The following is a 57,671-nucleotide window of genomic DNA, read 5'->3' as shown; positions in this document are numbered from 1 at the left end:
AGATTAAAAGCTGTTCAAGATTATTAAGTCCTTTGGCAGTAAAAGAAATTCTTTTGGATTTCTCATCAACAGTATAATCACCATCAAGATCGTCTATTTCTAAAGGATAATCACCTGTTTTGGAATCCTTGGAACACTCTTTTAAAAAAGATACAAGAGAATTAACCTCGAGATAAGCATTGGTGTTACCCTCAGTAGGCCCCGAAATAATCAAAGGGGTTCTTGCCTCATCGATCAAAATAGAATCGATCTCATCAATAATACAATAATTGAACTTTCTTAAAGATTTTTCATTCAAATCATAACGCATATTATCTCTTAAGTAATCAAATCCAAGTTCATTATTTGTAACATACGTAATATCTTTGGCATATTGAGCCTTTCTTAGCTCATAGTCCATATCAGACAGAACAACCCCCACACTGACACCTAAAAGATCAAAAACAGGCTTCATCCAATTAGAATCACGCTCTGCAAGGTAGTCATTAACAGTAACAATAATAACCCCATCTCCTGTCAAACTATTTAAATAAGCAGCCTGAACCGATGATAAGGTTTTTCCTTCTCCTGTTTTCATCTCTATTATTTTACCTTTGTGAAGAGCAAGTCCTGCAATTATTTGAACATCATAAGGCCTTTCTTTAAGACGCCTTCTAGCAGCTTCTCTAGATAAAGTAAAAGCTCGTTCTAAAATATTTTCTAAAGAATTTCCAGATTTTAATTCATCTTTAAGCTTTTCAGTCTCTTTTGAAAAATCTTCATCTTTTAACAATAATGCCCAACGCTCAAGCTTATTAATATTTCTTAAAGTTGGAAGATAATCTTTTAAATCTCTTTTACTTTTTGAGCCAATGGTTGTCTCAAGTACCGCTTTTAACATGGTAGGTATTAATTCTCCTAAATTAATTGACTTAAAGTTATATTAAATAATAATATAAAAACATGAAAAAACACTATAAAGCTTTTACATCCATCTTGCTTTTTGCAATTATATCATGTAACACTAAAACTTTAAACGAACTAGGGGAAGAACAATTTAAAATACCATTTGGAACACTTCCTGGTGCAATAATGCCTTTGGATGACAAATTTACAAATTCAAAATTTGATATTAAAACTTACAATGGACTAGTATACATTGCAGAAATAAAAACAAATAAATTAATGATTTTTAACTCATACGGAAAACTAATACAAACTTATCAAAATGGAATATTTAAAACAAACCCAAATTTAAAAATAAAAAAAATAGATTTTGAGGGAATTCAAGCAATATATCCTTTAAAAGATTTCATTATTGTAGCAGATAAGCTAAATAATAAAAAATCAAAGTTTAATCAAAAAGAAAATATTGCCTACTTTATGAGAATACTAATATTAAACAAAAATTCGTCTGTAGAAGTTTTGGGTCAAGAAGGTTTAAACGGCACGCCATTTCCTCAAATTTACGATGTTAATGTTGATGAAAATGGAAACATTGCAATAATATCAATATATAGCGAAGGCTATATAGTATATTCTTACAATAAAGAATTTTCTCCACTTTATAAAATTTACGTAAATAACAACCTACTTAATATAGTAGACAACCAAAATAAAAAATACAATATTTCAATAGACAAGGTTTTTTTCGAAGTTAACAAAAAAACTCTTTATGTAAAGATCACTCACTACGAAAACATTGGCGATAATGAAAACATAAACGATCTTGGAATTAAAATTAAAGATCAATATATTTATAAAATGATTTTAAAAAAAAACAAAGAACTGGAAGTAATAAGTAAAATCGCTCTTCCTAAAAACTTATTAGATGATAAACAGGAAAGCTTTATCAATATTATAAAAATACAAAAAGACAAAATAATAGCATCTACTAATATGAAAAATTTATCTAACAATTTAATATGGAAATTAGACAACAAAGGCTCAATTAAAGACCAAATAGCTTTAATTGAGCCTTCTAATTTAATATTTCTCTCTGAAAGTTTATCTAAAGATGGAATACTTAGCATACTTTACGGGGGAAAAACTGGTGTTAGCGTTTACTGGTGGAATTTAAATATGTTATTAAAGTTATAATTATAAAGGTCAACCTTGTAAATTTAATGAAAAAGATTAATTGCAATCAACAACTAGAAATTAAATACCAAAAAAAATTGAAAAAACATTTAATAGTTGGAATAATTTTTGTTATAATTCTTTTATTTTTCAAAATTTTATTAATTCCTAAAATTCAAAATTACGAAAATAACAAAAACAATATTAAGATGGTGATAAGCTATAAACAAAATAAAGACAAATTATCGATAAAAATAAACATACAAACCCAAAAAAATTCTAGTCTGGGAAAAGCTAAGCTAGATATATATCTCGATAATAAACTAATTGAAAGAAATATGCTTTACATAAACAGCAAAAACTTTACAACATATGCTAATGTAATCTATCAAAATGAAAGTTTATTAAGTATAATACTAAATAGTAATGGTAATAACAATGTTTTTTATAGCAAAAAAATAAAAACTAGGGGATAAAATATGATGCAAATATACTTCATGTCTGTTTCGCTTAACATTTTAGGTGGAATAATACTTGCATTTCCAATATTAGTAGAAAAAATAAAATTTTTTAAAATTTTTGAAGATTTTGTAAATTTAATAAACAATAACAAAAAGGTAAAAAGCATTTTCGGATTATTATTTTTAATAACTAGTACCTTTGAAATAATTAAACCCTACAAATTGCCAATAATTGGAAATTTAATTCCAGCCATAAGTTTATTTTTAATCGGATTTATTTTATTTTTAAAACAAAAATTACCAACAGAAGTTCAAAATAATAAAAAATATGGAAAATTTGAATCAATACTTGAAAATAATCAGCAATTAATTGGTATTATATCAATTATTATAGGAATAATTCATTTTTTAGCAGCAGAAATACCTTTACTGTAAGATTAAAATAAAGGGGCAATTTTGTAAAAAACTACTAAAAAGCAACTTGACTTTGACATATGTATTCTATATCATTAGGACTTGGTATGATTTAATCATCATACAATAAAAACATAAAATGGTATAAAGGGAAAAGATATAATGGTATTTAGAATATATAAAAATTTGAAATTAATAATAATACCTATGTTAATACTAAGTTGCGCTTTTTTTAAAAAGCCACAATCCATACAACAAGATAGCGATGCTGGAAAGCCTATAAATGATGAAAAATTACATTTAATATTTGGCAAAATTTTGAATAAAAAATTGCCAATCATAAATAGCAATCACAACATAACTTGGATAAAAACAAAGTCAATGACAATCTTAGATGAATATGGACAAGCAATACCAGAATTTAAAAACAAACTTGGATATTCTTATATACTATCTCCTATAAAAATGGACGATAAACATAGTGATTTAACATCATTATTAATACTTTTTGAAACAACTAAAAATGGGGATACAGAATATGAAATTGAAGACATTAGATTAATAACAGCTGGTTCCAACCTAGATCTTAAAAATCCTATTCTGGTTGCTGAAAATTCACAAGAAGAGGGATATGTTACTGCATACCCATTTGGAATACTAATTAGCGATGAACTTAAGAATGCTTTTAAATTAACATACCAAGATGGTCATTGGAACTATATGCTTGCAAACTTAACTGTAAAAAACAAAATTACCAAACAAACTAAAATTTATAAAATTTCTCTTAACTCAAAATTAATTATTGAATTTTTAAAAGAAGTACTACTAGAAAATCCTATCTTAAAAGATATAAACGGAGATCTATTTGAAGATTTATAAATATAAACAAAAGGAAATATTTTATGGGTCTTAGAAAATTTATTTTAACTGTAATAATTCTTATTCTGGCTAAAAATATCTTTTCTAACAACGTAATTAATATTTTTGAAAATAACAGTTATATTGTAAAAGAAAATACAAAAACAAAAATTAAAAAACTAAAACAAAATTTTTTACTTACATCTGTTGATATTGCCATTAGTCAACCTTACATGGAATTAGTAGATTCAAATGGAGCTCTGATACAAGAACTTGTTGGAATTAGCTATTCATTTATAAATATATTTTCAAAAATTGGATCTTCTGCTATTATTTCATTTGATCTATCAAATGAAGCTTCTAAAAAATACAAAATTACAAAATTAGAATTTTTAACTATAGATAAAGGCAATTTTATTAACCAACTAAGTATACTAACCAGTGGAAAACAAAAATCGGAAAAAGAGCTTTCAAAAGACGCTTATTCATTTGGCACATTAAGAACTGAATCTCTCTCAAAAACAATTGCCGAATATTACAAGAACAACAACTGGTATTATATTTTGGCAGAAATAACAGTAGAAAATACTGAAAATAAAGAAACAAAAAAATATAAAATCAGAATTAACCCTAAGATATATAACGATTTTCAAAAAAAATTAAGATTACATTTTAAAGGAAATCAACTAAAAAAATTCCCAATACCCATTATTGAATAAATCATAAATTAATAAAAAAACATTTACTTCTCCAAGAGGAATAAATGTATAATAATAAACAATGAACAGCAATAAAACAATAATAATAAATTTAAATAATTTAGAACATAACTTAAATTTAATTAAAAATAAAGTTGGTAAAAAAGAAATAGTAGCTACCCTAAAAGCCGATGCTTACGGTCACGGACTTATTAAGATCTTTAAATTTTTAAAATCAAAAAATATAAATTATTTTGGACTTTCCAATATTGAAGATGCTAAAAAACTTAAAAAAATCGATAAAAATATACAAGTGTTATTATACTTTAAAGTGGACAACAAAGAAATTAAAAATTTGATTAAACTTGAGTTATTACCATTTGTTGCTGATTTTGAATATTTATTTCTAATAGAAAAAGGATGCACATTACAAAAAAAAAAAATAAAAGTTCACTTAAAAATTGATATAGGCATGAATAGATACGGAATAAAAATAGATAGTGCCCTTGAAATAGCCACATATATTCAAAATTCAAAATTTTTAGAACTAGAAGGAGTCTGCTCACACCTCCCAACAACAGAAAACTTTAAAACCACACAAAAACAAATAGAAAAATTTTTATTATTTTTGGAAACACTTAAACAAAAAAACATAAATCCAAAATTTGTTCATATTTCTAATTCAGGCCACATTCTCAACTATAAATTAAACCCACAATTTAATATGGTAAGACCGGGCCTTATTCTTTATGGTTATGCCCCATTTTCAAAAAACAAAAAACCTGTCCTAAATTTTAAGCCCGTATTAAATTTATTTTCAAAAATAATATTTATTCAAAATGTAAAAAAAGGGGAAAAAATTTCATATTCAGGTACATTTCAAGCCAAAAAGGATATGAAAGTGGGTATTATTCCAATTGGATATTTTGATGGAATACCCCAAAATATAAATAATAATTTTTATTTTTTAATAAACAACAAAAAATGTAAAATAAGAGGAAAAGTTTGCATGAACATAACAATAGTAGAAATTCCCAAAGACTTAAAAGTTAAAGTGGGTTCAAAAGTAGAAATTGTATCAGAAAAATTAAGTATAGATAAAATGAGTAAATTTTCTAAAAGAAGTAATTATGAATTACTATGCAATATAGGAAAATATGAAAACAGAAAATACTTAGATTAAAGTACCTAAAGAATCAAATTTTTGGAAATCTATTAAATTACCTCTAGCATCATAAATCCACTTATAAATTGAAAAACCCCCAACATCATCTCTTAATCTCAAATCTGGACCATAATTTGACTGTTTTGATATTTTTCCAAATTTATTGTACTCATATTTATAAACACTAACTCCATGAATATCGTCCTGCAATTGTCCTAAGCTGCCAAAATTTTTTTGGGAAATAAGTCTATTTTGTTTATCATATTCATATAAATATTCGAAAACAAAATTACAATCAGCAACCAAAACTCCATTTTTAGAAAAATTTTTCTTTGAAATCATATTGCCATTAGAGTCGTAACCAAATTTATACTTCGAAACTCCTTCAAAATTATCTATTGGATTAACAAAATCCCCACCAAAATGTTCTTGGGTAATCAAAAATCCTTCCTTGTCGTAAGAGTATCTGTAAATCATCACACCTTTAACATCAGCTATTAAATTAAAATTTTTATCAAAAAAAATATTTTCTATTAAATAAAACTTATCATCATATTTATAGCTATAAATAGCAATGCCTTTGAAATTATCCATTATTTCGTATTTTTCCTCATAAACAGTAGGAATATCTCTATTATAGTTTTTATTAATTTTATTACTATAGTTTATTATCCTTTTTTCATTGTTTTGAATATAAAGAATGGTCTTCTTCATGGCATAACCATTTTGACTAATTGTTAAATTATTATTATTGTCATAATTATATTCTTTATAATAGCAATCTTTTTCTTTAAAATAATATTCATAACGATAAATTGCTACATTATTTTCATCAGGAGTTAAATTATTATCAATATCATAATTTAAAATCTCAATAACTTTTCCACCAATATCATAATGATATATTTTAGTAGCTACTGAAAATGGATTTGAAGCAATGTAAGATGAATTATCAAGAAATTCTTCTTTGATAAGATTATGATTAGCATCATAAGTCAATCTAAAACCACAAGTACCATTTTTTGATCTTACAATGTAACCATTCTCATCGTAATACAAAACCGTTTTAACAAATTTGCCATGATCATAAGTAATCTTTGTAAAATATACATTATTTAAATCTTTAACTTGAATCCCTGACTCATTAAATCTGTAAACACTAAACTCTCTCTCATTATCATATAAAAAATGATAATAAGAAACATCATATCTATCTCTAACCATTTCATTAGATCTATTGTAATTAAAAATATTTTTAATCCTGCCATCACTCATGTACTCTATGTGTTCAATGTAAACACCATTATTATTTTTAAAAGCAAGCCCCCTATTTAAAAATATGCGCCTTTCACTTTGCCTAGATCTTTCTATTTTAATCTGGGTTGCATTAAAAAAAGAAGGCATTAAAATGCTAAGCTTACCAATATAATCAACTAAAATAAGATTATTATTGCGATCATAAGTGAATTTGTATCCATACTCTTCTTCAGATTCTTCTTTTGTAATCTCATATTTACCTACTATGTTGTAATTAACAGAATAATCTGCAAATCTATAGTAAACTTCTTTTGAGAAAAGAGAAGTACTCACAAAAAATATTATAAATAACATGAATAAATTCCTTGATAAATCAACTTTATTTTGATAGATTTTATTATACAACAAATCCGTCAAAAGGAGCTTTAAAATGGCAAAAATTTCTAAAAACGCGCAAAGAATAGGCTCAAAAGAGCTAATAAGTCGATGGGGAGGAAAAATTGTAATGAAATCAAAATTTGAAAATGGGAAAATAAGACATTATGCAGAATGTCAAACTTCAAAAAATACAGCAAGAAAGCCAAGGGATTTATTTTAACAAATAAATCCACTTACTTATAAACGCTATTTTTTTTGTATCCTATCACCAAATTTGACCCATGCTTCGTCTTGTTCCTGTTTTGTATAGTTCTTATTTGTTACTTGTTTAGGCGTTGTGCTTTTTTTGGGAAAAGAATTTCTAACTTGTGCTTTTATTTCCTCTCTTTGTCTTCTAATTTTTTCTAATTGTCTTTTAACTCTTTCGTTTGAATCAAAAAGACCACTTCCACTTTTATTTAAACCAGCTCTAAAATCCAATCTGGATAAAGCCTCTTTATAACTTTGATGCTTGCCTGTCAAAAACAAAACAATTCTTTTAAACAAACTCAAATCTTTATAAGCAGCATTCAAAAGTGAATACAAATCAAGTTTATATATTTTATATAAAGGTAACAGTTCATTACTATTCTTAAAATATTTTGCTGCTTCAACTTTAATTAAATCTTTAATATGGACTTGAACACTTTGTGTTTTATAAATTCTTCTGTAATGAGAAACAATAAGGTCAAGAAATTTAACTTTATTTTTTAAACAATACTCGTTCATAATATAACGAGATACTACTAATCTATTGATAACTTCTTCTAGGCCTTCTTCTGTAAAAATAGAAGAAGGATCATCTCCAAAGCTAAGAATTTTAAATATACTAACTCTCAACTCACTATTAAGAAATTGTAAAACCTTCTCATATTCTTCTAGAAAAAATTCATATGCAAAAGGTTTGTACAAATAAAAATTTTCTTTTACTTGAAATATTTTTGGCAAAATATCATGAATTTTAGATTCAAAAAAGTACATATTAGCAACCAATAAAAAATTTTCGGGATCGTTTAGACCTTCAGAATAAACTTTTAGAATACTAAAAAACTCTCCTGTATCAATTGAACCTTTTTTAAACTCCAAAGTCTTTTCAATTGCTTTTAAAGATTCATCTATTTTAATAGCTTCTACAGCCTTAAGCTCTTCTAAGTCTTTTTCATTTTTAATAAAAAGATTAAGAAAATCCAAAAAAACAAAATAATTTTTTGAAAAAGTGATTCCTTTCTTGCCAAGAACTTCATCCTTAATTTCAATAATACCAGATAAAATCTTAGAAATAGAGCCAATAACATTCTTACCCTCTTCTAAAGCTCTCTCATAATCACCAAGCTTTAATCCTTTTACTCTAACGAAAACATCTTTTACAATATTATTAGAAGCAATGTTAAAAAATATTTTTTTAACAAACTCAATAAAATATAAAGCCCTGCTCGATGGAATTATTAATGATTTCCAAACCAATATTTCTTTCAGTCGTGATTTTGTTTCAAAAAATTTGTAGTTAATATCTGAATCTGCAATAGCTATAAATTCATTCTGAAAAACCAATAAACTAGATTCTACATTCTTAACAGTAAGCAAAGAACTAAAAAGCTCTATTCCTATATAAGTTTTCAAAAATAAATCGTCAATAGAATAATAATAAAAATCATAACTAGCTTCATCGGTCAAAATTATGCTATCTGGCAAAAATTCTCCATCCGTTGCTATTTTACTAGTAATTATTCCTCTTTTAACTTCATAAAGTTTGCGAAATAAAAAATCAAGCTCCCCTTTTAAACCTCGTATTTTTACAGAATGCTCTTCTATAAAAGAAGAGTAATCTATGGCATCCTTTTTATAAGACAAAATAGTTTTCAAAATTGATTTTTGGGTATCAGAAGATATTCCTAATTGAGAAATTAAAATATCTACTTCTTTGCTACTCATATAAAAAATTTCTGGTAATTTTTTCATATTGTTCCCTTATATTACATTAAAATAATAAAACATATTACATAAAAATATATTAACAAGCTAAAATTAAGATTAAATAATCAATAAAAGTTAAATAGCATTAAGTTATACAAAATATATAAAAGAAAAAAAATTAAAGATATGCCTCTACTAAAAACTCCTTTAAATTTAACCACTAAGAATAAAACTAAAGTTATAAACACCATTATACTAAAATCTAAAACATAAATATCTTGCAATAAGATAGGTCTAAAAAAACTACTACTGGCTAAAATAAATCCAATATTAAAAATATTGCTACCAATAATGTTCCCAAATGCAATGTCTGATTCTTTTTTAATTATTGCAAAAAGAGATACAACCAACTCGGGAACACTTGTTCCAAAAGCCACAACTATAATCCCAATTAACTTTTCACTAACATTAAAAACATTATTAGCAATATAAAGAGCTCCATCCACTAATAATTTCGACCCCAAATAAAGAAAATACATACTAATAAAAAAGCTTAATGTATTTAAAAACATAAAATTTAAACTCTGATTTAAATTGTTCACACCTTCATGAAAAGAATTTTCAAAGCTAGCATGCGCTTTTTCTTCTTTATAAAAGAATAACAGATAGGATAAAAACAAAATTAAAATACCCAATGAGCTGAAACGATTATAAGGTGTTGTAAAAAAAGAGTAAGATCTAAAATCAAATGAAAGCAACAAAAGAAGAAACATTAATAAAAACAAAAACATAAAAGAAAGTTTAAGTCTTTTATAATCTGCCTTAATCATTAAAAAGAATCCTGCTAAAGGCAGAGCAAGTAACATATTAATAATATTGCTACCAATCACATTAGAAACAACAATTTCGTTTTTACCCTTAAAAGCTGCTACTAAGCTTGTAAAAAGCTCTGGAGCACTTGTTGAAAAAGATACTATTGTAACTCCTATTAAAAGTGTTGGAACTTTTAAATAATTAGCAATGCCAACTGAACTTTTTAAAAGTAAATCACCACCAAGATACAATAAAAAAATACCAAACCCTACATAAAAAAATTGAATTAAATGTTCCAAATACATCTCCTTTACAAGAAACAGCATTTAAAAAAAATCTAAATATTCTTTTAAACTACCTTTAACCATATAATAAACATTAGATGCGTTCCAAAGACTAAAGCCACTACTCAATGACTCTTTAACCCCTTTAAGCTGAAACTTTAAATACTTTAAATAAATCTCATCATCCACAAACTTTTCTTTTCCCAACAAGAAAGCTTGTACATAAGGTCTAATGACAACCCCATCTAAAGAAAACATAAATGCTCTATCGCTCCCCTCTTTATAAATTCTATAAGCTCTTTTTGTATAATAAGAATTGCTCGACAAAAAATCATTGGTATAATGTGAAGGATAAAACATAGGGGATATAACATCAACATAATCTGATAACATTGCAATATTTTGCCCAATACTATTAGTAGGAAACCAACCATTGTACCCATAAATATCAACAGAAATAGGAATATGAAGCTGTTCTCTTGCCATAATCAAAAAAGATTCAAGAGCATCAACGGGTTGCATCTCATACTTATTTATTTTTGAAGTTGCAAGAGATACAGGACCATCTGATGGAAATCTAATGTAATCGAATTGTATCTCATTAACTCCAAAAGATTGTATTTCTTTTGCAATAGAAATGTTATACTCCCAAGTAGCAGTAGAAAAAATATCTACCCAATGCTCTACTTGAACATATTTAACAAGACCCTTAGAATCAACATTTTTAATAAAATGGGCCCAAGGTTTATTGGTCCTTTTATTCCAAAGAGCATGCTTAAAATTGTTATAATGATACAATTTTGCATCTTTAAATACAACACATCTAGCAATAACATAAATTCCAAGTTCCCTAGCCTTTTTAAGGATATAAGAAACATCAATCAAATCTTTAGCAGCTCTCAACTTATTGGGCAAAGAAAGCTTACTAGAATAAGTCAAATTACCATTATCATCTTTAAAATCAATTACAACAGCATTCATACCTGAATCTTTAATAAATTTAAATCTTTGATCAACTTCCCTGTTATTACGCAATGTATATGCTGTTAAATAAATAGACCCTTTATTTTTAGCGAGCTGCATTCTTTGTGATTTTTCAAAAAAGTCTTGATCTTGTAAAGATAATTTTCCAATAAATATCCATTGCCCATTAAAATAAGAATAAAAATGATTATCATACGTTCTAACCAAAATTTTTTCTACATTCTTGCTAGACAAATCTAAAATACGTATTATTTGTTTTTTAAAAGGAAAAGCAATTTTTTTAATAAATCCACTTTTTTGACTAATTAAAAAAATATCTCCATAAACTCCAGAAGAAAAATATAAATTATTTATATCTTCTTTTGAAAATTCAACAGCACTAATAATGTCATAATATCCTGCACCTAAATAAATCTGTGGGATTAAACTATTTAAATTTTTAAAACTAACAGCCCCATTAACACTAAGATAAATGCCATGAATCGCAGTTCCAATAGCAATACGCTTATAATCCCCTTTAGAAAAGGCACTTGATGTAATATACGCACTACTGTTAAATTTGTTAATTCCTACTAATTTTCTAAAATTTTTTGAATAATCATAAGAAACGTATAGACTATTGCTTGTAGTCAACAATGAATTTGAAGAATAAACATCTTCATAAATAGAAGTAATTCTACTAGGAGTAGGTTTATGAAAAGGATAAACCCACCTGGTATCTATCCCATTAACTTGAACTTTAGTTATCTTTCCATTAATGTTTTTACTCAAAAATCCTTTATGGACAAAAAATAAACTATATTTTTTAAAAAACTCTTCATCAGTTAATGCATATGTACTAAAAACTTTAAAAACAAAAAAGGAGAAAATAACTATCCAATAGATAAAAATTTTCATATACATTAATACATGATACTTGCAAATCAAAAAATATTAAACAATAATGACTTTTATTTGACCAATTGAATCTCAATCAAATTCAAAAATATTGAAATGTTATAACAAATTTCCTCTTAAAAATCTTAAGCTCTTCCATAAAGCCTTGTAATAAAACTTATATTTTTACTCAAAGTAGTATCTAAATCACTTTCTAATAGTCTAAAAATCCAACTATCTAAAGTGCTTTTTATGGGTTTTTTCCTAAATTCATCTTTTCCTCCTAAATTAATATAATCTTGCATGGGTACTATTACATTGTCAGCAACACTACTCATAACACTTCTTATCATGTCCCAAACAACAAAATCTTCATTTGTATTTAAATAATCAAAAATATACTTTTTATGCAAATCATCTAAAGAGTCAACAAATTCTCGTATTGTATCATTCTCATTAATTCCTGTGTAAACTATACAATTTTTAATATAATTATGGGGAAGATTTTGATTGTCCGAATCAAAATCAAAGGCAAACTTCATTATTCTCATTCCTGGAAAATTAAAAAAATCTCTTAGTCTTGAAACATCTTCAAGATCGTCTTCAAAATCTTCAACCCAAATTTTTAAATCTTTAATTTCACTTAAAATAAAATTAAAAAAATCTCGTCCCGGTGACTTTACCCACAATCCATTAAAAGCATAAACCTCACCAACACCAACTTCCCAAGTAGAAACAAAGCCTCTGAAATGATCAATTTTAATTACATCTACATACTTTCTTAAAATCCCAATCCTTTTTACCCACCATTCATACTTAACTTTCTTTAAAACATTCCAACTATAAGCTGGATTATCCCAAGCTTGCTCTTGTTCTAAAAAATAATCTGGAGAAATTCCTGCAACCTTATCTTTGCTTGCATCAAATCTTAATTTAAAATATTCTTGATGTGCCCAAACATCAGCAGAATCATACGCTATAAAAAGAGGTACGTTCATAACTAGCTCAATTCCCTTATCATTTGCATATCGTTTTAAAGCTTGAAACTGTGAAAAAAAGAAATACTGCAACACCTCTTGTACTTTAATATCTTTCGAAAGAATATTTCTCAATTTAAATAGATCTTTTTCATTTCTTTTAAGAATTCCTCTGTCAAAAAGAACATTAAAAGCACTCTTTGATTCTTTTAAAAAATATTCTTTAAATGCAACAAAACTTGCAAAATCTAAAAGCCAATAGGAAGACTTTTTTTTAAATTTTTCAAAGCTTCTAACCTCATCAACCGAAGCTCTATTAATAAAATTTAAAGCAGCTTCCTTGAGAAATTTATCTTTAAAGCTTAATTTTTTTAAATCAGAATATCTAGTTTCATTTTCCTTTAAAAGATTCAAATCCGAATCTATAAATTTATCAAGAGCTTCTAAATCAATATAATAAACATTGCCAGCAAAAGCCGAAAAAATTGAATAAGGGGGAGATCTTGTAAAATCAATAGGAGCATAAGCAAACATTTGCCAATAACTTTGCGAAGACGCAAACAAAAAATCTATAAATTTATAAGCCCCCCTACCCAAATCTCCAATGCCATATTTAGATGGCAATGAACTTATATTAAGCAAAATACCGCTTTTTCTTTTTAAGTTTAAATTAATCCTTATTTTTTTATTTTTCATATAAAACCTCTATTAATTAATAATTTAAATAAATGCTAGCTGTGCTATAAATTATAATCAATATCAGATAATAACAAAATATAAAATAGAAATTTTAAGAAAAATTTATAAATTAAATAATTTTATGATAGAATCTATTAATGGATAACAAAGCAGCTATAATACTGTTGCTATTATTTTTAGTTCAAAACTTAGCTTTGTCTTCTGAAATATTTGAATTCAAATACATTAAGGGTGCAAAGTTTAGATTAGAAGGTACAGATAATCAAGAAATACATTTCAACGGTCATCATAATTCAAACTCTACAACTAATATTCAAATTTCAAGCGAAATAAAAGACACACAAGAAAACTTTGCAAATATTAAAGCTTTTTTTAGAATCCTAAAAAGAGAAAATATTAATGAGCCTTACCTATTAGATGAAGAATTTGAAGAAACCTTCAGCGTAAATAAGCAAGGGGAATATATAATAGGAGCAAATCAAAAAAGGCCTTCTGTTAGAGGCATTCCAAGATTTCCAAAAACACCCATCAAAATAAATGAAAAATGGACATATCCAGCAGAAGAATATATAGAAGCGTCAAAAATAGATGGAAGTATAAAAGATTTCGTTGTAAAATTTAATGTTAACTACGAATATAAAGGAAAAGAAGAGCATAATGGCAAACATTACCACATAATTCTCTCAAATTATGAATCACAATACAATATAAAAAACATCTCTTTCCATCAAAAAGTAAACCAAAAAATTTATTTTGATAATGAAATTGGCAATACATATAAATACAATGACGAATATACATTTGAAATAACACAGAATAACAACCAACATTTTAAAATGATTGGTAACTCTTTTGGAAGAGTAATTTCAATTGAACTTCCAAATGATAATTTCATTGAAACTGAAGTTGAAAATTACCTTCAAGAAAAAAAAATCAAATCTATTAACGTTGAAAAAAATAATAAGGGAATTAATTTAAGCTTTGATATTGAATTTTATCCTGATTCATTTCAAATACTGCAAAAAGAATATAAAAAACTTGACACTATAGCTAAGCTTCTTGAAAAATTTAAAAAAAACAATCTTCTAATAGAAGGACATACTGAACAGTTTGGATTGGAAGAAGAGATGCACGAACTCTCTGAAAAAAGAGCTCGTGCAATTGGAAATTATTTGATAAAAATGAAAGTAAAAAACAAAGACCAAATACTATTTAAAGGATGGGGCTCTAAAAAACCAAAATATCCTAAATCGTCCCCATTAAAGGCTAAAAATAGACGAGTAGAAATTACAATATTAAATAACTAGTTTAAGATGTATCATCTTTTGCTCTTTTTTTCTTTTTTTGTCTGACAACTAATACATAAAAAAGCATAAGGAATTGCCAAAAGTCTTTCTCTAGCAATCTCTTTTTCACAAGCCAAGCACTTACCATAAGAATTTTGAGAAATTCTATAAAGAGCTTGATTTATTAAATTCAACTTTTTCTTTTCAACAAAACCTAATGCCTCAAGATTATTTCCGTCCATATTATCAAAAGCGATATCAACAACATCCTTTGGATACATATCATTATTAATTATTTCCTTTTTGCTATTTTCTACAGACTTAATAGAATCCAATATCTCTTTTTTTTCAGCTGAAAGAAATTTTTTTATCTCTTCAATAAACTCATATTCAGAACTAGCTTTTTGCATGATACCTCCATAAATTACATTTTTAAAAAACTCCGTGTAATTATATACACAATTTTTTATAATGTAAACAAAAATAATCCTTTTATTTCTTAAAAAGAATAATTGAAATGATATGTTTAATCATGTAAAATTTATCCTATTAGAGAAAAATGTGGAGGTTGTCTTGAACATTAAAGAAGAAGCTATTGAAACTGAAGGAATTGTAAAAGAATCTCTTCCAAATACCATGTTTAGAGTAGAACTTAAAAACAAGCACATTGTGCTTGCCCATCTATCTGGCAAAATGCGAAAACATTTTATAAAAATAGTTCCTGGCGATAAAGTAAAAGTTGAACTATCTCCTTATGATCTTACAAAAGGTAGAATAGTGTACAGAGAAAAATAAAATTAAACCATTTTAAAAAAATTTTAAAATATTGTAAATATTTATTTTTTTAGATCAAATTATCTTTCAAAGACACAACAAAGTTCTTATGAATCCAACCTTGAAGTCCGTAACTTGTTTCAATAAGAACAAAATCGTCTTTGCTGTCAAGAATATAAACACTCGCATTCCCCTTTAAAAATCTCCAGCTCCTTGAAAAGTTGTCAGGAACTTTATAAAGCGAGACTAAATCACCTTTAATTATTCCTATCTCAGATTGTTGCTCAGAATAAAAATAATATGTTTCAAATATAGTAAAGCAAACAGCAGAAAAAAGTAAGAATATAATTATTTTTTTTAAATTTTTTGCTAAAAATCTATAAAAAATAGATACCACTAAAAAATTTATCAAAAATAAACTAATAATAAAAAATATATTAGAAAAAATAAAACTATTGTTACGAATACTGTCTGTAACTCCATTTTTAGCTTCAATCAAATCAATAACTTTATAGGGAGCTTCATTATTTGGAGAAGCCGAAAATGCTTTATAAGCTGAATAAATAGCATCAAAATCTCTATCCATTTTACTCAAAACAAGGGCTCTGTTTAACCAAAGTCCTGAATAATTTGGATATTTTTTAAGAATATTATCAATCTTAATAAGTGCAGCATCATAATTTTTAGTATTATAATTTTCAATTAAATCATTTATATTTTTTTCTGACAATAGACCATCATTTACAGCATTTAAACTAACGCCAACAGCCAATATTAAAATAACTAAACCAAAACTTGATGCTGCAAAAAATTTTTTATAGCTAATTAAAATAGCTAAAGATAATAAAAATCCTGGAATCAAAAGTAAATAATAGTATGAAACAAAAAATAAAAAAGTTTTATTTTTGTAATTCAAAATATCAGCATAAGATAACAGTTTAAAATCAGCATCCACATTATTCTGCATTTTGTTTATGCTATTAAACTCTCCTGAATATTCATACTTCAATTTCTTTCCTTTAAGGGTATAAACTGCTCCATCAGCAGGATCTAAATAATTAAAATCACCAATATTTAAAAATACACTACCTTTAGTGCCGGGCCTAACTGTATAAATTTGAGAAATACTGCCCTTGTAACCACTTTCAGAAGGTTTAAAACTATAATTTTTCTTTTTATTAAGAATCTTAGAATTATAAGTTTCAATCTCTGGAAAGTAAAAATGAGGAAAATTCCCTTGACCTGTAATTTTTATTAAAATAGTAAACATATCTTGCTCAATTGTAGAATAAGTTGGAGTTTCGTAATCAATTCTAAAAGTTCCCACCGCTAAAGATTTAACCTCTTTGGGAATCGGTTTAACTTTTAATAAAAGCTCAGGGGTTTTCCGAACAAGACCAGAATCAATATTAAAAGAAAAACTCGGAATCAAAACATTCTTGGAGTCTTTAAGAGGAGTTAGTATAAAGTTATAAAAAGGTACATCTAAAATTTCTTTATTATTAAAAGTTCTATATTTAATATCCCCAAATATAGGCATCTTTTCAATCATTGCATCCTTAATAGCAGGCAAAAATCCAGACATTTCATTAGAATTGCCATCTAAAAGCCAATTTGAACGCAAAACAAGCCCAATACTTTGATATTCATAAACCTCTTTTTTATCAAGATCCCAATATAAATTAACCGGCAAACCAAAAGAATTTATTTCATCAACCCTTAGAACACTAACTTCGACCTCTGAAGATAAATAGAAATCGCCTTTATAAATTACTTTTAATGGAGGAATCTTAATAAATCCTAGATCCTCAAAAAGATATTCAACTTTAATCTCAACAAAAGAAAAGTTATTATTATCTGCTATTTTAGATATTGATAAAACATTAGAATTGGATTGAACTTCTTTATTGATTTCAACTTTTAGTAAATTTATATCAATATCTTGCAAAGGATTGTTAAGCCTTATAATCTGAATAAATTTGTCACCCTTTAAAACTTTAATATTTTGAACAAAATCAATACCCGTAAGAGAATAAAGTTTTACAATTGAAAAAAAACAAATAAATGATATTACCAATCTTCTTTTGGAACAACTAGGCTCTCGTCTATTTTTCTCAACCATACAATCCTCTCAAGATTTTCAATATACCTTAAAAAATTTTCATTGCTTTCAACAAAATTTTTACTTTTTTCTACACTTAAAGAATTCAAACTATCACGCACTGTCCGTTTTTTTATTATTGCAAGTTCAAGATTATATTTAGCATTATAACTGCCAGGATTAATTTTTAAAGCCTCCTTAAAAGCTATTTCAGCCTTATGATAAAGCCCTTGATTATAGTATATTATCCCCTCGTTATAATTGATACTAAAATTTAAAAAAATATCATTGGTTTTCTTTGCATAAGAGAATATTCTAAGAGAACTTTCATACTCTCCCAAAGAGTAGTACACAATACCAAGATTATAATACCCCCAAGCAGAATATTTTTTGTCCTCCACAAGATTGTAATAATTTGAAATTGCATTTTGATAATTTCCTCTAACATATTCATAATTACCAATGGCCATTAAAGACATGGATTTAACATTTGAACAAGACAAAAAAATCAAACACAAAAAGCAAGCATATAAAACCACTAAAAAGTTTCGTCCCACTTTATCATCCTGACAAATAAATACATAAAAATAAACAACAACGAAATAACCAAAAAAATTTTATACCTTGATACATCAACTAGTATAATATCATTTGACGTTCTTCTTATTATACCATTTCTTATATCATTGACAACAAAGTTAATCCCTTTCGAATACAAGTTATAATATGATCCTTTAAGAGAAGAGGCAAGAAGAAGTAAATTTTCTTCATTTATCACAGTTTTAACAAGATTTCCATTTTCATCTTTAACATTTGAGTTATTATCAGATAAAACGGGATTACTCCCTCCAATACCAACAATAAAACTTTCCAACTTCAAATTACTGACAAATTTAGAAAACCTATAATAATTATTCTCTCCCCAATCATCACCATCTGTTAAAACAACCAAAAAATTATAATAAGAGTTGTCCTGCATATTAGAGACTATACTAAAAACAGCATCTCCTAAAAAACTTCCAGGAGAGCTTATTAAATCAGGCTCTATATAATTTAATATCTTGTTTAAACTGTTTTTATCCTTAGAAAAAGGCAAAACCAATATGGGCTTGCCTTTAAAAATAGTAAGAGAATATTCTGCACCCTCAAAATTGCTTAAAATTAAGCTAATCATATTTTTAGCACTCTCAAGCCTATTAATAATTTTACCTTCATCCACACTTAACATGCTACGAGAAATATCAAAAATAAAAGAAATTCTCAATTTACTTCTCTCATCCTCAATAGCTCTTTGTCCCCAAGAAATATCCAAAATGGATAAAATTAGGAAAATTAAGCTAAAAATAAAAAACATTATCATGAGAAATTTTTTAATATAATAATTTTGAATATAAGAATTATCTCCATACATAAAACTTAAGGTCTTAAAAAACGGAATATTTCGCCTAAAGTTAAGCACACACACAAAAAAAACCCATATTAAAATTAAAAAAAAGTATAAAGCGCTATAATTATTTATACTCATAGTATCTCTTTTAAAAAAATTTTTGAAAAAATAAAATAAATAAGCAATAAACAAAATGCCAAAACTAAAAATTCTTTATAAATATTTTTATTATCCACGGCTATTTTAATTTTTCTTTCCAAGCTCTCTTTTTTTGAGAAATCTTGAATTGCAAATTGAAAAGAAAAATCATCATTAACAGAATAAAAAAGTCCTCCTGTTTTATTTGAAATCTCAACAAGCATGCTAGGATCATAAACCTCTTTCAAACTTCCTTGATAAAATTTTCCAGATCTTAATTTAAACTCAACACTAAATTCTTCAAAACTTCCAATACCAATAGAATAAATCTTAACATTTAAACCTTGAGCAAGATTAATTACTTGATCTTTATAAATTTCATCTGAATTAACAACCCCATCTGTTAAAACTATTATTGATCTTTTAGGAGCTTCAGAATGCTTTAAATGAGACAACGCAATAGAAATACCCAATCCTAAAGCAGACCCATTGCCTAAATCCATAATATAAATATCATCTAACTTTTTATTAAAAAAATCTCTATCTGTTGTTATAGGCACTACGATTGAAGCATCTTTTGCAAAAGCCACCAAACCAATGTTATCATTTTCACGTTGAGAAATAAAACGTTTAATCAATTCTTTTGAAAATTCAAGTCTATTCTTAGAAGAAAACTCAACAGCCCCCATACTAGGCGATATGTCAAGAACAATGACAATGTCGGCACCAGCACTAAGATGTATCATCTTCTTTTTTGAAACCGAGGGACCTGCTAAAGCAAAAACCATAATCATTGCAGCTAAATACAAAAAAGAATAAGTAAAAAAATACATCAAATTTAACTTATAATCCTTAAGCTTTAAAGAGTTAAAGTTACCATAAAGCGATATTGGAAACTTTATCTTGCCTCCTCTATTTTTAAAAAAATGATTAAAATAAATTATTAAAGGAAAAATCACTAATAAAAACAAATACAAGGGTTCATTAAATGTTAACATTAGCACCTCTATTAAATTCTTCAAAATTCGATGCTGCGATTTTTAAATCCTCTAAAACAAACGGTAAACTATCAAATGCCAAATCAACACCACTAAATTTACTAAAATCAGAAAGCCTTAATGTATTAATAAAAGTTGAACGAATCTCGTAAGGAACTTTAAGATCTTGCAAAATTATAGAGATTTCTGTTGTAGTAATTGCATTAAAGTCGAAACCTGTTTTTTTAGATAAATAAACCCTTAAAGAAGAATTTATTAAATTATAAAATGCACTTTGATCTCTACCTTCTTTAGCATATTTAGATAAAATATTAAACTGTCTTTGCAATACTTTATAAGGCTTTCTAAGTCCATGTTTAATTATCAAGTAAATTAAAAGTCGATTTAAAAGCTTTAAAAGCTTCATAATCAAATAAGGAATCATAAACAAAACAAGAATAAACAAAAACAAATAAGTACTTGTTCCAGGAATAAATAAAACGCCTTCTATACTTTTAATTTTAAAATCCGAATTATTAGATACTAGCTTATCTGTATTTATTTTTATATTCTCTAGAACAACTTTATTTTTTTTGCCATTACTAATTACATCTCCGATATAAATAGGCGGAAGAGAACTACTTCCAATATAAAAAGAAACAAAATTAACTATTATTTCATTTGTTACATTATTAAAGCTAATCGAATTTACTTCAACGAATTCATCTTTAATCTCTTTAAAATCTACAGGAAAAAATTCCTCACCATCATTTAAAATTAATGAAACTTTAAAATCAACAGAATCACCGACATAATAACGAGTTGGCATAAATATTTCATTCTTTATTTCATAAGAATGTAAAAATAAGGTTGAAAAAAGAAAAAAATTTGAAATAATTCTCTTCAAGATCTATGATCCCTTTTTAAGAAGAATTTTAAGTTTTTTAAAAACATCTTCTTTAGTATCAATCTCAATAAAACTAATATTTTTTTTAATACACTCTTTTTTCCACTTTATTTTATCAAGCGTCCAATAGTTTTTATAACCACTTAATGTCAACTTGCTAAAACCTGAAACTAAAAAATTTTCTCCAGTTTCAACATCTTCGCAAATCAAAGTTCCAATTTTAGGAAAATTTTCATCAAAAAAATCTGTAATTTTTATAGCAACAACATTATGTCTTTTACTTAGAACATTTAAAGATTTAAAATAATCATTCGCCTTAAAATCAGAAATGATTATAACCAAGGATCTTTTTTTATAATATTCTGCTGTATTTTTAAAAATATAAGCCAAGCTGCTACCCGGCTTAAGGTTTCTATTAATCGTTTCACTTAATATCAGCCCTAAGTGCGAATGACCTTTGCTAGAGGGTATGAATTTATCTGTTCCACTTGAAAAAAAAGTAACGCCTATTTTATCATTATTAAAGAATGCCATGTGCGCAAAAATAGAAACCAACAAATCCTGGATATCTTTTTTATTAATCTTACCTCCCAAACTCATGGAAAGTGAATTATCAACAAGAAGATGAAGATTCATTCCTCTATCTTCTTTGAAAACCTTTGAAAAAATACTATCAGCCTTTGAACTCACATTCCAATCAATAAATCTAGCATCATCAGAATCCTCATAAGGTCTAAATTCGTGAAATTCAAGACCAAGTCCTTTAAAAATTGAACGATAACCACCAAAATTAAGTTCTGAAAGCATTTTCCTTGAAAAAAACTTTAAAGCTTTGATTTTAGTTTTAGTACTACTACTTATTCCGTCATCTTGCATCATTTAAAAATTATTTCCTAAGGAAGCGCCACAGCAGAAAGAAGCATTCTAATAATATCATCAATATTCATTTCCTCTACCTCTGCCTCATAAGAGGGTGTAATTCTGTGCCTTAGCACACTGTAAGCTACAGCTTTGACATCTTCTGGTAAAACAAATATTCGCCCCTCATAAAGAGCATTAACACGAGCACACTTTAATAAACTAAGAGAAGCCCTAGGAGATGCACCAAATTCAATATATTTAGCAAACGGATAAGTTTTCTTATCTCTTTCGCGAGATGCAGAGATTAAAGTAACAATATAAAGCATTATTTTGTCATCAACTTTTACTCTACCAACCGTTCTTTTAATATCAGCCAACGAATATGCATTCATAACCTTTGCAACTTTAATATTTTCAAGACGCCCGTCTACAGAAAATATTTTCAAAAGTCTTACTTCATCCTGCACTGATGGATAATGAACATTAACTTTTAATAAAAATCTATCAAGTTGAGATTCTGGCAAATTATAAGTCCCCTCTTGCTCTATTGGATTTTGAGTAGCAAGAACAAAAAATGGATCTGGAAGCCTATGGGTTTCGTCTCCAAGAGTTACCTGTCTTTCTCCCATAGCCTCAAGAAGAGCGGACTGAACTTTTGCAGGAGCTCTATTGATTTCGTCTGCTAAAATAACATTTGAAAATACTGGCCCTTTTCTAACCTTAAAAGTTCCTGTAGCACTTTTATAAACCATATTACCCGTAAGATCAGAAGGTAAAAGATCTGGAGTAAACTGTATGCGTTTAAACTCAAGATCAAGAACATCAGATACGGTTTGAATTGCAAGAGTCTTGGCAAGACCTGGAACCCCTTCAAGTAAAACATGACCCTCTGTTAAAAGCCCCATTAAAATAGCATCTATCATCTCTTTTTGACCAAGAATCCTGCTTGAAACCTCTCTTCTAAATTTATTTATCAAATGCAATGCATTCTCCACTTCTGAATCTATCTGAAAACTACTCTTCATAATACTCCTAGCCAAAATCACTCTAAAATATAAATTAAACCTAAAAGGTACTAATATTATTTGTAAAGCAAAACCAAATTTCTGTCTACGCTTAATTTTGAATTTAAAGACTTTACTTCTATTTTGCTAAACAAATCTTTAATTTGACCAACTTCAAGGTTAATTTTATCAAATTTACCTTTATATGCCATAATTAAGCCTTCATCCTTTAAAATATTTTTTAAAACTAAAGCATATTCATTCATACTTCTAAAAGCCCGAATTGTAATAAATTCATGCTTCTTTTTTTCTCTTTCAACCTCATATTCTAAAATTTTTACATTTTCTAAATCAAGTTCTAATTTTATCATTTTCAAAAAAGTAGATTTTTTTTTACTTCTTTCTAAAAGATAATATTTTCTAGAAGTGTCAAAAATAGCCAAAACAATACCTGGAAATCCAGCGCCACTTCCAACATCAAGAACTTCAGAAGGATTAATCTCTTTAATAGTAGACAATCCTAAAAGAGAATCCATAACATGTAGATTAAGAATAGCATTGAAATTACTATTGCTATTTGAAATTAAATTAAATCTAGTATTTAAAAGTAAAATTCTTTTTATATATAAATTTATCTTTTGAAGATCTTTGTAAGCAAACTGAAAATTACAATCCGACAAAGCAAATTCAATATCACTTATCATACAGAAAAATTTAAAACTACCTTATTTTTAGGATTTGAAAAGTATATAAACAAAACAGTAATATCCGTATTTCTTATCCCAGGAATTCGACTTGCTTGAGCAAGAGTAGCTGGTTGCACTTTAGAAAATTTCTCTCTAGCTTCTTTTGAAAGACCTTCAATGATTTCATAATTAAAATCAAATGGAAGCTTAACAAGTTCTAAATTATGAAGCTTTTTGATCAAATCTTTTTGTCTATTAATATAACCTTCATATTTAACATCTAATTCAACTTGCTCTAAAACTACTTTTGAATCGCTTAAACTTGGATCAATCTTTATCAAATTATCTAAACTAACAGAAGGATCTTTTAAAATATGATAAAAATCTTTACTAACATGTTTTTTTAATTGTTCATTGAAAACATCTTTTAAACTAAGACGCCTTTGCTTTAAAAGCTCCTTTATCTCTTCAACTCTCCTTTTCTTTAAAATATATCTTGAATATCTCTCCTCATCAACAAGTCCAAGATCATATCCAATCTTAATCAAACGCTTATCACTAGTATCGTGCCTTAAATTAAGTCTGTGCTCAGCCCTAGAAGTAAACATTCTATAAGGCTCTTTAGTTCCTTTGGTAACAAGATCGTCAATAAGAACTCCAATGTAAGAACTAGTTCTTGTTAAAATCATTGGCTTTTTATTTTGAAGTCTAAGAGCAGCATTAATTCCAGCCATTAGCCCTTGAGCTGCTGCTTCTTCATATCCCGAAGAGCCATTGGTCTGACCTGCTATAAAAAGCCCTTTAACTCTTTTGCTCTCAAGATTTGGATAAAGTTCAATTGGGTTTATATAATCATACTCAACAGCATAACCAGGCCTTGTAATAACAGCATTCTCAAGTCCTTCAATACTGTTAATCAATTTTTGCTGAATATTTTCAGGCAAAGATGAGCTAAGACCATTAAGATACATTTCTTCCGTATTAAATCCTTCAGGTTCAATAAAAATTTGATGCCTATCTTTATCTTTAAACTTTACTATCTTATCCTCAATAGAAGGACAATATCTTGGGCCATTACCCACAATCTCACCAGAATAAAGAGGTGACAAGTGCATATTCTCACTAATTATTTCGTGAGTTCTTTTATTCGTATAGGTCACATAACATGAAAGTTGAGATTTATCTAACTTGTCATTTGAAAAAGAGAAGGGAATAATATCTGAATCTCCAAATTGAACCTCAGTCTTTGAAAAGTCCACACTTTTTTTATGAATTCTTGCTGGAGTACCAGTTTTAAGCCTACCCATTTCAAATCCAAGATCAAGCAAAGTTTTATCAAGTCCATAAGCAGAAAATTCAGCAAGCCTACCCATATTAGCTCTATACTCACCAATAAATATTTTACCTCGAAGGAATGTACCTGTTGTAAGCACCACAACGCTTGCTCTAAACTTATTGCCTCTCTCTGTAACAACACCTTTAATTTCATTTCTCATGGAATTAAGAAGAAAATCAACAACCGTATCTTGAAAAAGATCAAGATTGTCTTGACGCTCCAAAGTTTCTTTGGCCTTGGTTTGGTACATTAATTTATCAGCTTGAGCACGTGGAGCTTGAACTGCAGGACCACGACTTTTGTTTAAAACTCTAAATTGAATCATACTAAAGTCAATAATACGACCCATTTCACCGCCAAGAGCATCAATTTCTCTAACCATATTACCCTTAGCAAGTCCCCCAATAGCAGGATTGCAAGAAAGCTTACCAATTGTATCTAAATTTTGAGTAATCATTAAGGTTTTAAAATTTAACCTTGCAAGAGCAAGAGCAGCTTCAATCCCAGCATGTCCTCCTCCAACAACAATTGCTTCAAAATCCATATTTATTTCCCCAAACAAAAATTCTTAAACATATTGCTAAGGACATCTTCACTACTAACTTCTCCTGTTATTTCCCCTAAACAGTTAATAATCTCATAAGCGTCAAACGCTAACATATCATAACTTACTTGGCGATCAATTTTACCCAACAAGTCTAAAATCAAGGAATAAGCCTTTTCTAAAATTTGAATCTGGCGTCCTGATGATATTATTATATCATCAAGACCTATCTCTAATCTCTCATAAGAGATTAACGCCTTTATTTTGTCATAAAGAATATCTATTCCTTCTAAATTTTTAGTACTAATCATTATCAAATTTGAAGAATTTAAGATACTCGAGCGAACAAACTCCTCAGTAGATTTATTTATTTTTAAATCTATTTTATTTAAAACGAATAATATTTTATTATTAGCTTTATTTAAATCAATAAATGAAATATCGTCTCTTGTTAAATTTGAATTAACATCGATAACATAAATTACTAAAGATGCTTCTTTTATTAAAGAATTACTTTTATCAATTCCCAATCTCTCAACAAAATTGTCAGCATCTCTAAGTCCCGCTGTATCAAAAAGATTAAATAAAATACCATCAAGTTCAAAATTTGCTTCAATATAATCTCTTGTAGTACCAGGATATGAAGAGACAATTGATCTATCTTTTTTGAGAAATAAATTAAATAACGAAGATTTTCCAGCATTAACAGAACCTGCTAAAACCAAAGTAACACCATTATCAATTTTTTCATAAATTTTATAAGAATTAATTAACTTTATAAGCTCAGCTTTACTATTCAAAATCAAATCAAAAGGAATGTTAATCTCATAGTCATCAACCTCATAATCAAGGTAAACACTGACAGCTGAGAGAAAATTTAAAATATTTTTTTTTATTGTATCTATTTTAACAAACAAAGCTCCAGAAAGCTTATTAACTGCCAGAGAATAAGTTTTATTGGTTTTGGCAAAAATAATCTCATTAATTGCTTCTGCCTTTGTAAGATCAATTTTTTTAGCAAGAAATGCACGTAAAGTAAATTCACCAGGCTCAGCCATCCTAAACCCACTTTTTAAAAACAAATCTATAATCTTTTTAATCCCAATCACAGAACCATGGGCCATAACTTCAACAGCATCTTGCCCTGTAAAGCTCTTTGGTGCTCGATACAAACACACAACAACTTCATCTACCTTGCAATTATTCTCACGATCTAATATATAACCATAATGAATTGTATTCCCGGAGGCCGAACTAAGAGCTGAATGATTTGAAAAAATTTTAGAAAATTTAGAAATAGAAGAAGCACCGCTACTACGAATCACACATAAAGCGCTACTTAAAAAAGGAGTTGCAAGAGCTACAATATCATCATCTCTCTCAAAAAGCTTACTCATACCTTAATGTATTATAACACAATAAAAAAACAAAGTTGATTTGTAAATATATTTACAATGACTTATAATTAATTTTATCAAAATGAAAGCAAAACTTGAAGTTGAATTAAAAGAAATTTTAAAAAAAGAACTTCTCTTGGTAGAAGAAATATATAGGTCATACTTAAAAATAAAAGAAAATATCGACAATAAAAATGAAATGAAGCTTGAAGAGATTGTAAATAAAACAAAAATATCACTTGAAAGTTTTAAAGAAATTGAAAGCAAAAGAGACGAAATTTGGAAAAAATTTACCAAAAATGAAAACTTTAAGTCAACTTACGAAGCTATAGAAAAATTGACTACAGTTTGCAAAAAAGAAATATACGATTATCTACATAAATTGAAAATTGGAATACTTAATATCAAAAATTTAAACTGCATAATACAAAACTATGTAAACACATCCCTTGATATGCTATCAATAATATTTCAAGATATCCAAGAAAGCGTAGAAAATGTAACTTATAAAAACCCTTACGGGCCAAAAATTGGACGCTCAAACGAAGCTTCCGTTTTAATAAATAAAAAACTTTAAAGGAGTTTAGAGTGGATTCAACATTCTCAGGAATAGAAATTGGAAAAAGAAGTTTATTTGCACATAAAGATGCCATGAATACAGTTGGTCACAACTTATCCAATGCTACAAAGCCTGGATATTCAAGGCAAAGAGTAACAATGAAAACCACAACCCCTCTTTATGCTCCACAATTAAACAGAGCTAAAAAGCAAGGGCAATTGGGCCAGGGAATCATAGTTCAATCCATAGACAGAGTAAAGGATGAACTACTTAACACAAGGATCATTGAAGAATCGCACCGACTAGGATATTGGACCTCACAAGACAAGTTTATATCAATGCTAGAAGATGTTTATAACGAACCTGAAGACCAATCAATAAGAAAAAGATTAAATGATTTTTGGGAAAGTTGGCACGATCTGGCAAATCAACCACAAGGTTTAGCAGAAAGAAAGATAATTCTAGAAAGAGGTAAATCTTTTTGCGAAGGAATAAGAAGCAGATTCCATTCTCTTGAAAGAATTTACATAATGGCAAATGATGAAATAAAAATTACAATAGATGAAGCAAATAATTACATTAGAAACATTGCAAATCTTAATAAACAAATTGCAAAATCTCAAGCAATGAAAGACAATCCAAATGATTTAATGGATGCAAGAGATTTAATGGTTGAAAAATTAGGAAACTTAATAGGGGTATCAATTGAAAACAAACAAGATCCTAATGAATTTTTAATTCACTCAGAAGGAAGACACCTTGTACAAGGTTCAATTGCTAATGAATTTAAACTAGAAGCTACAAACGGACCTACCAGAACCAAGTGGAACATTTTGTGGTCAAACAATGACAAAGTTAACCTTAAAACGGGAAAGCTGGGCTCTTTACTTAACATAAGAGATGAAGAGATTAAAAATGAAATCGATGAATTAAATAATATAGCTGCCAACATTGTAGAACTTGTTAACGAAATACATGAAGCAGGACATGGGATGGACAAAAAAAATGGAAGAAACTTTTTTTCTCAAGAACTAAAACTAACTGATGCTGGTGGCCGATACGATACTAATGGAAATGGTCAATTTGATTCCGTTCATATTTTCAAAATCAATAGCACAAACGAAATATTCCCAGAAGAAAAATTGGGATTTTACGGAACTCTTAAATTTGAGGCTACAAATAGCAATGATATAATAGAAATACCTTACAATGCTCCAGATACAGTTCAAGATGTAATAAACAGGATAAACAATTCCAATGCACAAGTTACAGCAAGAATTAACTCAGAAGGCAAGCTTGAAATAAAAGCAGTTAAAGAACAAGAAAATGAGAATATAACATTTAAAATCAAGCATATAGAAGATTCCGGTTTATTTCTAACAAAATATACAGGAATATTAAATGCATCTGGACCTGAAGGGGCTTATAATTACAAAAATATTGACACAATAGAAAAATTAACACCCAAGTCCACTTATTCAATCTCACCCTTAAAAAATCCTGCAGCATGGATAAAAGTTGCAGACACAATAGACTTAGACCCTTCAAAAATAGCAGCAGGAATACAAAATCCAACAAATGAAATATCTATCGGGAATAACCAAGCAGCACTGAGAATCTCCTCTTTTGGAAATTCTCAAATTATGATTGGAAAAAATTTAACATTAAATGATTACTTTGCAAATACAGCATCAAATATCGCAATAAAAGGACAAATATCGGAAATCACAAAAGAAAGTCAATCTCAAATATTAAAAGATTTAACAGATCTAAGAATGTCTATTTCTGGAGTAAATAAAGATGAAGAACTTGCAAACATGATCGAATTTCAACAAGCCTTTATTGCAGCAAGTAAATTTATCACTGTTTCTGCTGAACTAATAGACACAGTAATAAATAAAATGGGAGTATAAGCATGATAAATAGAGTAAGTCATCCATTAACATATGAAAATTTAAAAACCTCTGCAGCAGAGCAAGAGTCTAAAATTACAAAACTTTTAGAAAATTTATACAAAGGCGGCAAAAGGATTGTAAAACTAAGAAACGATCCAACAGGAGTTACTCATGCAATAAGACTAGATAACGACATATTTAAGCTGAATGTATACATAAAAAATATTGGTACTTCTAAAAGCACCCTACGATATACAGAAGGATACTTACAGTCTCTTACAAATATTTTGACACGAGCTAAAGAAATTGCCATTCAAGGGGCAAGCGGAACTTACGAAGCAGACGACAAAAAAATGATATCAAAAGAAGTAAATGCTTTACTTGAAGATGCTGTCGCAATAGCAAACGCTAAAGGGCCTGATGGATACAGTATATTTTCGGGAACCAAAATTGATAACGAGGCGTTTAAAGTAACCAGAGAAAACAAAATAAGTAAAATAAGCAAAGATGGTGAGGGTCCTCAAATAATCAAAGTAGAATACAGCGGTAACCAAGCTGAAAAAAAAACAGAAGTATACAATGAAGTGCATGTTTCAAATAATTATCCTGGAAATGAAATTTTTTTCTCGCAAAACCAAACTATTATTTCATCAATAAACACTAATGGGTTTACTGTAAAAGAAAATACAAAAATTTATATTGACAATATTGAAATAGGCCTAACAACAGGAGATACTGCCCTTGACATTGTTGCAAAAATAAATGAATCTTCAGCTCCTGTTGAAGCAAGCATTGATCCCATTTTAAACTCATTGTCCATTAAAACTACAACACCACACCAAATTTGGATAACAGAAGAAAAAGACTCAAATGTTTTGCAAACACTTGGAATACTGACTAAAAACAATGATACCAAATTACCCCCTTACAACCTTTCTAGCAGTACAGAAGTTAGAAGTAGATCTATTTTCGATGCACTTATTGAGCTTAGAGATACACTTTACAATAATAAAGAAGAGCTCGTTGGAAGTAGGAGCTTGGCAGAAATTGATGAAAGCTTGAAAAGATTACTTATATCAGTTGCAGATCTTGGAGCAAAAGAAAATCGACTTGATAGAAGCTATGAAAGAATAAGCAAAGAGGCTGCAGACATGAAAGAAGATATGGTTCAATATACCGATCTTGATGTTACAAAAGCAATAACTAATTTAAATATGGCAAGCTTAGCTTATCAGGTATCTTTAGGAATCTCTGCTAAAATAATGCAAACAACTTTATTAGATTTCATTAAATAAAATGATACATGAAAAAAGCATAGGATTTGATTTTCTCGAAGGGATACTTGGATTCGAAAATATTAAAAAATTTATAATAAAAGACTCTAAATATAAACCTTTTTCCATTATGCAATCCATCAATAAAGATGTAAGTTTTTTAGTGACATCTCCTTTTAATTTTTTAAGCGAGTACTTACCAAATATTCAAGAAAAAGATTGGCTGGACATTAAGGCAAAAACAGATGACGAAAAAGTTATACTATGTATAATCAATATGCATGTTAATGATTATAAAGATATAACAGCCAACCTGAAGGCGCCAATCATATTAAACAAAAAAAAATTACTTGGAAAACAAGCTATATGCACAGATGAAAAATACTCACTACATCATAAAGTTTTCAAGGAATAAAAATGCTAGTATTGTCAAGAAAAGTAAATGAAAGTATTAAAATAAACTCTAATATTGAAGTTTTAATATTAGAGATAAAAAAGGATACTGTTAAAATAGCAATTAAAGCTCCTGAAAACATTAAAATATTTAGATCTGAAATTTATGAATTTATTATAGAAGAAAATAAAAAATCAATACTAAAAGACAAACACAATATAGGTAAAATTAAAAGTCTATTCAATCATTATTTTAAGAATGAAAATTAACCTCTGCATCACTTTGTCTTATATAAAGAGGTCCCGATAAAATATCATCACTTTTGCGATTTTTCAAGTATTTAGATATGCCGAGTTCTGTTAAAATTTTTCCAAACGAACTTAAATTTTCAATGATTTTAAATTTAGAATTGAATTCTTTGTAAACATTCTCAAGATTGTTCCCAATAAGCACTGAATTTGGATCAATCTGACTTAGATATTCAAATAAATTTTCTTTAGAAAAACATAAAATTTTCTCTATTAATTCGCAATTTTTATAATGCCCAAGAAAATATTTACCAGCAGTAGAAGTTAACACAATTACACTGGAACTCTTTTTAACCGAATTTGCAAAAACATCCAATGTAGGAATATTAACAAAAGGTATAGAAAGACCTAAAGCAAGACCTTTAACAAAACTTAAACTAATTCTAAGACCAGTAAAAGAACCCGGCCCACAAGAATTTATAATTAATTTAATTTGATTAAGATCGATATTATTTTTAATAATAAAATCACTGAAAATTTTTGGAATACTAAAATTAAAATTTGATTTAAATTCAACTAATGAAAAATTTTTATTATTAATTTTACAATAAATTATTAATGCTTTATATGAATATTCAAATGCAAGTGTATTAATCATTAAATTCTATAACTCTGCCTGAACCAACTATTTTAAAAGCTAAAGAAAATAATCTTTCTTTTGGAATAATACTCAAAGCAATTTGTGGCCATTCAATAGCAATAATTGAATCAAGATCCATAAGTATTTCCAATCCCCCAATAAGTTCAAATTCTTCCAAAGAGAACACCCGATATAAATCAATATGATAAAACTTAAAATCTGTAAAATCATAAACATTAAAAATGTTATAAGTTGGACTTGTAAAATAAGAAATTCCAAGATTAAGAGCAAGCCCCTTTAAAAAACTAGTTTTTCCAGATCCCATATCACCGCTTAAAGCAAATATTTTACCAATAGGAAAAGGATAAAAAAAAGATTTGGAAAAATTTATCATTTTTTTTTCTGATTTAAATTCCAAAATCAAGGAAGTCTTCCTTTAAACTCCAAATCAATTACGCACCTTTTAATTGCAACCATCAACTTTAAAACAGGATAATTCAAAGGATCTATAAAATCAATGGTGACATGCTTTTCTCCTAAAGGTGTAGCCTCAATTACAAACTTTACTTTTTTGGTTTCTAATATGTCATTATACTTATAAATAACATTAGCAAAATACACATTTCTATAATGAATAAAACTCTCTTGCTTTTCAATATTATTAAGAGAAATAAGCTGCACAACAACAATCCTTAAAATAAATCAAACTCCCAAAAAGCCAACATAAGAACATTTTTATTTAGCGCTATTTTTCAAGGCGGAATTTTTATTCTTAACCTTTGAATTGCATTGAGCTATCATTGACTAAAAATCTTCAAATTCCTAAATTTAATGAGATGTCGCAAAAAAATAACTCCAATTCTTAAAATTAAACCTCCCAGGAGTTTAAATTTTTCATTTTCTTATTTCTAAAACAATTTTTTTAAAAGCCGCAGAATCTTCAATCGCTAAATTAGACAAAATTTTTCTGTTAATTTTTATATTAGACTTCAACAAACCCTCAATAAATCTTGAATAACTAACTCCAGTATCACTTAAAGCAGCCGAAATTCTTGAAATCCACAAGCGCCTGAAATCTCTTTTTCTAACTTTTCTGTCTCTTGTAGCATACATCATACCCTTTCTCAAGGTATCTTTGGCCTTTTTATAATTACTCTTTTTTGTACCCCAAAACCCTTTTGTTTTTTTTAAAATTCTCTTACGCCTTGCAACATGCACTGTGCCGTTTTTAGCCCTAGCCATATCTATCTCCTAAAATTATTTTAACCATAAGGTAATAAAGTTTTAATTCTTTTAACTTCAAAACAAGAAAGATTACCTAATTTCCTTAAATTTCTCTTACGCTTAGAAGATTTTTTTGTCAAAATATGCCTTAAATTTTGTTTTTTATACTTAACCTTGCCATTTACAGTAAAAGAATATCTTTTTTTTGCACTTTTACGTGTTTTCATCTTAATTGCCATTTTATCCCCTTTAATTTAACATTTATTTTTTAACCTTAGGCGCTACAATCAAAAACATTGTCTTACCTTCCATTTTAGCCGCAGACTCCAAAACGTAATTTACATCCCCTACTTTTTCTAGAATACTATTCAAAATACCATATCCTAAATATGTATGAGCAAGTTCACGACCTCTAAATCTTATTGTAACTTTAACCTTATTACCTTCTTTAAGAAAAGTTAAAATGTTTTTCGATTTAAAATCAAGGTCATGGGTATCTATCTTGGGCTGCATTCTGACTTCCTTAAGCTTAATTACTTTTTGATTCTTTTTTTGCTCTTTTTGACGCTTTTCTTGATGAAATTTATATTTCCCATAATCAATAATCTTGCAAACCGGAGGAGACACATTGGGAGAAACCTCAACCAAATCAAGTCCAGCTTCTTTTGATTTTTTAATAGCATCTTCAATAGGTAAAACCTCTTGTGTTCCATCTTCAAAAATAACTCTTACCTCACGAGCCTTAATTCTATAATTAATTTTCAATTCCTTGTCATTTGATCTGGACCTATCCCTATCTCTATTGGCATTTCTATTTATCATCTAAAAAATATATACTCCTAAAGCAATGTATATTAGCATTAATACTTAATTTTAATATACATTCACTAAAAAGTAAATTCAAAAAAGTAATGTTTACAAAAGATAATAAAATTACTAACATTAATATTAAATAAACTCCAAATCACATAAGTTTTTAAACAATCGATTGATTTAAAAAACGTTTAAAAGTAAAATTGTACTTACAATGAATTTATTTTTATTAACGAGTCTACCATTAATATTAAAAATATATATGAACACTCAGTTAAAACAAAATAAACCAAAAAATACTCAAGCCCATGCTTTAGTAATATTTTTAGCAATAACAATTTTTTCTTTTCTTTATTTAACTCAAGAATTTATTCTATATAGATCGTTTGAATTAAACTACACATCAAGAATAACTTTAGGAATTTCAATATTTATAAAAGAACATTTATACTACTATATATTCCCGCTATTAATGTTTATGTTTTTTTTTACTCTAAATGAAAATTCTTCATTTAGAAAAAATTTAACAATTCTTATATATTTTACATTTGGATTAATATTTTCTAAAAACTTAGAAATAATAATCCTAAATAGCAAAATTTTTGGAATCTACGAATATATTGAATTGCCAATACTTAATATAATAGAGTTAATATTTTCAGCCACAATATTTGAAAAAACATTAAAAAAATGCCAAAAATGCTCGGCAAAAGAATACAAAATCATTCTTTCCCCTATTTTGTTTTTAGGATTATTTATTGCAACCTTAAAAACATTAATTTTAACCAATATGGGCATCCACGCGCTAACAATATTTGCATTGGTTTTAATATTTATAGCAATTAATAATAAGTATGCTAAAAAATAAAATGCCCAGTCCAAAAACATTTGCTATAATAGTACTTTTAGCAATTTTAATACAAGGATGCAAAGAATCTTCCATTATTGAAAAACAATTTAATTACGCAATAATTTTCTCAGATGCAACCGAATATTTTTTTGAAATTCAAAAAACTCCATTCATCAAAAACGAAATACTATTTATAAATGAAAAAAATTTAGAAATTGCAAAAGACAAGCTTGAAACAACAAAAAAAATACTATTAACCCACAAGTCAAATAATGAAATATTAAATAACGAAATTCTAAAAGAGAAAATTTTTCATCTATCAAAAATAAAATTTTCCCTCAAAAAATCTATTGATTTCCTGCTTAGCGGAAAATCCATAAACTTACAAAAAACATTACTATTTCGAGACAATTCTTTAAATAACGAAGATCTTGAACACTTGGAAAAAAAAGGTAAAGAAAAAAATGTTAATATTACTCTAGTAAACGAAACAAACATATCCTATATAAAAACATTCATTACTCCCCAAGTAAAAACAATAATGTTATTCTCCTTAAGAGACAATAACATTATTTTAAAAAAGATATCAAATTCACCTTTTTTCAAAAATATCAATTTTGTATTAATTGGGAATACAAGAAAAGACTCAAAAATTATTAAACTAAAATATATAATCACTCTTAAAGAATATGATTTAATGAAAATAGTAAAAGACATTGAAAATAATTTTCAATATGAATTTAGCGCTTATAAGCAATAAAAATGATTAAATCCTCAAATAATAATAAAATATGCAAACAGTTTTAAATAAACAATTAATGCAATAATAAAAGCTCTTTAAAACTATTGTATAAGGCAATAGCAATATCATTAACAGAACAATTTTTAATCCTTGCAATCTCAAGACATACATATCCTAAAAACAAAGGTGAATTTATTTTGCCTCTTAATGGTACTGGGGCTAAAAAAGGGCTGTCCGTTTCTATTAAAAGATCATTGGTATTTAATTTGCTAGCAACAATCCTTAAAAGTTCTGCATTTTTAAAAGTTATATTACCTGAAAAAGAAACTTTAAATCCCAAATCAATAAATTTTTTAGCACATTCATAAGTTCCAGAATAACAATGCAATATACCTCTATTTGAAAAATTTAAAGACTTTACAATATTATAGGCATCATCATAGGCATCTCTTATATGTAAAATGACTGGCTTTTTATATCTGACAGCTAAATACAATTGCTCTTCAAAAACTTTAATTTGAAATTTTTTGTTATTTGCCTTAAAATAATCAAGACCCATCTCGCCAACAGCAACAACATTTTCACTAATCAAAATTTTTTCAAGCTGCTTAACATCATCTTTAAAATTATCATCTAAATTTAAAGGGTGAATACCAGCTGTTAATAACACATTGGAATAAGAACTTAAAAGATTTTTTCTATCATTAAAATCACTAGGGTGCAAACCAACATCAATAAAATAAGAAAATCCGTTTTTAAAACATTCATTAATAATATAATTGACATCCAAAGATTTTTTCTTTAATTCATAAAAATGAACATGCGTATCTATTAACTTATCAAAAAAAATAGATTTTTCAGTTTCAAGTAAGCAGTCCATCATTCCATTTTTTTCCTAAGAGCCGTAAGATAGTCAATAACAACAATATTTTTCATACCAAGATGTAAAAAGCTTGATAAAATATCAACAGCATTTCCAATCTGGCCCAATGCCTCATAACACTCAGCCGCGCTAACATATAATGCTGAATTTTTGGGATTGTTTTTAATTAAACTTTTAATAGCTATTAGTGCTTCGTCATATTTACCTTGTTCTTTTTGAAGAAGAGCAAGTCCAAGTATAGCAAACATATCAAAATCAACATCAAGAGCTTTTTTATAATAAATTTGAGAATTTTCATAATCATTCAAATAGCGATAAGCATCCCCTATCCTTGTAAGAACTAGGTTATTTTTTGGATCTTTTTCGATAATATCAAACCAATACTTTAAAGCCTCTTTGTACTCCTTATTTCCCCTATAACAATCAGCAAGTCCAAAAATAGCATAAAAATTGCTAGGTGAAATTTCTAAAGCTTTTTTAAAAAAATAAATTCCTCTGGTAAATTCTTTTAATTTACGATAACAATTGCCAATTGAAGTTAATACCCTAACATCAACTTTAGACTGATTTAATTCATACATTTTAAGCCAATACTTTAAAGCCTCTTTATATTCTTTAAAATCATAATACAAATGACCAATCCCTACAAGCGCATAATCATTCTCAGGCATTAATTCCATTACCTTAAGATAAGTTTGCTTAGATTTTTGAAAATTTTTTAACTTCCTGTAAGACGACGCAACTCTTGTTAAAACAGTTATATTCTCGGGATCGTACTTTAAATACTCTTCCCATATGTCTGTAGCTTTTTTATAATCATCTAAATTTCTGTAACAATCTCCAAGTCCAAAAAGAGCATAATTATTGTTCGGATGCTTCACTAGACACTTTTGATAATAAACTATTGCTTTATCGTAATTATTTTTCTTCCTTTCAATGTCCCCAAGTCCAACAAGAGCATAATTATTCTCATTATCCTTTTCAAGGATATCAGAAAACAAACTTTCTGCTTCAGAGAGCCTTTCTTCTTTGATCAACTGATACCCTCTTTTTGATTTCTCAGTGACATCAAGAAGTTGATCATCAGAAATGCTCGAGAGATCTTCTAAAGCATCCAAAATTTTTTCATTTAACATATACACCCCTTTTAAATCGGTTTATCAAAGATATAACTTTTACTACCTTGAACACACCACAAATAATAATACGCAAAGCTAAATCTATATGCAAATACAACAAAATCTAATCTAACTTTAATATCCAACTTAACAACATTTATTATATAAAAAAACATGAAAAAATATAATTGATTTTTTATTCAAGACTTCTTTATTTATTCCATAAAAGTAATTTTAAAAAAAATATTGAAATAAGACATAAAAATGAGCATTCTAACATGAAACTTGATAAAAAGTTTAACAAAAAAATCTAAAATTAATATAAACTATTACTATCTTTTCAGGAGAAATCATAATGTTTTTAGAGAAATTAAATTCAGCAACAAGTAAAATTAAGTCGATAGAAGAAAAATTACAAGACATAAATCTAATTAAAAATCAAAAAGAATATTCGAAAATAATAAAAGAATATACACATTTAGAAAAAATAAATACTAAAAAAATTGAATATAAAAAAATACTAAATCAAATTGATGATAACAAAGCCATCTTGAAAAAAGAAGAACAACAAGAGATGAAAGAACTAATAAAACAAGAACTAATTGATCTAAGCAAAAAAAAAGAAGATATTGAACACCAAATAAAAATACTACTTTTACCTCAAGACGAAAATGATAGTAAAAATATAATAATTGAAATTAGAGCTGGAACAGGTGGAGAAGAAGCTGCTCTTTTTGCAAACAATCTTTATAGCATGTATATAAAATATTCAGAGAAAAAAAAATGGAAAACAGAAATCATAAACTTTAATGAAACAGAACTTGGGGGATTTAAAGAAATAATCTTTGAAATCAAAGGAAAAGATGTATTTAAAAAATTAAAATATGAAAGTGGTGTTCATAGAGTGCAAAGAATCCCTATAACAGAATCTAACGGGAGACTTCAAACCTCAGCTGCTACTGTAGCAGTACTACCTAATATTGAAGAAACTGAAATTGACATCAATGAAAAAGATTTAAGAATTGATGTTTACAGATCATCTGGAGCTGGCGGTCAACATGTCAATACAACCGATTCTGCAGTCAGAATAACACACTTACCAACAGGAATTGTCGTACAATGCCAAAACGAAAGAAGCCAACATAAAAACAAAGATCAAGCAATGAAAATATTAAGAGCGAGACTTTATGAGTTTGAAGATTCTAAAAAACAAGAGCAAAGATCAAACAATAGAAAACAACAAGTCGGCTCAGGAGATAGGTCTGAAAGAATTAGAACTTATAATTTCCCTCAGAATAGAATAACAGATCACAGAGCAAACATAACTCTTTATAAATTAGAAGAATTTATGCAAGGAGAACTTGATATACTTCTTGATCCCTTGACAATAGAGCTTCAAGAACAAAGATTAAAAAGCAACAACATATAGTAATGAATGTAAACGAAGCTATAAATTATGCTAAAAGTAAAAATTTAGATACAATAGAAGCGCTACTAATACTTGAATTAATTTTAAAAACCAGAAAAGAATTTATATTTACAAATATAAAAAAAAGCTTAACAAAAAGAGAAAAAAAATTTTTATTTTATCAAATAGATAGGATAGAAAAAGGAACTCCCATTCACTACATATTACAAAAGAAAGAATTTATGGGCATTGAATTTAGCCTAAACAGGCATGTCTTAATCCCAAGATTTGATACAGAATGTTTGGTGGAAGAAGCCTTAATTCAAATTCAACAAAACGACTTTAAAAAAATATTAGACTTATGCTGCGGCAGCGGATGCATAGGTCTTTCTATTGCCTATCTCACCAAAAAAACAGTAATACTCTCAGATATTTCAATAAAAGCTTTACAAATAGCTTCAAAAAATACAAAAAAGCTCAAACTTGAAAAATTTGTAGAAATAATCCACTCTAATTTGCTAAAATGTGTAAAAGTGAAGCTTGATATAATCATTACAAATCCTCCTTATTTAAACAAAGAAGAATTAGAAATAAAAAATAAAATAAACAAAGAACCCACAAAAGCTCTTTTAGGATTTGGAAAAGATGGGCTTAATATTTCTAGAAAAATATTAAGCCAAGCAAAAGATAAACTTAACCCAAATGGACTTATAATAATAGAATCGGCTCCTTGGCAAATGAACAGCCTGAAAGATTTTGCAATCAAAAAAGGATTTATACATTTAAAAACCATTTATGATCTTGAAAAAAGAGCAAGAGCGCTGGTATTAGGAAAAAGAGCATGATACAAGCATATGAAATTGCACACTTAATAAAAATAAACGATCTTGAAAAAGCTAGGAATATTTTCAAAAAAACTGTTGAGAATACCTACAATGATGAATTTGAACGGAAAAGCATCTTTAAGGCTCTAGAAATAGCAGAACAGCTCCACTATGGCCAATACAGAGAAAGTGGAGAACCTTACATTATTCATCCAATAATGGTCTCATTATTTCTTGCTAAATTTCAACTGGATTTTAAAGCAACTATTGCTGGATTACTCCATGATGTACTTGAAGACACAAATATTGAAAAAGAAGAAATAGTAAAAGAATTTGACGAAGAAATTTTAAGCTTAATCGACGGTGTAACCAAAATTCATGATTTACATAATAAAACAAGAAGCATAAAAGAAGCTAATACTATTTCAAAAATGTTTTTTGCAATGACACATGACATTAGAATAATAATAATAAAGCTGGCAGACAAGCTTCATAATATGACAACCCTCTCTTATTTGCCCAAAAATAGACAAGATAGGATTGCAAAAGATTGCCTTTCGACTTACGTTCCAATAGCAGAACGCCTTGGAATCTCATCTCTTAAAACATACCTTGAAGATCTTTCATTTAAGCATCTTTATCCTAAAGATTATAAAGAGATAAAGAATTTTTTATCTGAAACAAAAATAGAAAGAGAAAAAAAATTATACAAAGGCAAATTATCAATAGAAAAAGAACTTCAAAAAAGTGGAATTGAAGCAGAAATTACAGTAAGATCAAAGCACTTTTATTCAATATTTAGAAAAATGCAAACAAGAACAAACAAGCTTACCCAAATTTTTGATACTCTAGGAATAAGAATAATTTGCAAAAAACAAAAAGAATGTTATGAGATATTAGAAATTGTTCACAGAGTTTGGAAACCAATCCCAGGAAGGCTTAAAGACTATATTGCAAGTCCAAAAGAAAATAAATATCAATCACTACACACTACTGTAAGAATACCTGAGGATAACCAGCTTATTGAAATACAAATTAGAACAGAAGAAATGGATAGAATTGCTAATTATGGAGTTGCAGCCCACTGGATATACAAAGAACAAATTGCACTTAAAACTGATGATCTTTCATTTATAAACCGCATAAAAAAATGGCAACAAGAATCAGCCAACAAAAATCAATATTCAATGAACGATATACATAAAGAGTTGCTAAATACATTCATATATGTTTACACCCCAGAAGGAGAAGTGGTAGAGCTTCCTTTTGGGTCAAATTCAATTGATTTTGCATACATAATACACACAGATATTGGAGACCAAGCTCTTTATGCAAAAATAAATGGAAAAATAAGTTCAATCACAAAACCACTTAAAAACGAACAAATTGTCGAAATATTCACATCAAAAGACTCAAAACCAGATGTAATATGGCTAAACAGCGTAAGAACAAAAAAAGCCAGATCAAAAATTAGATCATGGCTTAACAAAAACGACAACACAATTTTTGTAGATAACAATATTATTGCGTATCTTGTTGGAGCAAACAAAGAACAAAGGAGGCTTTTTAGCCTATTTAAAGCTTATACCAAAAACAAAATAAAAAGAATTGCAATAGACTCTGAATGCAATCCCACAACAGGTGAAGATATTATCGGAATAATACATAAAGATGAGATAATAGTACACAATGAAAATTGTCAAAAGCTCAAATACTATAAAAAAAATCAATTGATTGAAGTTGAGTGGGAAGCAACGCCAACTAGAAAAGTACATCACATTATTTTACTTTTGAAAGAGCTGAAAGGAATATTTAGTTATCTTGAAAACATTTTTACAATCAATGACGTAAGACTTATTAGCGAAAAAATAGAAGACTGTGGGAATGGTCATGGAATAACAAACATAATAGTCTCATCAAATGCTAAAAATATAGCAAAAATTATTTCTGCTTTAAAAGAAAACTCAAATATTTTACAAATAATGCAAGTAGAAGAAGAGATTAAAAATTATGATAATTAAGATATTATTATCATCATTATTAATCAACTTAACAAACATTCCCATTGTCCTAAATAAAATAGAAAAAAATGTATCCAATCCAAGCAATAAAATTGCAAATACAGAAACTGAAAATAATATAAAAGTTCATATTAAAGAAATTCATCAACTAAACAAAAAACAAGAACAAATAATAAACACTTTTAATTATATAAAAAAATATTTTCATACAAATGAAATAAAATATATGGAATATTCTTTGCAAGAAATTGGATTTATTGGGTATTCTCAAAAAATAATACATTCAAAAATCAAAGGAAAAAGCATAACTACTTATAATATAATCATTCCAATTAAAATACAAAATAATTTAAAAAATAATTTAGCAATTGGAATTGCTCTTGAGCTTTCAAATAAACTTGAAAATAAGAACTCTGAAAACAACATAAATTTTTTTTTTATTGAGGATGACTCCTTAGAAGAAAATACAATAATTAGCAGCAGAATTTTACTTAGCAATAATTATTTAGGAAAAAATACAAACACAATATACTTAATGCTAAACGAAAATAGAATAAAAAATAAAATTGGCTTAGAAAATGAATCTTTCATAACAAACTCAAAAACAAATTTGGGATTTTTAAAAACTATTATAAGGACCTTTGAAAAAAACAAACTTGATTTTAATACAGCAAAAATAACTGAAAAAAAATTAAACAATTTATACAATCTATATTGGGATGAATCTATACCCTTTTTAATAATAAATAATAACTTAAATCCTATATTAACTCAAAATAAAAATACTATTTTTGAAATTTACAAATCAATCGAAGAAACATTGACCAATCGGTACAAAAGTAAAAATACTGATGAAATACACTATATAATAATTGATACTCCTTTTAAAAAAATAATAATCAATGAAATTGCCTTAATAGCATTAATCTACATTTGCTACAACTTAATTATAATTGTATTTATTAGAAAATTCAAAGAAGCTGGATTAGTCTTGAAGAAAATAAAAAACAATTATTACAAATTAGTAAGATTGTTTTTTACTTTATTTTTAAGCACATATCTATCCTTATTAATTACAAATAAAATATTTGTAAACTATGAAAACATGACGATTTACAGCATAACAAATCCCAAATATTTAATAACTTTTTTTGCAACTTTGCTCATACATAATCTTTTATCTCTTTTTACATATAATTTCACAATATATTTAAATTACAGACAACTTAAATATTTGGCAATATCAACTTCTATTATTGAACTAATAATATTAATGTTTATTAAAATAGAATTTATTTTAATAATTATAATAAAAAGCATACTACTATTATTAAAACCAAATAAAAATACTATTATTCAAAAAATAATAGTATTAATTGTTTGGATAATCAATTTTGTATTAATAACATTAATACAAAATACTACATCAATCACAAATACACTTACACTAAGCTATCTAATCTCAATTTGTCTTTTTTCTACCATATTTATTAATGCCTCAGAACATTTAAAATCTAAATTTTCAAAAATTAAACAAAATTTTAAAAAAGCTGAAAAACTTGGTTTTGTAACTTTTTCTTTAATAATCACAATCATAATATCTAGCAATATCGATAAAGAAGGGCATGTAATACAAATAGAACAAACAGTTAGCTTTCCGGAAAAAATAAATAAAGTAAAAATTAAATACCTAAAAGACAATAAAAATCCTATCCAAATAATTTCAAATGACTTCAACCTAATTTTACAAGCAAATGAAAAAACATTAAAAACCATTATTAAAGCTGATGATGAGCTAATGAGCATTGATTTTAAAAAATTAGATATAGCAGAAAGAGCTGTTTATAGCATCGATTTAATTACTCAAAAAATTGCAAATCAAATTGATCTACATTTTAAAAATGCATCTAAACTAATGATATACCAAAGTAATACTCCTTACAAAATATTAGCTAATAAAATTATCTTTTCAGTTAAAAACATTAAATCTAAAAAAACAACAATTGCATTTACTCTTAAATCTCAAGATGACATAGAATATGAAGCATTTGCAAATCTCCATATTAAAAAAAATCAAGTTAAAATTTATAATACAACAAATAATGAAGAAGAAAAAAATATAAAAATAAATTACTCTTACAAGATAAAATATTCAGGAATACTACCTAAAGCAGAAAAATATAAAAACCTTGAATACTTCAAACTAAAAAATGATAAAGAGATTGAAAATTTAAAAACCTTAAAATTAAATTAATCTTCAAAATTAATCCTTTTTTTCCTATTAATGAAACTCTGAAAAGCATAGTCAATTAAATTATCCACTAAGTCTTTAAACTTAAGGCCATCATGACTACACATTTTAGCAAACATAGATATATCGGTAAATCCCGGAATAGTATTTATTTCATTAAGATAAATTGTTCCTGATTTTTTTTCAACAAAAAAATCAACTCTTGCCATACCTCTAAGTTCTAAATTTTTATAAATAAGAAAGGCATATTCTTTAATGCTTAACAATTGATTTGTCTCAAGATGTGCAGGAATATTAAAAATAATAGAATTTCCAGGAATAACAGAATATTTAGCATCGTAATCATAAAACATAAAATCTTGAACAACAACTTCTCCCGGGGAAAATATTTTAATCTTTTCATTTCCAATAATAGAACATTCGATCTCTCTAGCTTCAATAAATTTTTCTATTACAATAGTAAGGTCATACTTTAAAGCTTCATTAATAAAGGATTCAATCTGATTTTCACTGTAGGCTACATTTATTCCAATCGAAGACCCTAATACTGCGGGCTTAACAATAACAGGATAGCCTAAAACTTCCTTTACATTCCTTTTTATTCCCTCTTTATCTAAAAAATAATCATATTGCCTAAATCCAATAAAAGGCACTAAAGGTATATTAAAACTTTTAAGCAAAAGTTTGCAAAAATATTTATTGCTAGAAATAGCACTCCCAATAATACCAGCACCAACACAAGGAATGTCCATAACTTTTAAAACTCCCTGAATAGCACCATCCTCACCAGTTCTTCCATGAATAACAGGAAAAACAACATCAATCTCAAGATTTTTGTTATTTGCAAAAATTCCAAAACCCGGCAATAGGCTGACAACAGGCAAAACATCTCTATTAATGGGTTTTGGGAGCTCAGAAACAGACTCCAATAAATACCAAATACCTGTACACTTATCAATATAAACAGGATAAATATTATATTTATCAAGATCTAAAAGGGTTAAATAAATGCTATAAGCAGATTTACAAGAAATTTCATGCTCAAAAGAAACACCGCCAAATATTAACATAAGATTTTTTTTCACATCACTTCTCCTTTTCTGATTTTTTTAAATTCAAAATAGCATTTTTAACTATCTCTTGCTCATTCCAAAAAATTTCTTCATTTTTATAAATTATTGAACTTTCATGACCTTTACCTAAAACTACAATCAAATCTCCTGCTCTTGCAAGGCTTATTGCTTTTTCAATAGCTTGTTTTCTATCAGGAACAAAAAATAAATCCTGATTTACAACTTTATTAACAATTCCTTTTGCAATGTCTTTAATTATACACATGCTATTTTCGCCTCTTGGATCTTCATCACAAAGCACTATTAAATCAGAATAACTATCCGAAATTTGACCTTGTAAAAATCTTTTTGCAACATCCCTTTCTCCTGCAGAACCAAAAACAGAAATCAATCTATTTGCAGTAAATTTTTTAAAAATAGGAAAAAGTTTAGAAAAAGCACCAGGGGTATGAGCATAATCAATTATTACAGAAAAATTTTGCCCCAAATTAATACTATCCATACGCCCATCAAGACTTTTAATACAAATAAGCTTGTCAACAATGTCTTGAATATCGCTATTTAAAATCTTAGAAACCAAAATAAGAGCAGCCATTACATTTTCAACATTAAAACTCCCCAACAGGTTAACATTAGCAAAATATTTAACACCTTTATGATAAAATTCAAACTCGGTAGAATCTGTTTTTTCATTAATAAAACTCACAAAAAAATCTGCTTGACTATTTTTTAAACTATAAGTAAAAGATTTTTTAACAGCATTCTTAAAATCATAAAAAAAAGAGTCGTCAAGATTAATAACACCAAAACCAGCATCATCACTAACAGATCGGAAAAGACCTAACTTTACATTCAAATAATTTTGAATTGTACCATGAAATTCAAGATGCTCATGTCCAATATTAGTAAAAACAGCTGCAAAATAATTAACATCAATAAGTCTTGCTGTTTCAAGGTCAAGCCCATGAGAAGTAGATTCAAGAATTGCATATTGAACCTCATTTTTAACCATATTGCTTAAAAACAAATGTATTTCTGTAGACTCGGGGGTTGATTGCCTGTAAGGATTTTTAATCAAATTACCACTCCCATCATCAAAAAATACCGTCGATATAAAACCTACTTTAACACCCTTTTCTCTTAAAAGAAGGTATATATAGTAACAAACAGAACTTTTACCGTCAGTACCAGTAACTCCAATAACTTTTAATCTTTTTGAAGGCTCATCATAAAAAATACTTGAAAAATTAGACATAAATTTTTTTATGTTAAAGTTATCTATTTTAATATAAGTAACATTGGGATTGTAAGAATTCAGATCTCGTGAGCACACAATAACATTACTACCATTTTGAATTGCAATTTCAATAAAGTCATGTCCATCAAAATGAATTCCTGAAATAGCAAAAAACACAAACCCGGGTAAAACTAATTTAGAGCTGTAAGTAATTCCTGATATTTCTAAATCAAGAGAACCTTTTATATACTTTATTAAATCTTGATCTAATTTTAATAAAACATCATTAAGTTTTTTCTTCATACATTAAAAGTTTACATAAAACTAATAAAAATAGCTAAGAAATTCAAAATTATGCTTAAATAGAAAATATATTTACAATTTTCTATTTTTTTAATAAACTAAGCAGTGTTACAAGGCGCTGTACCCAAGTGGCTAAGGGAGAAGTCTGCAAAACTTTGATTCGCCGGTTCGATTCCGGTCAGCGCCTTTCTAAGGTCAAGTCAAAAATATTTTTATCTCTTAAGAGTATAATTTAAAGCATTTTTATTAAAGATAAATTAAAATGATACATATATGTTAGAATTAATTGTGATACTACTATTTATAATATTATCTGCTATTTTCTCAGCATCTGAGACAGCTTACACTTCTTTAAGTATAATTCAGATACAAGATATAAGAAAAAAAGGAAAATCGGGCATATCGGTGTACAACTTGGTTCAATCTCCTTCAAAACTAATCACCACGATTCTTATTGGCAATAATATATCAAATATTATTGCAAGTACACTTACAACAAAATTTGTACTTGAAAAATATGGAAACAGCGCACTGGCAGTATCAACAGGCCTAATAACAATAATCGTTCTAATTTTTGCAGAAATACTTCCAAAACAAATTGCAATTCTAAATAATGAAATCATTGCTCTATCTACTTCATTTTTTTTAAAACCATTAATTTTTATATTTACTCCATTAATATATATAATAAACAAAATAATAAAAAAATATTAAATCTCTTAAAAATTAAAACGAACCATAAAATGACCAAAGAGAGTATAAAAAATATGCTCTCTTTAGCAGGCAATTTGGGAATTTTAAAAAACGACTCTAGAATATTTATGCAAAAAATGTTAGATATAGATCAAGTAAGAGCTTCTGAGATCATGACTCACAGAACAGAGGTTTTTTCGCTCTCAAGCTCATCAAAGCTAAAAGCTGTAATTAAATCGATCAAAGAGGAAGGATACTCTAGAGTTCCTATATACAAAGGACAAAGCAGAGAGCAAATAATTGGAATTTTAATAGCTAAAGACCTCATAGAAGTCAATAAAAAAGATATGAATAAAAATGTTTCTCAATTTATTAAACCAGCTGTATTTGTACAACAAAATAAAAGAATAAAAGATATATTAGACATTATGAGAAAAAAACAAAAAATAATGGCAATCGTAATTGATGAGTATGGTGGTTTTTCAGGAATACTTACAATAGAAGACATAGTAGAAAAAATTTTTGGAGCGATATCTGATGAATACGACATTAAAGAAGAAAAACCTCTGATCACACAAATCAATGACAACACTTACTCAATACTTGGAGAAACTACTTTTGACGAGATTGAAGAGATAATTGGACTATCTATTAAACATAAAGAGTATACAAATACAATTGGAGGCTATTTAATAGATCTACTTGACAAAATACCAACAAAAAACGAAACCGTAAAAACAATTGATGGAGAATATTTTATTAAGGAAATTCAGAATAATAAAATCGAAACAATAACTTTTATCAAATCTAAAAAGTAGCGATAAAATTCGCTTACAAAATAAAAACATTGGGAGAGACAAATGTTTGACATAAAACAAATTTTTAATAAAACTTACGAATATTTAATAATTATTATTACTTTAATACTAATATCAATAATAATTATTGCAAACATATTCATAGTTGGACCATCAGAAGAAGCAATTGTACTTCGTCTTGGCAAGCTTAACAGAACTCTTGATTCAGGAATACATGTAAAGATTCCGCTAATCGAAGAAAAGTTTATCTTGCCTGTAAAGATAGTCCAAGAAATTAAATTTGGATTTATAATATCTCCAAACGATTTTACTAGAGAAAATGATAATACAAACGATGAGGGCATGATTATAACTGGCGATTTAAATATCATAAATATTGAATGGCTAGTGCAATATAAAATAAGAGATCCTTATTCATTCAAGTTTAAAGTAGAAGACCCCGAAACAACAATTAAAGATATTGCAAAGTCATCAATGAATAGATTAATTGGGGACAATACTATTTTTGAAATAATAAATGACAACAGAGTAGGAGTGACAGAAGGTGTAAAATCTTCTATGAATGAAATAATAGATAATTATAATTTAGGCATTGACGTAGTACAAGTACAAATTAGAAATGCTCTACCCCCAAAAGGGAAAGTTTATGAAGCTTTTGAAGATGTAAACATTGCTATTCAAGACAAAAATAAATACATAAACGAAGGAAAAAAAGAATTTAATCAAATAGTACCTAAAATTAAAGGTGAAGCATTAAAGGTTATTGAAGAAGCCAGAGGATACAAAGAAAGCAGAATAAACAACGCATTAGCGGACACAGAAATTTTTAATGCCATATTAGACGCTTACTTGAAAAATCCCGACATTACAAAAGAAAGGCTTTACAATGAAGCTATGAAAGAAATACTTGAAAATAAAGATAATATTGAATTAATTGACAAAAACTTAAAAAATTTTCTACCATTTAAAGAGGTAAAATAAATGAAATTTATAATAAATCTTTTATTATCTACTGTAAAAATTATCACTTTTGCAATAATAATCTGCTTAACCATTTTATCTATTTTTCAACCAATTTATATTTTAAAAGAAAATGAAATTTCAATAACCACTAGACTTGGAAAAATTCAAAGAACTGATAGTTTAGCTGGGCTTAAATATAAAATCCCATTAATTGAAAATGTACAAATATTCCCCAAAATCATTCTTAGATGGGATGGAGAACCTCAAAGAATCCCAACAGGGGGAGAAGAAAAGCAACTAATATGGATTGATACAACAGCTAGATGGAAAATTGCAGACATAAATAAATTTTATACAACAATAAAAACAATGAGTAGAGCTTACATTAGAATTGATGCAGCAATTGAACCGGCTGTTAGAGGAGTTATAGCAAAATATCCTTTGCTTGAAATTATAAGAAGCTCTAACGATCCAATTCAACGTTTGTCTAATGGAGTACTCACTCCACAAGAAACAAAAATTAATAGTATTTATAAAATAACAAAAGGCCGAAAAATAATCGAAAAAGAAATAATTCATATAGCAAACAACAACACCAAAGATATTGGAATTGAAATTGTAGATGTGCTAATAAGAAAAGTTACTTATGATCCAAGTCTTATTGAATCTGTAAACAACAGAATGATTTCAGAAAGACAGCAAATCGCAGAAGAACAAAGAAGCATAGGATTAGCTGAAAAAACAGAAATTCTTGGAAGCATAGAAAAAGAAAAGCTAAGGCTATTAAGCGAAGCAAAAGCCACTGCTGCAAAAATAAAAGCGGAAGGGGACCGAGAAGCCGCAAAAATTTATTCAAATACCTACGGAAAAAATATTGAATTTTACAAATTTTGGCAAGCACTAGAAAGCTATAAAGCAGTGCTAAAAGATAAAAGAAAAATTTTTTCAACAGATATGGATTTCTTTAAATATCTTCACAAAAGAAATTGAAAATTTATTGTATATGCATTTAAAAGCAACTCTTTTTAAAGAGTTGACAAACATATATACTTATGAAAAAATTAAGGTATTACAGAATAAAAACGCTGCTGTAGCTCAGTTGGTAGAGCATAGGACTGAAAATCCTTGTGTCAGGAGTTCGATTCTCCTCGGCAGCATGTTAAGTAAATTACAATTGTCGCTGTAGCTCAGTTGGTAGAGCATAGGACTGAAAATCCTTGTGTCAGGAGTTCGATTCTCCTCGGCGACATTTTATTTAATAAAGATTAGAAGGATCTAAAAATGATACTTAAAGAAATAAAGCAAATAAAAGATCTACATGAACAAGACATAATTTTTACAAGAATAGGAAATTTCTCAAAACTTGGAACAAGAGTAAATGAAAAAATTATTAAAATACTTGATAAAGGCAATACACCCTACATTCCCGTTCTCAAAAAAGAAAAAAATGTGTCGTATGAGGACCTAATAAAAAAAATAAACGAAGAAATTTTAAATGATGACCTTAACTATTTAAGAGAAAAGCTAATAGACAGTCTAAAAGATGTATATAAACCCTTTAAGGAAGACGACCCAATATTTTCTGCCAAAGGGAAAAAACCACTCATGAAAATAAATACGTTAATGGAAGCTGAGCCCAATAACATTTATTGGAAAGAAATATTGGAAGGAAGCTTTAAAATACTTCCAAGACATAAAATAACATCTTTGCAAAAAATTTTATTAGAAATATATCATTATTTTGATGTTCAAAAACTAAGAACAAAAGAAAACCTTAAAGATAAAAAAACTTTAAAAAAATTATATTTATATTCTGCTAGAAGAGATTATGAGTTTTTTAAAGGGAAAGTCAAAACAGAAGGCGATTCAATACTACTACACTCAGTCGACACAACAATTTATTTTTTAATTACAATTGCAAATTTGAACAAAATAAGATCTTTGAAAAATGCACCTCGTTCAACTATCAAATTTTATCTTGATAAAACTGAATATACCGAATTTACAGAATTTTTTTATGCAGAAGATATGATACTACAAGCTGCACTTGGATCATTGCTACACTCAATAGGGTTGATGCATATAACAATATTAGAAAATATAGGAAATAAAATAAGCCTTAAAAATAAAAGTTTCAAAGAACAGCACAAATTAAAAATAGAACACTTGGAAAAAAATATTAACATTGCTAAAAATTTGTTTAGAATAAGAGATGATATTTCAGCTATTACAAAAATGATAATCAATGGACAAAAAGAATACCTTGACGCTACTGGATATCCACAGTTAAAAATTAATAAATTTATTCATGAACTTGTTAGAATTTTTTGCATAATAGATACTTATGATGAATTGGTAAATCCAATAATAATAAAAGAAAGCGCTAACCCTTTAGAAGCTATTAAGTTCCTAATAGAAAATAGTGAAAAATACTATTGGAGCAGAAAAGAGCCAAACGAGCAAACAAAAAACAAAAAATTTGACATTAAAATGCTAGAAAATTTTTTAACAATACTTGCACCTTTTGATTATGGGCAAATAGTAAATATAAACAAAAAAAATAATAATGAAAATCTTTTTCAAGCTGCTGTTATTGGATACAAAATGAACATTGTGCCAAATTTATCCATAATAAACAAAAAAAACCAAATTTACAAAATAGAAGAAATAATAATGGACCTTGAAAACAAGGAAATTTTAATAAAAGATGCAAATGGAAATTACAATACAAATCCATTGAAAAATGTGGATGATTTTGTAATAAAAAACAACATTCCAGAATTAAATAAAAATGAAATCCAACTCATTCTTTTTAGTTATGACAAAAAATCAAATCCTACAATATCTTCAAAAAAATAAGTTTTGATCCTCCATACCTTTTTAAATTGTAAACTGAAAATTTTGATGTATTTATGTTTAAATTTTCGCTAAAAGGACAATGAATAATAATATTAACTTTATCATTTAAAATTTTACCTTTTAAAATAATCTCAAGTAGATTAACCTTATTTTTATAATTAAAAGGGGGATCAAGATAAATAAAATCGTAAAAAAGATCTTTTTTACTCAAAAAATCCTCTGCTCTTTGAAAAAAAAATTTATAAAATTCTTTAACAAAGCTAAAATTTTTCACCAATGTAGTTTTAGTTTTCTTATTACATTCAACAAGATGGGCAAGACTAGCTCCTCTGCTAAGAGCCTCAACAGACATTATGCCAGTTCCTGCAAAAACATCCAAAAATTTTGAGTTAACAATATCCTTAAAAATAATAGAAAAAAATGCTTCTCTGACAAGAGACATCACAGGACGAACAGAACAAGTCTTGGGAAACAAAATTTTTTTACCCTTATATTTACCGGAACTCACATACATAAATAAAGATTTTAAAACAATTTCAAAAAACATTGAATATACAAAATTATTTTTTTGCTATAATCTTATTTCAAGAGAGAAAAGTATGAAAGGTATTATTTTGGCAGCTGGATATGGAACAAGATTTTTACCAATAACAAAAACAATTCCAAAAGAAATGTTACCAATTTTAAACAAACCAGCCATAGATTATATTATCCAAGAATTTATCGATTCAGGAATAAAAGACATTTTATTAATAAGTTCAAGGCGAAAAAAAGTTCTTGAGGATTATTTCGATAGAGAAATTGAACTTGAAAATATTTTTTTAAAAGAAAATAAAATAAATGAATTAGAAAAGATTAAAAACAAAAAAATTAATATAAGCTTTATAAGACAAAAAGAAATGCAAGGTACAGGAAACGCGCTACTTTATGCAAAACCTTGGATAAACAGAGAACCTGTAATTGTGGCTTATCCTGATGATATTCACATTGGAAATCCACCATTAAGCTTACAATTGATCGAACTTTACGAAAAAACTGGGAAAAACATAATATCTATCATTGAAAATCCAGAAAATATCAACAGATATGGGGTAATAGATCTCTATAAGGACAAAATCCATGTAAAAAACATTGTTGAAAAACCAAAAATTGGAAGTGAGCCTAGCAATAAAGCATCTATTGGAAGATTTTTGTACAACTATGAATTTTTCGAACATTTAAAAGAAGGATTTAAGCTGCATAAAAAAGGTGAATACTATCACATTTATGCTTTAAAAAAGCTGATGGATCAAAAAAAGGTATTATATCAAAATATTAAGGGGAAAAGACTTGACATAGGAACTCTTGAGGGTTACTTGGAGGCAATAATAAATTTTGCAAAAAAAGATAAAAATTTAATGAAAATTATAACAAAGGGAATAAATGAAAACATTTAAAAAGGATCCGGAATTTTATGATTCCCTTGCTACATTAAAAAAGTACATAATAAAATATATAGAAGAAAAAGTTTTAAAATACAGTATTTTTTCTCAACTTTACAAATTAGAAAAACCTGAGGTAATTGAGCTTATAAAAATTAGCAGTGATTATGAAAAGGGAAAAAATGGATTAAATACTTCACTCGAGGAATACTACTACAAAAAAACTCAAAATGAAATTATTAAAAAATGGATACTAGAAATAGTAAGAAGCAAAAATCTCACTCAAATAAGCAAAGAAGTCAATTTCAACACTAAAAAACTAGGAATAACATATAAACTAAAATCTAACAATTTTTTAAAACTAATTGAAATACAAAATAACCCTTATTATTCTCAAGAAAAAAAAGACATTTACAAACAAATTATATTAAATTTTTCTAGCAATATTAACATTGACAACCTAGAACAAACAATAGACATTCTAGTAGCTGTAAGAAACAAAAATAAATTTAAAATATTAAATATTTTAAATAAAAAATTAAAAAACCAATCGGAAAATCAAAAAGTTTTTAAATCAAGCTTAATTAATAAAGAAAGCAGACTGATAAAACTAACAAGAATAATAATACTTACATATTGGCCGGTTGGATGTTTGAGCAAAAATGTTTTTATCAAAATTTTAATAAAACATTATAAATACTTAGAAGAAGAAATTTTAGCACTAAAATACAATGAAATTTTAAACTACTTACATGCAATAAAAACTTTAAGTCTTAATGAAATTTTTTATAAAGGTTCGAGTAAAAATATTAACTTTAATTATTTTTTTAGTGATTTTACACAATACACTCCAAAGGATTTTCAAGGCACATTAAAGTGCTATTTATATGTAGTTGAAAAAACAATAACAAAAAAATATTTAACTTGGTTTTTCAAGGATAAAATATCGAATAATTGGGAATCTTTCATAGATGCACTCGAATACATTGAAAAACACAAATTAATCAACATAAAAGAAAAAATTAAAGAAATTATAAACGCAAAATTTCAAACAGAAGATTTTTTTATATCTTTTGACAAAACAAATTTCAATCCTTACGAAAGCTCAATCATATTCAAAGAAAAATACATTAAAAGTTCATTCTTAGAAAGCATTATAAACCATGTTGAAAAAAATTCTCAAAATATAGAAACTTATGGATGGATTGCATTCTATATTTATGCTGATAATAAGGATAAAAAAAATTTTTGTCAAAACATAAAAGAATTTTTCAAAACCAAAACCTTTGAAATACAAAATCAAATATTTGTATATTTTTTATCTTTTTATCCCAATATTGAAAATAAACATTTCAAATTTATATCAGATATATTGCTTTACCTTGACGAAAACAAAATTACAATACCTAAAAAAATAATAAAAATGCAAAAAATAAATCCCAATCAACTAGATTACCAAAGATCATATCTTTTAATAAAATCACTAAAAACAAGATCAAGAATTTTAAAAATTCTTCTCAAGAATATAAGATTTAATCTTATTGAAAAACTAGAAAATGAAAATGATAAAAAATTATTACCCGCAATATGCTATTTAATATATTGTGAGAATTTGCTAGAATTAAAAAACAATAGAAAGATAAAATCTAATGAAAAAAATAGTTTATTAGAATTTATTTATTTTTTCAAAACAAAATTGAAGCAAAAAATAAATTTTAAAAAAGAGTTTATGAAATCTAAAGGCATTTAATCTAAATTAAGTAGAATGGGAAAAAATGAGGGTTTATTTATTATTAAATAAAAATTGTAAAATTTTTATTTTATTTTTACTTTTAATATTTTTTAATGCAAAATTGGCATATTCTCAACGGCTAATTAGAATCGGCAAAGAAGAAATGAAGAACAAAAATTATATTCAGGCGATCGAAACACTAAGCGATGCTATTAAAAAATATCCAAAAGTACAGCTCGGCTATTACTTTCTATCAATAGCATATAGAGAAAATAATCAACTAACAGAAGCAGAAGGAGCCTTGCTTGATGGAATTGCAGTAGGAGGCGAAATTGATTACATGCTATATTATGAATTAGGGAACATAATGTTTAACAGAGGAGAAGGTTACTATCCTCTAGCAATAAAATATTATTCTAATTCTATTAAAAGCAAACCTAATTATGACAGCGCTCTGCTAAACAGAGCTAACGCCTATGTTCAACAGGGCAAAATAACATCTAAAGAAAAAGAATACCAAAAAGCTTGGGACTCATATACTATGGCCATCCACGACTACTCACAATTTATTACCCTTAGATCAAAAACAGAAAAAAAAGACAGTATTTTACTTATAATAAGCTATTTAAGAAACGAAAAAATTTATCTTGAAAAACTTGACAAAAGTTTAAAGGGACGAACTGATCATATTGTATACGCAAAAGAAGATAAAAATCAAATACTAAAAGATAGTTTTAAAGACACCCTGGAAACAAATTCTTTAATTGAACTAGAAAAACTTAATTGGCAAGAGGAGTTATACATAGATGAATAAAAGACATACAAATTTTTCGGTATTATTGCTTTTAATTTTCTTACTTATCTTATCATTTGGTGGCTTTGGTTACTATATGTATCAAAGCAAGTTAAATGACAAAAATCGAGAAATAATGCTAAACGAAGTTAAAAATAGTATAATAGATCGAAACTATAAAAAAGCATATTCTGTTGCAAAACTTCTGCAAGACAAATACCCACAAAATGAAGACATTGAAATGCTCACAAATACACTAGCAGAAATTGCCAACAGTAGTCCTTTTGAATCAAACGATTTACAAAAAGATTCTGCAAATCAAATACTAGATAAGATTAAAGGTCAAGACAATGCAAAAACAAATCTAAACGAAAATTTTGATATTGCATTTAATAATAGATACATTAAAGACAGTACAATAACAGAAAACTACTCTGATAGAAACGATGATTTTGGAATTGAAGATGAAGACATATCTGAATTTAAAAAAAGCAAAATCCCAGAAAAAATAAATCCAAATACAAAGCCAAAAGAAGAAGATCAAACAATACAATCCCCAAATCCCAAATTAAACGCTAATGATCAAAAAAAATTTTTTAATTTGGAAAAACTAAAAAAAAATTTAAGTGAAAAATCAAATAACGAAAATACTTTAAACAAACCTCAAAAAATAGAAAATAATAAACAAAGCACAAATTCTTCCAAAGAAAAAAACTTAGAGCATATTTTAAAAACCCCAGACAACAGTAAAAATTTAAACAACGATAATGCTACATCTTTAAAAAAAATTTCTTCAAATTCTAAAAAAGAAAGTGATCTTCCTTTATCCAATAAAACAATAATGGGAAAAATTAACAGGCCATATAGTTACTTAATAAAAAAAGAGCTCTATGAAATATTAGACGATATTAATACTGGTAGAGTCACACTTGGAAAAAACAGATTAAAAGAATTAATTAAAAAAGGTTTAAGCGACAAATTTCACAAAGTAAATGAGTTGATTGAAAGTCTAAAACATAAAGAAGCATCCAATTTACTATTAACCTTAATAAAAAAAGATATTGAACCAAATTTAATTAATATGCCAAAAGATTCTTACAAAAAAGACATTTTCCAATTAAATAAAGAAGACAAGAAAACCCAACACTTAGAAGACCTTAAATCTAAAGTTTATTCAATAAAACCTATCGATCTTGAAAATCCAAAAACACGTCAGCAAGCTATTAAAGATCTAAATGAATTTTTAACAACCAGTCCCAATGACACCCATGCCTCTAAAACTTTAGCTCAAGCTAATAAAATGCAACACTTAAAAGACCTTAAATCTAAGGTTTATTCAATAAAACCTATCGATCTTGAAAA

At 27.2% G+C, this 57,671-nt stretch carries 53 protein-coding genes, 3 tRNA genes and 3 pseudogenes (1 of these 59 only partly in view); 31 read left to right on the top strand and 28 right to left on the bottom strand.

All coding sequences use genetic code 11. The features are described 5' to 3' along the window. A protein-coding gene (secA, locus tag HNP68_RS03525; RefSeq protein WP_183220523.1) for a preprotein translocase subunit SecA crosses the window boundary here: on the bottom strand, positions 1-880 show its 5' portion. Its footprint begins 1,820 nt before the window's first position; only the first 880 of its 2,700 coding nucleotides appear in the window; it begins with the start codon at positions 878-880; its stop codon lies off the left edge, out of view. Positions 881-942: 62 nt separating this feature from the next. Between secA and HNP68_RS03520 the strand changes: the two genes are divergently transcribed. The 6 genes from HNP68_RS03520 (at position 943) to alr (ending at position 5,672) form a co-directional block, all read left to right on the top strand. Further along, positions 943-2,079: an LIC_12708 family protein gene (locus HNP68_RS03520; RefSeq protein ID WP_183220515.1), complete on the top strand. Its 1,137-nt coding sequence runs from the start codon at positions 943-945 to the stop codon at positions 2,077-2,079. 26 nt (positions 2,080-2,105) lie between these two features. Continuing rightward, on the top strand, positions 2,106-2,534 hold the full coding sequence (locus HNP68_RS03515; protein WP_183220513.1) for a hypothetical protein: 429 nt from the start codon (positions 2,106-2,108) through the stop codon (positions 2,532-2,534). 3 nt (positions 2,535-2,537) lie between these two features. Further along, entirely contained in the window at positions 2,538-2,954 is a 417-nt protein-coding gene (locus HNP68_RS03510; RefSeq protein WP_183220511.1) for a hypothetical protein, read from the top strand. 141 nt (positions 2,955-3,095) lie between these two features. Beyond that, a complete protein-coding gene (locus HNP68_RS03505) occupies positions 3,096-3,812 on the top strand; it encodes a S2/P23 family protein (protein WP_183220509.1) in 717 nt (238 codons plus the stop codon). A 23-nt stretch (positions 3,813-3,835) separates the two neighbouring features. Beyond that, positions 3,836-4,510, top strand: a complete 675-nt coding sequence (locus tag HNP68_RS03500) for a BB0158 famile outer surface lipoprotein (RefSeq protein WP_183220507.1) — start codon at positions 3,836-3,838, stop codon at positions 4,508-4,510. 61 nt (positions 4,511-4,571) lie between these two features. Beyond that, a complete protein-coding gene (alr, locus tag HNP68_RS03495; protein WP_183220505.1) occupies positions 4,572-5,672 on the top strand; it encodes an alanine racemase in 1,101 nt (366 codons plus the stop codon). Here alr and HNP68_RS03490 read toward each other — a convergent pair. After that, a complete protein-coding gene (locus HNP68_RS03490) occupies positions 5,664-7,265 on the bottom strand; it encodes a hypothetical protein (RefSeq protein ID WP_183220503.1) in 1,602 nt (533 codons plus the stop codon). The genes alr and HNP68_RS03490 overlap by 9 nt on opposite strands. A gap of 76 nt (positions 7,266-7,341) precedes the next feature. Between HNP68_RS03490 and HNP68_RS03485 the strand changes: the two genes are divergently transcribed. Beyond that, on the top strand, positions 7,342-7,509 hold the full coding sequence (locus HNP68_RS03485) for a hypothetical protein (protein WP_183220501.1): 168 nt from the start codon (positions 7,342-7,344) through the stop codon (positions 7,507-7,509). 26 nt (positions 7,510-7,535) lie between these two features. Here the strand turns inward: HNP68_RS03485 and HNP68_RS03480 are convergent, their stop codons facing one another. The 4 genes from HNP68_RS03480 to malQ all read right to left on the bottom strand — a co-directional run bounded on the left by HNP68_RS03480 (position 7,536) and on the right by malQ (position 13,872). After that, positions 7,536-9,287, bottom strand: coding sequence for a hypothetical protein (locus tag HNP68_RS03480; protein WP_183220499.1), 1,752 nt, complete (start codon positions 9,285-9,287; stop codon positions 7,536-7,538). A gap of 80 nt (positions 9,288-9,367) precedes the next feature. Further along, complete coding sequence (locus tag HNP68_RS03475) at positions 9,368-10,354, bottom strand: calcium/sodium antiporter (protein ID WP_183220497.1); 987 nt, start codon at positions 10,352-10,354, stop codon at positions 9,368-9,370. Positions 10,355-10,381: 27 nt separating this feature from the next. Further along, positions 10,382-12,226, bottom strand: a complete 1,845-nt coding sequence (locus tag HNP68_RS03470; protein WP_183220489.1) for a putative glycoside hydrolase — start codon at positions 12,224-12,226, stop codon at positions 10,382-10,384. A gap of 119 nt (positions 12,227-12,345) precedes the next feature. Continuing rightward, on the bottom strand, positions 12,346-13,872 hold the full coding sequence (malQ, locus tag HNP68_RS03465; RefSeq protein ID WP_183220486.1) for a 4-alpha-glucanotransferase: 1,527 nt from the start codon (positions 13,870-13,872) through the stop codon (positions 12,346-12,348). Between the two features lie 140 nt (positions 13,873-14,012). Here malQ and HNP68_RS03460 point away from each other — a divergent pair, with 140 nt between their 5' ends. Beyond that, positions 14,013-15,182: an OmpA family protein gene (locus HNP68_RS03460; protein WP_183220484.1), complete on the top strand. Its 1,170-nt coding sequence runs from the start codon at positions 14,013-14,015 to the stop codon at positions 15,180-15,182. Positions 15,183-15,193: 11 nt separating this feature from the next. Here the strand turns inward: HNP68_RS03460 and HNP68_RS03455 are convergent, their stop codons facing one another. Continuing rightward, entirely contained in the window at positions 15,194-15,571 is a 378-nt protein-coding gene (locus HNP68_RS03455) for a TraR/DksA family transcriptional regulator (RefSeq protein WP_183220482.1), read from the bottom strand. 163 nt (positions 15,572-15,734) lie between these two features. Between HNP68_RS03455 and infA the strand changes: the two genes are divergently transcribed. Then, a complete protein-coding gene (infA, locus tag HNP68_RS03450; RefSeq protein ID WP_002556767.1) occupies positions 15,735-15,956 on the top strand; it encodes a translation initiation factor IF-1 in 222 nt (73 codons plus the stop codon). A gap of 49 nt (positions 15,957-16,005) precedes the next feature. Here the strand turns inward: infA and HNP68_RS03445 are convergent, their stop codons facing one another. From HNP68_RS03445 to mnmE, 10 genes are read right to left on the bottom strand one after another with little or no spacing between them, the layout of a single operon-like run. Continuing rightward, on the bottom strand, positions 16,006-18,012 hold the full coding sequence (locus tag HNP68_RS03445) for an SH3 domain-containing protein (protein WP_183220816.1): 2,007 nt from the start codon (positions 18,010-18,012) through the stop codon (positions 16,006-16,008). Beyond that, entirely contained in the window at positions 18,006-18,593 is a 588-nt protein-coding gene (locus HNP68_RS03440; RefSeq protein WP_183220480.1) for a tetratricopeptide repeat protein, read from the bottom strand. Before HNP68_RS03440 ends, HNP68_RS03445 begins: the two co-directional genes overlap by 7 nt. Next, positions 18,575-19,561, bottom strand: a complete 987-nt coding sequence (locus HNP68_RS03435; protein WP_183220478.1) for a VWA domain-containing protein — start codon at positions 19,559-19,561, stop codon at positions 18,575-18,577. Before HNP68_RS03435 ends, HNP68_RS03440 begins: the two co-directional genes overlap by 19 nt. After that, complete coding sequence (locus HNP68_RS03430; RefSeq protein WP_183220476.1) at positions 19,558-20,559, bottom strand: vWA domain-containing protein; 1,002 nt, start codon at positions 20,557-20,559, stop codon at positions 19,558-19,560. Before HNP68_RS03430 ends, HNP68_RS03435 begins: the two co-directional genes overlap by 4 nt. Then, on the bottom strand, positions 20,546-21,445 hold the full coding sequence (locus tag HNP68_RS03425; protein ID WP_183220474.1) for a hypothetical protein: 900 nt from the start codon (positions 21,443-21,445) through the stop codon (positions 20,546-20,548). The genes HNP68_RS03430 and HNP68_RS03425 overlap by 14 nt, the downstream gene beginning before the upstream one ends. 3 nt (positions 21,446-21,448) lie before the next feature. Further along, positions 21,449-22,324 (bottom strand): DUF58 domain-containing protein, encoded by an 876-nt coding sequence (locus HNP68_RS03420; protein WP_183220472.1) that lies wholly within the window; start codon positions 22,322-22,324, stop codon positions 21,449-21,451. A 14-nt stretch (positions 22,325-22,338) separates the two neighbouring features. Next, positions 22,339-23,331, bottom strand: a complete 993-nt coding sequence (locus HNP68_RS03415) for an AAA family ATPase (RefSeq protein ID WP_183220469.1) — start codon at positions 23,329-23,331, stop codon at positions 22,339-22,341. Between the two features lie 56 nt (positions 23,332-23,387). Beyond that, a complete protein-coding gene (rsmG, locus tag HNP68_RS03410; protein WP_183220467.1) occupies positions 23,388-24,014 on the bottom strand; it encodes a 16S rRNA (guanine(527)-N(7))-methyltransferase RsmG in 627 nt (208 codons plus the stop codon). Further along, a complete protein-coding gene (mnmG, locus tag HNP68_RS03405; protein ID WP_183220465.1) occupies positions 24,011-25,876 on the bottom strand; it encodes a tRNA uridine-5-carboxymethylaminomethyl(34) synthesis enzyme MnmG in 1,866 nt (621 codons plus the stop codon). The genes rsmG and mnmG overlap by 4 nt, the downstream gene beginning before the upstream one ends. Positions 25,877-25,878: 2 nt before the next feature. Then, positions 25,879-27,273, bottom strand: coding sequence for a tRNA uridine-5-carboxymethylaminomethyl(34) synthesis GTPase MnmE (gene mnmE / locus HNP68_RS03400; protein WP_183220463.1), 1,395 nt, complete (start codon positions 27,271-27,273; stop codon positions 25,879-25,881). 82 nt (positions 27,274-27,355) lie between these two features. Between mnmE and HNP68_RS03395 the strand changes: the two genes are divergently transcribed. From HNP68_RS03395 to csrA, 5 genes are read left to right on the top strand one after another with little or no spacing between them, the layout of a single operon-like run. Continuing rightward, positions 27,356-27,850, top strand: a complete 495-nt coding sequence (locus HNP68_RS03395; protein WP_183220461.1) for a flagellar protein FlbF — start codon at positions 27,356-27,358, stop codon at positions 27,848-27,850. 11 nt (positions 27,851-27,861) lie between these two features. Continuing rightward, on the top strand, positions 27,862-29,745 hold the full coding sequence (gene flgK / locus HNP68_RS03390; RefSeq protein ID WP_183220459.1) for a flagellar hook-associated protein FlgK: 1,884 nt from the start codon (positions 27,862-27,864) through the stop codon (positions 29,743-29,745). 2 nt (positions 29,746-29,747) lie between these two features. Next, the gene (locus HNP68_RS03385; RefSeq protein ID WP_183220457.1) at positions 29,748-31,022 is read left to right on the top strand and encodes a flagellar hook-associated protein 3; all 1,275 of its coding nucleotides are present in this window, start codon (positions 29,748-29,750) and stop codon (positions 31,020-31,022) included. A gap of 1 nt (position 31,023) precedes the next feature. After that, positions 31,024-31,416 (top strand): flagellar assembly protein FliW, encoded by a 393-nt coding sequence (fliW, locus tag HNP68_RS03380; protein ID WP_183220455.1) that lies wholly within the window; start codon positions 31,024-31,026, stop codon positions 31,414-31,416. A gap of 2 nt (positions 31,417-31,418) precedes the next feature. Continuing rightward, positions 31,419-31,664: a carbon storage regulator CsrA gene (csrA, locus tag HNP68_RS03375; protein WP_004790391.1), complete on the top strand. Its 246-nt coding sequence runs from the start codon at positions 31,419-31,421 to the stop codon at positions 31,662-31,664. On the opposite strand, the gene tsaB is transcribed toward csrA, so the two are convergent. From tsaB to infC, 6 genes are all read right to left on the bottom strand, one after another. Then, a complete protein-coding gene (gene tsaB, locus HNP68_RS03370; RefSeq protein WP_183220453.1) occupies positions 31,648-32,301 on the bottom strand; it encodes a tRNA (adenosine(37)-N6)-threonylcarbamoyltransferase complex dimerization subunit type 1 TsaB in 654 nt (217 codons plus the stop codon). The genes csrA and tsaB overlap by 17 nt on opposite strands. Further along, positions 32,294-32,707 carry a tRNA (adenosine(37)-N6)-threonylcarbamoyltransferase complex ATPase subunit type 1 TsaE gene (gene tsaE, locus HNP68_RS03365; protein WP_183220451.1) on the bottom strand — a complete coding sequence of 138 codons (414 nt, stop codon included), beginning with the start codon at positions 32,705-32,707 and terminating at the stop codon, positions 32,294-32,296. The genes tsaB and tsaE overlap by 8 nt, the downstream gene beginning before the upstream one ends. Then, the gene (locus tag HNP68_RS03360; protein ID WP_183220442.1) at positions 32,704-32,964 is read right to left on the bottom strand and encodes a hypothetical protein; all 261 of its coding nucleotides are present in this window, start codon (positions 32,962-32,964) and stop codon (positions 32,704-32,706) included. The genes tsaE and HNP68_RS03360 overlap by 4 nt, the downstream gene beginning before the upstream one ends. A 213-nt stretch (positions 32,965-33,177) precedes the next feature. Beyond that, complete coding sequence (rplT, locus tag HNP68_RS03355; RefSeq protein WP_183220440.1) at positions 33,178-33,525, bottom strand: 50S ribosomal protein L20; 348 nt, start codon at positions 33,523-33,525, stop codon at positions 33,178-33,180. Positions 33,526-33,545: 20 nt separating this feature from the next. Further along, entirely contained in the window at positions 33,546-33,746 is a 201-nt protein-coding gene (rpmI, locus tag HNP68_RS03350; RefSeq protein WP_183220438.1) for a 50S ribosomal protein L35, read from the bottom strand. A gap of 22 nt (positions 33,747-33,768) precedes the next feature. Beyond that, positions 33,769-34,329, bottom strand: coding sequence for a translation initiation factor IF-3 (infC, locus tag HNP68_RS03345; RefSeq protein ID WP_183220436.1), 561 nt, complete (start codon positions 34,327-34,329; stop codon positions 33,769-33,771). Between the two features lie 205 nt (positions 34,330-34,534). On the opposite strand from infC, the gene HNP68_RS03340 reads away from it, so the two are divergent. Together HNP68_RS03340 and HNP68_RS03335 are read left to right on the top strand one after the other, a co-directional pair. Continuing rightward, positions 34,535-35,188 (top strand): YIP1 family protein, encoded by a 654-nt coding sequence (locus HNP68_RS03340; RefSeq protein WP_183220434.1) that lies wholly within the window; start codon positions 34,535-34,537, stop codon positions 35,186-35,188. A 1-nt stretch (position 35,189) separates the two neighbouring features. Beyond that, positions 35,190-35,930 (top strand): hypothetical protein, encoded by a 741-nt coding sequence (locus HNP68_RS03335; RefSeq protein WP_183220814.1) that lies wholly within the window; start codon positions 35,190-35,192, stop codon positions 35,928-35,930. A 55-nt stretch (positions 35,931-35,985) separates the two neighbouring features. Here the strand turns inward: HNP68_RS03335 and HNP68_RS03330 are convergent, their stop codons facing one another. Next, positions 35,986-36,795, bottom strand: a complete 810-nt coding sequence (locus tag HNP68_RS03330; protein ID WP_183220432.1) for a TatD family hydrolase — start codon at positions 36,793-36,795, stop codon at positions 35,986-35,988. After that, complete coding sequence (locus HNP68_RS03325) at positions 36,792-37,931, bottom strand: tetratricopeptide repeat protein (RefSeq protein ID WP_183220430.1); 1,140 nt, start codon at positions 37,929-37,931, stop codon at positions 36,792-36,794. The genes HNP68_RS03330 and HNP68_RS03325 overlap by 4 nt, the downstream gene beginning before the upstream one ends. Before the next feature lie 337 nt (positions 37,932-38,268). Between HNP68_RS03325 and prfA the strand changes: the two genes are divergently transcribed. The 4 genes and pseudogenes from prfA to HNP68_RS03305 all read left to right on the top strand — a co-directional run bounded on the left by prfA (position 38,269) and on the right by HNP68_RS03305 (position 44,420). Continuing rightward, a complete protein-coding gene (prfA, locus tag HNP68_RS03320; protein ID WP_183220428.1) occupies positions 38,269-39,342 on the top strand; it encodes a peptide chain release factor 1 in 1,074 nt (357 codons plus the stop codon). Positions 39,343-39,344: 2 nt separating this feature from the next. Further along, positions 39,345-40,179: pseudogene (gene prmC, locus HNP68_RS03315) on the top strand (peptide chain release factor N(5)-glutamine methyltransferase). Beyond that, positions 40,163-42,166 carry a guanosine-3',5'-bis(diphosphate) 3'-pyrophosphohydrolase gene (gene spoT / locus HNP68_RS03310; RefSeq protein ID WP_183220424.1) on the top strand — a complete coding sequence of 668 codons (2,004 nt, stop codon included), beginning with the start codon at positions 40,163-40,165 and terminating at the stop codon, positions 42,164-42,166. The pseudogene prmC and the gene spoT overlap by 17 nt, the downstream one beginning before the upstream one ends. Continuing rightward, the gene (locus HNP68_RS03305; protein ID WP_183220422.1) at positions 42,156-44,420 is read left to right on the top strand and encodes a hypothetical protein; all 2,265 of its coding nucleotides are present in this window, start codon (positions 42,156-42,158) and stop codon (positions 44,418-44,420) included. Before spoT ends, HNP68_RS03305 begins: the two co-directional genes overlap by 11 nt. Here the strand turns inward: HNP68_RS03305 and HNP68_RS03300 are convergent. Together HNP68_RS03300 and HNP68_RS03295 are read right to left on the bottom strand one after the other, a co-directional pair. Beyond that, positions 44,417-45,502 carry a D-alanine--D-alanine ligase gene (locus HNP68_RS03300; RefSeq protein ID WP_183220420.1) on the bottom strand — a complete coding sequence of 362 codons (1,086 nt, stop codon included), beginning with the start codon at positions 45,500-45,502 and terminating at the stop codon, positions 44,417-44,419. The two genes, HNP68_RS03305 and HNP68_RS03300, sit on opposite strands and share 4 nt — an antisense overlap. Before the next feature lies 1 nt (position 45,503). Then, on the bottom strand, positions 45,504-47,030 hold the full coding sequence (locus HNP68_RS03295; protein ID WP_183220418.1) for a UDP-N-acetylmuramoyl-L-alanyl-D-glutamate--2,6-diaminopimelate ligase: 1,527 nt from the start codon (positions 47,028-47,030) through the stop codon (positions 45,504-45,506). Positions 47,031-47,144: 114 nt separating this feature from the next. Here HNP68_RS03295 and HNP68_RS03290 point away from each other — a divergent pair. The 7 genes and pseudogenes from HNP68_RS03290 to HNP68_RS03260 all read left to right on the top strand — a co-directional run bounded on the left by HNP68_RS03290 (position 47,145) and on the right by HNP68_RS03260 (position 52,363). Further along, positions 47,145-47,217, top strand: a tRNA-Cys gene (locus HNP68_RS03290). Positions 47,218-47,303: 86 nt separating this feature from the next. After that, a pseudogene (locus tag HNP68_RS03285) lies at positions 47,304-48,541 on the top strand (hemolysin family protein). A gap of 42 nt (positions 48,542-48,583) precedes the next feature. Next, the gene (gene hflK / locus HNP68_RS03280) at positions 48,584-49,522 is read left to right on the top strand and encodes an FtsH protease activity modulator HflK (protein WP_183220416.1); all 939 of its coding nucleotides are present in this window, start codon (positions 48,584-48,586) and stop codon (positions 49,520-49,522) included. After that, a complete protein-coding gene (hflC, locus tag HNP68_RS03275; protein WP_183220414.1) occupies positions 49,523-50,494 on the top strand; it encodes a protease modulator HflC in 972 nt (323 codons plus the stop codon). 94 nt (positions 50,495-50,588) lie between these two features. Beyond that, positions 50,589-50,661: transfer RNA gene (locus tag HNP68_RS03270), tRNA-Phe, on the top strand. 19 nt (positions 50,662-50,680) lie between these two features. Then, positions 50,681-50,753: transfer RNA gene (locus HNP68_RS03265), tRNA-Phe, on the top strand. A 32-nt stretch (positions 50,754-50,785) separates the two neighbouring features. Then, positions 50,786-52,363, top strand: coding sequence for an HD domain-containing phosphohydrolase (locus tag HNP68_RS03260; protein ID WP_183220412.1), 1,578 nt, complete (start codon positions 50,786-50,788; stop codon positions 52,361-52,363). Here HNP68_RS03260 and rsmD read toward each other — a convergent pair. Further along, positions 52,341-52,910 (bottom strand): 16S rRNA (guanine(966)-N(2))-methyltransferase RsmD, encoded by a 570-nt coding sequence (gene rsmD, locus HNP68_RS03255; RefSeq protein WP_183220410.1) that lies wholly within the window; start codon positions 52,908-52,910, stop codon positions 52,341-52,343. The genes HNP68_RS03260 and rsmD overlap by 23 nt on opposite strands. A 52-nt stretch (positions 52,911-52,962) precedes the next feature. Here rsmD and HNP68_RS03250 point away from each other — a divergent pair, with 52 nt between their 5' ends. The 4 genes and pseudogenes from HNP68_RS03250 to HNP68_RS07085 all read left to right on the top strand — a co-directional run. Next, positions 52,963-53,799 (top strand): UTP--glucose-1-phosphate uridylyltransferase, encoded by an 837-nt coding sequence (locus HNP68_RS03250; RefSeq protein WP_183220400.1) that lies wholly within the window; start codon positions 52,963-52,965, stop codon positions 53,797-53,799. Beyond that, on the top strand, positions 53,786-55,534 hold the full coding sequence (locus HNP68_RS03245; protein ID WP_183220398.1) for a BB_0208 family protein: 1,749 nt from the start codon (positions 53,786-53,788) through the stop codon (positions 55,532-55,534). The genes HNP68_RS03250 and HNP68_RS03245 overlap by 14 nt, the downstream gene beginning before the upstream one ends. Positions 55,535-55,559: 25 nt before the next feature. After that, complete coding sequence (locus HNP68_RS03240; protein WP_183220396.1) at positions 55,560-56,330, top strand: tetratricopeptide repeat protein; 771 nt, start codon at positions 55,560-55,562, stop codon at positions 56,328-56,330. Continuing rightward, positions 56,323-57,671 (top strand): annotated as a pseudogene (locus tag HNP68_RS07085) (hypothetical protein); the annotation flags it as partial. The gene HNP68_RS03240 and the pseudogene HNP68_RS07085, both read left to right, overlap by 8 nt.

Source organism: Borreliella yangtzensis, from assembly GCF_014201775.1.
Taxonomy (GTDB): Bacteria; Spirochaetota; Spirochaetia; order Borreliales; family Borreliaceae; genus Borreliella; species Borreliella yangtzensis.
The sequence above is the reverse complement of the archived record's forward strand: the minus strand, read 5'-3'. Positions and strand labels throughout refer to the sequence as shown.

Bases quoted from the DNA above. Each gene is read 5' to 3' on its own strand.
- HNP68_RS03305 (WP_183220422.1), top strand. From the start codon at position 42,156: ATGATAATTAAGATATTATTATCATCATTATTAATCAACTTAACAAAC.
- HNP68_RS03510 (WP_183220511.1), top strand. From the start codon at position 2,538: ATGATGCAAATATACTTCATGTCTGTTTCGCTTAACATTTTAGGTGGA.
- HNP68_RS03505 (WP_183220509.1), top strand. From the start codon at position 3,096: ATGGTATTTAGAATATATAAAAATTTGAAATTAATAATAATACCTATG.
- rpmI (WP_183220438.1), bottom strand. From the start codon at position 33,746: ATGGCAATTAAGATGAAAACACGTAAAAGTGCAAAAAAAAGATATTCT.
- hflC (WP_183220414.1), top strand. From the start codon at position 49,523: ATGAAATTTATAATAAATCTTTTATTATCTACTGTAAAAATTATCACT.
- HNP68_RS03420 (WP_183220472.1), bottom strand. From the start codon at position 22,324: ATGATGCAAGATGACGGAATAAGTAGTAGTACTAAAACTAAAATCAAA.
- HNP68_RS03240 (WP_183220396.1), top strand. From the start codon at position 55,560: ATGAGGGTTTATTTATTATTAAATAAAAATTGTAAAATTTTTATTTTA.
- HNP68_RS03415 (WP_183220469.1), bottom strand. From the start codon at position 23,331: ATGAAGAGTAGTTTTCAGATAGATTCAGAAGTGGAGAATGCATTGCAT.
- mnmG (WP_183220465.1), bottom strand. From the start codon at position 25,876: ATGGATTTTGAAGCAATTGTTGTTGGAGGAGGACATGCTGGGATTGAA.
- HNP68_RS03480 (WP_183220499.1), bottom strand. From the start codon at position 9,287: ATGAAAAAATTACCAGAAATTTTTTATATGAGTAGCAAAGAAGTAGAT.
- infC (WP_183220436.1), bottom strand. From the start codon at position 34,329: ATGATAAATAGAAATGCCAATAGAGATAGGGATAGGTCCAGATCAAAT.
- tsaB (WP_183220453.1), bottom strand. From the start codon at position 32,301: ATGATTAATACACTTGCATTTGAATATTCATATAAAGCATTAATAATT.
- malQ (WP_183220486.1), bottom strand. From the start codon at position 13,872: ATGAAAAATAAAAAAATAAGGATTAATTTAAACTTAAAAAGAAAAAGC.
- HNP68_RS03470 (WP_183220489.1), bottom strand. From the start codon at position 12,226: ATGTATATGAAAATTTTTATCTATTGGATAGTTATTTTCTCCTTTTTT.
- HNP68_RS03260 (WP_183220412.1), top strand. From the start codon at position 50,786: ATGATACTTAAAGAAATAAAGCAAATAAAAGATCTACATGAACAAGAC.
- HNP68_RS03295 (WP_183220418.1), bottom strand. From the start codon at position 47,030: ATGAAGAAAAAACTTAATGATGTTTTATTAAAATTAGATCAAGATTTA.
- alr (WP_183220505.1), top strand. From the start codon at position 4,572: ATGAACAGCAATAAAACAATAATAATAAATTTAAATAATTTAGAACAT.
- HNP68_RS03490 (WP_183220503.1), bottom strand. From the start codon at position 7,265: ATGTTATTTATAATATTTTTTGTGAGTACTTCTCTTTTCTCAAAAGAA.
- rplT (WP_183220440.1), bottom strand. From the start codon at position 33,525: ATGGCTAGGGCTAAAAACGGCACAGTGCATGTTGCAAGGCGTAAGAGA.
- HNP68_RS03325 (WP_183220430.1), bottom strand. From the start codon at position 37,931: ATGTTAAATGAAAAAATTTTGGATGCTTTAGAAGATCTCTCGAGCATT.
- HNP68_RS03330 (WP_183220432.1), bottom strand. From the start codon at position 36,795: ATGATGGACTGCTTACTTGAAACTGAAAAATCTATTTTTTTTGATAAG.
- hflK (WP_183220416.1), top strand. From the start codon at position 48,584: ATGTTTGACATAAAACAAATTTTTAATAAAACTTACGAATATTTAATA.
- rsmG (WP_183220467.1), bottom strand. From the start codon at position 24,014: ATGATAAGTGATATTGAATTTGCTTTGTCGGATTGTAATTTTCAGTTT.
- HNP68_RS03250 (WP_183220400.1), top strand. From the start codon at position 52,963: ATGAAAGGTATTATTTTGGCAGCTGGATATGGAACAAGATTTTTACCA.
- csrA (WP_004790391.1), top strand. From the start codon at position 31,419: ATGCTAGTATTGTCAAGAAAAGTAAATGAAAGTATTAAAATAAACTCT.
- HNP68_RS03245 (WP_183220398.1), top strand. From the start codon at position 53,786: ATGAAAACATTTAAAAAGGATCCGGAATTTTATGATTCCCTTGCTACA.
- spoT (WP_183220424.1), top strand. From the start codon at position 40,163: ATGATACAAGCATATGAAATTGCACACTTAATAAAAATAAACGATCTT.
- mnmE (WP_183220463.1), bottom strand. From the start codon at position 27,273: ATGAGTAAGCTTTTTGAGAGAGATGATGATATTGTAGCTCTTGCAACT.
- prfA (WP_183220428.1), top strand. From the start codon at position 38,269: ATGTTTTTAGAGAAATTAAATTCAGCAACAAGTAAAATTAAGTCGATA.
- fliW (WP_183220455.1), top strand. From the start codon at position 31,024: ATGATACATGAAAAAAGCATAGGATTTGATTTTCTCGAAGGGATACTT.
- HNP68_RS03435 (WP_183220478.1), bottom strand. From the start codon at position 19,561: ATGAGTATAAATAATTATAGCGCTTTATACTTTTTTTTAATTTTAATA.
- HNP68_RS03385 (WP_183220457.1), top strand. From the start codon at position 29,748: ATGATAAATAGAGTAAGTCATCCATTAACATATGAAAATTTAAAAACC.
- rsmD (WP_183220410.1), bottom strand. From the start codon at position 52,910: ATGTTTTTTGAAATTGTTTTAAAATCTTTATTTATGTATGTGAGTTCC.
- HNP68_RS03455 (WP_183220482.1), bottom strand. From the start codon at position 15,571: ATGCAAAAAGCTAGTTCTGAATATGAGTTTATTGAAGAGATAAAAAAA.
- HNP68_RS03430 (WP_183220476.1), bottom strand. From the start codon at position 20,559: ATGTTAACATTTAATGAACCCTTGTATTTGTTTTTATTAGTGATTTTT.
- HNP68_RS03395 (WP_183220461.1), top strand. From the start codon at position 27,356: ATGAAAGCAAAACTTGAAGTTGAATTAAAAGAAATTTTAAAAAAAGAA.
- HNP68_RS03340 (WP_183220434.1), top strand. From the start codon at position 34,535: ATGAATTTATTTTTATTAACGAGTCTACCATTAATATTAAAAATATAT.
- HNP68_RS03460 (WP_183220484.1), top strand. From the start codon at position 14,013: ATGGATAACAAAGCAGCTATAATACTGTTGCTATTATTTTTAGTTCAA.
- HNP68_RS03335 (WP_183220814.1), top strand. From the start codon at position 35,190: ATGCCCAGTCCAAAAACATTTGCTATAATAGTACTTTTAGCAATTTTA.
- HNP68_RS03500 (WP_183220507.1), top strand. From the start codon at position 3,836: ATGGGTCTTAGAAAATTTATTTTAACTGTAATAATTCTTATTCTGGCT.
- HNP68_RS03515 (WP_183220513.1), top strand. From the start codon at position 2,106: ATGAAAAAGATTAATTGCAATCAACAACTAGAAATTAAATACCAAAAA.
- HNP68_RS03520 (WP_183220515.1), top strand. From the start codon at position 943: ATGAAAAAACACTATAAAGCTTTTACATCCATCTTGCTTTTTGCAATT.
- HNP68_RS03485 (WP_183220501.1), top strand. From the start codon at position 7,342: ATGGCAAAAATTTCTAAAAACGCGCAAAGAATAGGCTCAAAAGAGCTA.